Origin of the sequence: Staphylococcus sp. 191, assembly GCF_011174885.1 — a bacterium.
Lineage (GTDB): Bacteria > Bacillota > Bacilli > Staphylococcales > Staphylococcaceae > Staphylococcus > Staphylococcus coagulans.
In genome coordinates this window covers 1-57,415 of record NZ_PNRJ01000009.1, presented here as the reverse complement: position 1 = coordinate 57,415, position 57,415 = coordinate 1, and the positions used below count along the sequence as shown (strand labels likewise).

Below are 57,415 nucleotides of genomic sequence, written 5' to 3'. Positions count from 1 at the left end.
ATCGGGCGTGGTGTAGAAAGATTGATAAAGTGCATCATTTGATCTGGTAAATCTTGATTTTTAGGTTTATTGGTGATGACAACAACGTCGCGGTCATTTTTCAATAATCGAGCTAAGTCACTTGCCATTTCTTCACTATATTCTGCACCAAAGAGTAAGACGCGATCTGTTGAATCAAGCTGGTCAAAAGTGGCATCGTCTTCTAATGGTAAACTTGAATGTAACTTTTCAAAACTGTTTAATATGTATGTCTCGAAACATTTCAAATCGCCATACCCCTTAATGTAAACATGTCCTTCACCGCCAATAGCTTGAATAAGACTTTGAGCCGCCATTTGAATATCAAGTGCTTGGTCATCTAAACGGTTAAAAACACCAGTTAATTGTGTCGTCAGCATTTTTGACATTATGATAGTCCTCCTTAGTGGATATATCTTGCGTGTGCATTTTAGTGCAAATCTTTATTATACATTTTCATTTAATAAAATCATTTGCCCATTTCATAATATTTTCATCTGCCTTTTCATTTTATAATAATCCGTTGTTGTCGTTCAAATATCTTTGCCGCGTATATGAGGTGAATGTTTATGTTGAATTTTTATGGTCGGGAGGTACCTCAAATCAAGTGATGATAATGGATGCGTTTACATTTGAAATTACGATATTTTTCACAAATTTAACCTGATTTGACGATGCATTCAAGGTTGGGTTTTGCTATACTGTAGTTATAAATAAACGTGCGAATTGCACGCAAGGAGGAACTTTCATGCCTTTAGTTTCAATGAAAGAAATGTTAATCGATGCAAAAGAAAATGGTTATGCAGTTGGGCAATATAACCTTAACAACTTGGAATTTACACAAGCTATCTTACAAGCTTCACAAGAAGAAAATGCACCTGTTATTCTTGGTGTTTCAGAAGGTGCAGCAAGATATATGGGTGGTTTTTACACAGTTGTCAAAATGGTTGAGGGACTATTACATGACTACCAAATCACAATTCCAGTGGCTGTTCACTTAGACCATGGTTCAAGTTTTGATAAATGTAAAGAAGCCATTGATGCTGGTTTTACTTCAGTTATGATTGATGCTTCTCATGAATCATATGAAGATAACGTAGCAATCACTTCTAAAGTAGTTGAATATGCACATGAACGTGGAGTTTCTGTTGAAGCTGAATTAGGTACTGTAGGTGGCCAAGAAGATGACGTTGTAGCTGATGGCGTGATTTATGCAGATCCGATCGAATGTCAAAACTTAGTAAAAGCGACTGGTATTGACGCATTAGCACCTGCATTAGGCTCAGTTCACGGACCTTACAAAGGTGAACCTAACTTAGGCTTTAAAGAAATGGAAGAAATTGGTGTATCTACCGGTTTACCGTTAGTTTTACATGGAGGTACGGGTATTCCTACACATGATATTAAAAAGGCGATTTCATTTGGAACAGCTAAAATTAATGTGAATACTGAAAACCAAATTGCTTCAGCGAAACGTGTTCGCGAAGTATTAGATCAAGATAAAGAAGTGTACGATCCACGTAAATACTTAGGACCTGCACGTGAAGCAATTAAAGAAACAGTTATTGGTAAAATTAGAGAATTTGGTACTTCAAACAAAGCAGAGAACATTAAAGGGTAATTCATTGTAAATGTCCTTTTATGAGTAGAATTAGAGTGACTATTTGAGGTAAGGCTGAGGCTGCCCCTCGAAATACGAAGTCGTACCATACGAAGTTTTATCATAAAATCGAAGCGCTAAGGTGATTTTCATGAAATATCATCTTAGCGCTATTTATTTTGGGATTTATCCTCCAACCTCGTCTTTTTAGTTTGTATTTTATCAATTTTCTTTTCAGCGTTCGAAAAAAGGTGAAAAATTGATACTTCATTTTGCAAATTGAAAAAATTTACATTATAATGCTTTTGATGCAATTTTTATCGATAAATAGAGTAAGGGAAAAGGAGTTCAATGACATGGCACAAGAGGTAATTAAAATAAGAGGTGGTCAAACTTTAAAGGGGCGTGTAGAAATTAATGGTGCAAAAAATAGCGCTGTAGCGATTATTCCTGCAACAATTATGGCTGAAGCACCTGTAACACTAGAAGGTTTGCCAAAAATCTCTGACGTAGAAACTTTAGTGAGTTTATTGGAAGATTTGAATATTAAAACAGAACTTAATGGTACAACGTTGTCAGTCGATCCTACTCAAATTCAAAATGCACCTTTGCCAAATAACAAAGTGGAATCTTTACGCGCTTCCTACTATATGATGGGCGCTTTGTTAGGACGCTTTAAAAAGTGTGTCATTGGCTTACCGGGTGGCTGTCCATTAGGGCCTAGACCTATCGATCAACATATTAAAGGTTTTAAAGCATTGGGTGCGACAATTGATGAGTCAAGCTTGACGTCTATGAAAATCGAAGCAGATCGTCTTGTAGGTGCTAATATATATCTAGATATTGTCAGTGTAGGCGCAACAATTAATATCATGCTCGCTGCTACACGTGCTGAAGGACAAACAATCATTGAAAATGCAGCAAAAGAACCAGAAGTCGTTGATGTGGCTAATTTTTTAAACAGTTTAGGTGCTAAAATTTCAGGCGCTGGTACAAGTACCATTAAAATTTTAGGCGTTCCGCATTTACATGGAAGTCGACATTCTATCATCCCTGATCGAATCGAAGCCGGTACATATATGTGTATTGCTGCTGCTTGTGGCGAAGAGGTCATGATTGATAATATCATTCCAAAACATATGGAGCCTTTAACTGTTAAGTTAAAAGAATTAGGTGTTAAAATAGAAACAGGAGATGATTATGTCATTGTAAAATCGTCTCAACCTTACCAAAGTGTCGACATTAAAACGCTGGTATACCCAGGGTTTGCCACTGATTTACAACAACCGATTACACCGCTTCTGTTTTTAGCGAACGGACCAAGTTTTGTAACGGAAACAATATACCCAGAACGTTTTAAACATGTAAAAGAATTACAAAAAATGAATGGATTGATAACAGCTGATCGAGGTACAGCAACGATAAAACCGTCGCAATTAACAGGTGCAGAAGTTTATGCTAGTGATTTACGTGCAGGCGCATGTCTTATTGTGGCCGGTTTATTTGCAAATGATGTAACAACGATTTATAATGTTACTCACATTTACCGCGGATATACAGATATTGTCAAAACACTTAAAAATTTAGGTGCCGATATTTGGACTGAGCAAATAGAAGCTTAACTGAGCGTGAAATGTTATCACAAATTCAAAGATTCGAGGTGATAGCTATGGAAGTATGTCCATATTTAGAAGAGACGTTTAAAATATTGGGGCGTAGTTGGAATGGATTAATTTTGCATTACCTATCTACCTGCGATGAGCATAAAGCACACTTTTCCGAAATGAAGCGAGATTTAAGCCCAATTACGAATAGGGCATTATCTTTGAAAATGGCAGAGTTGTGTCAAGCACAACTTATATATAAAGATGTGATTTCAGAAACACCACCATCAGTTTGTTATCATTTAACTGAAAAAGGTGCAGCACTGGCTCAAGCGTTAGAACCCCTTGAAACGTGGGCGCATGACTATATAGAACTGAATGAAAGTGCACAATAAAACAACTTAAATAATATAAAAGAATGAGACAAAATGGATGCAATTCTATAATGTCTTGTTCTTTTGTGTTTTTTAAGTATGTTTAAATAATGTAATTCGTGGAAATACAACAGATATGATAATGATAAGGAGTGTTTGTTCATGAGAGATCAAACGAAACAATATATAAACGGTGAATGGGTTGAAAGTCATAGTGGTGAAACTATAGATGTGATTAACCCAGCAACTGAAGAAGTGTTTGGACGTATTGCGAAAGGTGACAAAGAAGATGTTGATCGCGCTGTCCAAGCTGCACATGATGTATATTTATCATTCCGTCATACTTCAGTAAAAGAGCGTCAAGAATTATTAGCACGTATCGTGGAAGAATATAAAAATAGAAAAGAAGATATAATTGAAGCCATTACTTTAGAATTGGGTTCACCAGTATCAAAATCTGATAAAGTGCACTATGAAGCAGGATTAAATCACTTCCAAGCTGCACATGATGCTTTAAATGATTTCCAATTTGAAGAACGCCGTGGCGATGATTTAGTTGTTAAAGAAGCCATTGGTGTTGCAGGACTAGTAACCCCTTGGAACTTCCCAACAAACCAAACATCACTTAAACTTGCTGCTGCATTTGCTGCGGGTAGCCCAGTGGTGTTAAAACCTTCTGAATTAACACCATTCGCTGCTATTATTTTAGCAGAAATTTTTGATAAAGCTGGCGTACCTAAAGGCGTATTCAACCTTGTTAACGGTGATGGAGAAGGTGTAGGAACTCCGTTGAGTCAGCACCCTGATGTACGTATGATGTCATTTACAGGTTCTGGTGGTACAGGTTCTAAAATTATGGAACAAGCAAGTAAAGACTTTAAAAAAGTTTCACTTGAACTTGGAGGTAAATCACCCTATATTATTTTAGATGATGCAGATATTAAAGAAGCTGCACAAGCTGCTGTGAAAAAGGTCGTTAATAATACGGGACAAGTATGTACTGCAGGTACACGTACAATTATACCTGAAAGCATAAAAGATCAATTTTTAGCACAAGTTAAAGAAGAAATTGCAAAAGTTAAAGTTGGCGACCCACAAAATGCTGACACTGAAGTGGGGCCAATTGTAAGTGAAAAACAATACAATCAAGTTCAAGACTATATTCAAAAAGGGATTGATGAAGGTGCCGAACTATTATATGGTGGCACTGGCAAACCTGAAGGATTAGATCAAGGTTATTTTGCAAAACCAACTATATTTGCAAATGTTGATAACAAAATGACAATTGCCCAAGAAGAAATTTTTGGTCCAGTTATGTCTGTAATCACTTATAAAGATTTAGACGATGCGATTAAAATTGCAAATGACACAAAATATGGTCTTGCAGGCTATGTTTTTGGTAAAGACAAAGATAAATTAAAACAAGTTGCACGTTCTATTGAAGCGGGTACTGTTGAAATTAATGAATCTGGACGTAAACCAAACCTACCATTTGGTGGCTATAAACAATCAGGTTTAGGTCGTGAATGGGGAGACTATGGTGTTGAAGAATTTTTAGAAGTTAAAGCGATTGCAGGTTATTATAAAGGCGAATAACCCACTTAAATGTAGTTTGTCACTGTTCTGCTGAAAACAGATCAAAGTGGCAAACTACTTTTTCTTATTAAGATAATCAGCGAAACCCTTTTGAATAGTCGAAAATTGAAATTTTGTATTAGGTTTTTGTTGATATTTTGTCATAATGAATAATATTTGATATAGTATTTCTTGATCGTATGCACATGCGGTTAAAGAATTTAATATGAAATGAGTGTTTAACATGTCAAGGGAAAGAACATCTCCACAATATGAATCTTTTCATGAATTATATAAGAATAATACAACGAAAGCCCTCACAGAAAAGGCGAAATCTCTTAAACTTGTTAACTATAGTAAATTAAACAAAAAAGAACTTGTACTTGCTATAATGGAAGCCCAAATGGAGCAAGATGGCAATTATTATATGGAAGGAATCCTTGACGATATACAGCAGGATGGCTATGGATTCTTAAGAACAGTCAACTTTTCGAAAGGCGAAAAGGATATCTATATATCTGCTAGTCAAATCAGGCGCTTCGAAATCAAGTTAGGCGATAAAGTAACTGGAAAAGTTCGAAAGCCAAAAGAAAATGAAAAATATTATGGATTACTTCAAGTAGACTTCGTTAATGACCACAATGCAGAAGAAGTCAAAAAACGTCCTCACTTCCAAGCACTTACACCTTTATACCCAGATGAACGAATTCGATTAGAAACTGAACCTCAAAATTATTCAACACGCGTGATGGATTTAATCACACCTATTGGTTTAGGTCAACGCGGCTTGATTGTTGCGCCACCTAAAGCCGGGAAAACCTCTTTACTTAAAGAAATCGCAAACGCGATTGTTACAAATAAACCCAACGCTAAATTATTTATTTTACTCATAGGGGAACGTCCTGAAGAAGTGACAGATATAGAACGCTCTGTTGATGAAGCGGAAGTTGTTCATTCTACTTTTGATGAACACCCAAAACATCATGTCAAAGTAGCAGAACTTTTATTAGAACGTGCTAAACGTCTAGTAGAAATTGGAGAAGACGTTATTATATTAATGGATTCTATTACAAGATTAGCGCGTGCTTATAACCTTGTTGTGCCACCGAGCGGCAGAACTTTATCTGGCGGTCTAGATCCTGCTTCCTTACATGGTCCAAAAACTTTTTTCGGTGCAGCGAGAAATATTGAAGCTGGGGGTAGCTTAACAATTTTAGCGACTGCACTGATTGATACAGGCTCACGCATGGATGATATGATTTACGAAGAATTTAAAGGAACAGGTAATATGGAATTGCACTTAGACAGAAAACTATCTGAGCGACGTATTTTTCCTGCGATTGATATTTCAAGAAGTTCTACTCGAAAAGAAGAATTATTACTCCCTAAAAGTGAATTAGATAGCTTATGGCAATTGAGAAATATGTTCTCAAGTGCACCTGACTTTACAGAGCGCTTTATTCGAAAATTGAAGCGGACAAAAACGAACGAAGAATTTTTTGAAGTGCTACAAAAAAGTGCAGCTGAAAGTACAAAAACGGGTAAGCCTATTATTTAAGTCGAATAATTAAAAAGTAGGGTTGCATTTTCGGGATACGCCATTTATAATGTTTAAGTATTGGGTAAAAACTCACAAATAACTCTGTTCCAGATGGTTCAGGGCAAAGGAGCTGAAAATTATGAAACAAGGCATTCATCCAGAATACCGTAAAGTCATCTTTTTAGATACAACAACTGATTACAAGTTTTTAAGCGGTTCTACTAAATTTTCAAATGAAACAATGAAATGGGAAGATGGAAATGAATACCCAGTTATTCGTTTAGATATTTCTTCTGATTCACATCCTTTCTACACAGGACGCCAAAAGTTTGCTGCTGCAGACGGTCGTGTGGAACGTTTCAACAAAAAATTTGGTCTCAAATCAAACAACTAATGCAATATTCAAGCATTCTCTTAGACGAGAATGCTTTTTTATTCGTTAAGGTTTCTTTGTGACACCATTTTGATACATAATGATGAGCATGTGCGAACAATTGTAGCAGTGATACATAAAAATTTTTAAAGTTCGATTAATACGGGATGAAAAGGTCACCTATTATATTTTTAGGTTTTTAATTTATAAATACATAGCTGTAGCACTTATGGTTTAACTTGTTCAGTCACTTAAATTTAAGTACAGAATCGATTACAATTTAAGCAAACGGATATTTCATTTTATGATATAATGAAGTGATTTTGTTTTGGAAAAGGTGGAAAGAACGATGTATGAAGCGTACCATTCAGGTTGGATAGAATGTATTACCGGAAGTATGTTTAGTGGTAAGTCGGAAGAACTGATAAGACGATTACGCAGAGGTGTTTACGCCAAGCAAAAAGTTATCGTTTTTAAACCGGCCATTGACGACCGCTATCATAAAGAAAAGGTGGTATCACATAATGGTAATGAGATAGAAGCGATTAATATTTCTAAAGCAAATGAAATATGGCATTATAATTTAAAAGATGTAGACATCATCGGTATTGATGAAATTCAATTTTTTGATCAAGAAATTGTAGAGATTGCAGAAAAACTTGCAGAAAAAGGTTATAGAGTAATTACAGCAGGACTTGATATGGATTTTAGAGGTGAGCCATTTCATCCTGTTCCTGAAATGCTTGCTGTAAGTGAACATATTACAAAATTACAAGCAGTATGTGCCGTATGTGGCGCTTCATCAAGTCGGACACAGCGATTAATTGATGGTAAGCCTGCAAAAGTGGACGATCCGATTATTTTGGTTGGCGCAGACGAACGTTACGAACCGCGTTGTCGTGCGCATCATGTTGTATTACCGAGCGAAGATACTAAGGAGGGACAAGAATAATGTTTGATCAATTAGATATCGTTGAAGAACGTTATGAGCAACTGAACGAATTGCTAAGTGACCCAGAAGTGGTCAGCGATTCAGATTTATTGCGCAAATATTCAAAGGAACAATCAGAACTACATAAAACTGTAGAAGTCTACCGTCATTACAAACAAGTGAAGGAAGATATTCAAGAAATTGAATTGATGCTTTCAGAAACAGACGATAGTGATGAAGTGGCTATGTTAAAAGAAGAAGCTGCAGACTTAAAAGCAGAAGTCCCAGAACTTGAAGAAAAACTCAAATTTTTATTAATTCCGAAAGATCCTAATGACGAGAAAGATGTTATTGTCGAAGTACGTGCGGCGGCTGGTGGCGATGAAGCAGCCATCTTTGCAGGTGACTTATTCCGGATGTACTCTAAATTTGCTGAAGCGCACAATTTTAAAACAGAAATTGTGGAAGCAACTGAAAGTGATCACGGTGGATACAAAGAGATAAGTTTTTCCGTTTCTGGTGATGGCGCCTACAGTAAATTGAAATATGAAAATGGTGCGCACCGTGTTCAACGTGTTCCTGAAACAGAATCAGGCGGACGAATTCATACATCAACAGCAACCGTTGCTGTACTGCCAGAAGTAGAAGATGTAGAAATAGAAATACGCAATGAAGATTTGAAAATCGATACGTATCGTTCAAGTGGTGCAGGTGGACAACACGTCAATACTACTGACTCAGCCGTACGTATTACACACTTACCAACGGGTGTAATTGCGACATCTTCTGAAAAATCACAAATTCAAAACCGTGAAAAAGCTATGAAAGTTTTAAAAGCACGTCTCTATGATATGAAAGTTCAAGAGGAACAGCAGAAATACGCAGCGCAAAGAAAGTCAGCTGTTGGGACAGGGGACCGTTCTGAGCGTATTCGAACATATAATTATCCTCAAAGCCGTGTGACAGACCATCGAATTGGTTTAACGTTACAAAAGTTAGATCAAATCATGGAAGGGAAATTAGACGAAGTTGTCGATGCATTAACAATGCATGAACAAACAGAAAAGTTGAAAGAGCTTAATTCTGGTGAACTATAATCAGTGGATAAAAAACGCTAAACAGAAAATGTCAGCACAAGGCTATGAAGAAAATGCTGTCGAATGGCTCGTGATGGACATGTGTCAATGGTCTCGGACTCAAATGATTTTGAATGAGAAAGACGTTTTATCGCAAGATAGATTGAAGCAACTTGAGCAAGGTTTGTCATTTTTATTAAAAGGAATGCCTGTTCAATATGTTGTGGAGCAAGCGCATTTTTATGGACGTATTTTTAAAGTCAATCCTAATGTATTAATTCCAAGACCTGAAACAGAAGAAGTAGTGCATTACTTTTTGAATCAAATTAGACCGACCATGACGGTTGCCGATGTGGGTGTAGGTAGTGGTATTATTGCAGTGACTTTAAAAGCAGAAATAAATGATTTAACTGTCTATGGTAGTGATATTTCCAAGTCTGCCTTATCTGTTGCTCAAAACAATGCGAAAAAGCATAACTGTGAGATTCATTTTATGGAAGGCGATGCACTTAAACCGTACATTGAACAAGGTATTCAATTGGAAGGTTTAATTTCAAATCCACCTTATATTAGTAAAGAAGAAGTGAATGTGATGGGAAAGGATGTACTAGAATTTGAACCTCATTTAGCACTTTTTGCTGAGGAACAAGGCTATCAAGTTTATAAAGCACTGATTCACGATTTACCTGCTGTCATGTGTGACGGTGCACCTGTTGTGTTTGAAATCGGATATCAACAAGGGGAATTTCTAACCCAACTGATGCAAACGTGGTTTCCTCACATTAAAACGCAAGTGATTGACGACATTAACGGTCAACCACGTATCTTTACATTTAACTGGCATAAGATTTAAAATTTTATATTTCATCTAAATAAAAGGGGTGAGGCATAGAAATCCATCATCGAGGTATGGATTTCAGTCTTACACCTTTTTTAATTTGTAGTAAAATATGAGGAAAGGAGAGGTGGCTTTCAATGATGGAAACCAAAATATGGGATGTCCGTAACTATACAACGTGTTTAAACACATATCCCGAGTTAGATGCAATTATTGAGACTTATCGACGAGGAGGGCTTGTTGTTTTACCAACTGAAACTGTTTATGGTTTAGGCGGAAATGCAAGAGACGATGAAGCTGTTCGTAAAATATATGAAGCAAAGGGGCGCCCATCTGATAATCCATTAATCGTGCATATCTATGATACGGATCAACTTGATGATTTTGTATCGTCTATATCTGATGCTACAAAAAGGTTAATGGAAGCGTTTTGGCCAGGTCCTATTACTTTTATTTTGCCTTTGAAAAAAGGTTATTTATGTGAACGTGTGACGGGAGGCTTGGATTCTGTAGCTGTTCGCATGCCGAGTCATCCAGTAGCAAGGGCGCTGTTGGAAGCTGTTGACTTACCTATCGCTGCACCAAGTGCAAATCTTAGTGGTCGTCCGTCACCGACAACGTTTGAACATGCATATGAAGACTTGAATCACCGGGTTGATGGTATCATTCAATCCACTCAGAGTGACGCCGGATTAGAAAGTACGGTACTGGATTGTACTTCTTTTCCATTTCGTATTGCGCGTCCTGGAACGATTACGAGAAGCATGTTGAATGAAGTCATGCCTTTAGCGATTGATGAACATCAAATAACAGCAACAGAGAAACCAATTGCGCCGGGGATGAAATACAAGCATTACGCGCCGAATACACCGCTGAAGATCATCCAGCAAATTAATGCACCGATTAGAAAAGAAGCGCACGAAGATTGGTCAAAAATTGCTTTTATAGTACCTAAAAATAAAATTCCTTTTTTACCAAAAGAAGCAAAAGTTTTAGTCATCAGTGAAGATGAAAATGATATAAAAGGTGCGAACCACCATCTTTATAGTATTTTACATCAATTAGATCAAATGCCATCCATTGAACTTGCTTATATTTTTGGTTATGAAGATAATTTTGAAACGGAAGCATTAAGAAATCGTATGTTAAAAGCAGCAAATCAACAAGTGATAAAGGATGAAACACTATGAAAATTGTTTTTGTTTGTACAGGTAATACGTGCAGAAGTCCAATGGCAGAGGGAATCGCTAAAAAGCTAATGCCAGAAGTAGAGGTTGTTTCTAGAGGATTGATGGCGCAACAAGGTGCTCCGATAGCTCAGCATAGTCAACAACTCATAGAACGTCACGGATTTGATGTTCATGGTGAAGCAAAGTGCTTTACCGACGAAGATACAAAAGCAGATTTAATTTTAACGATGACACCAGAACATGAAAGCATCATTCGCTCAATGTATGGGAGTCACGTTAACGTGGCGACATTGAGTAAATATGTAGGAGAAAATCAAGCCGTTGATGATCCTTTTAGTTCAGGCTATGAAACTTATGAAAAAACCTTTGATCAGCTTTGGGATCTCATACAAAAGTTAAAAGATAAATTAATGGCAGAATAATTAAGTAAACAGTATAAGTTGAAGAAAAAATAAGTTATAATAAGGGGCGTATAGCATGTTTTTACAGTTCTTTAATTATTGTTTTTTCGCTCATACGTATACTTTAAGGGGGTTACAATATGAAGGCATTAAATCAATTATTAGAAGAACTTCAGGCCCAATCGTTTTTTAAAAAAGGTGAAGTTTGTGTCATCGGTTGTTCAACATCAGAGGTTCAAGGTGATCGGATTGGGACGACAGGTTCTTTAGAAGTTGCTGAGACCATTTTTAATTCTTTTGTTAAAGTTCAGCAAGAAACAGGTGTCGCTTTTGCATTTCAGGGTTGTGAACATATTAATCGTGCAATCACAATTGAAAAAAAGGACTTTGATCCTTACTTGATGACTGAAGTTTCTGTCGTACCGGACACGCATGCAGGGGGCTCGTTGTCCACATATGCTTATCGTCATATGGATGAACCGATTGTCGTTGAATATATTAAAGCAGATTCAGGCATTGATATTGGTCAAACTTTAATCGGAATGCATCTTAAACACGTGGCAGTCCCTGTTCGTACATCAGTGAAGCAAATCGGTGAAGCTATCGTGACCGTGGCTAAAACAAGACCCAAAAAAATCGGAGGCGAACGTGCTAAATATCAACTATAAAAGAAAAGAGGGAATTGTCTATGTCATTTATTGCAAAACAAGATAAGTCTGTATTTGAGATTATTCAAAAAGAGTTTAATCGTCAAAACAGTAATATTGAATTAATTGCATCAGAAAACTTCGTATCTGAAGCAGTAATGGAAGCTCAAGGTTCAGTCATGACGAACAAATATGCTGAGGGGTATCCTGGACGTCGTTATTATGGTGGCTGTGTTTTTGTTGACCAAACTGAACAACTTGCTATTGATAGAGCGAAAGCGCTTTTCAATGCTGAACATGTTAACGTACAACCGCATTCAGGTTCACAAGCGAACATGGCAGTCTATCTTGTCGCACTAGAGCACGGAGATACAGTGCTAGGTATGAATTTAAGTCATGGTGGACATTTAACACATGGCGCACCTGTTAATTTTAGTGGTAAATTTTACAATTTCGTAGAGTACGGTGTCACTAAAGATGAAGAACATATCGATTATGAAGAAGTGCGCAAATTGGCAAAAGAACATCAACCTAAGCTGATTGTAGCAGGTGCTTCAGCATATTCACGTGCAATTGATTTCAAAAAGTTTAAAGAAATTGCGGATGAAGTCGGTGCCAAACTAATGGTAGATATGGCGCATATCGCAGGACTTGTAGCTGCTGGCTTACACCAAAACCCTGTTGAATATGCAGACTTCGTAACGACAACAACACATAAAACATTACGTGGCCCTCGTGGTGGTATGATTTTATGTAAAGAAGAATATAAAAAAGATATTGATAAAACAATTTTCCCTGGTATCCAAGGTGGACCATTAGAGCACGTCATTGCAGGTAAAGCTGTTGCATTTGGTGAAGCGTTACAACCAGAATTTAAAACGTACCAAAAACAAGTCATTAAAAATGCACAAACACTTGCACAAACATTACAAGATAACGGCTTTAGAATTGTATCTGGTGGCACTGACAATCATTTAATCTCTGTAGACGTTAAAGGTTCAGTTGGTATCACAGGTAAAGTTGCAGAAGAAGCACTTGATGAAATCGGTATTACTTGTAATAAAAACACAATCCCGTTTGATCAAGAAAAACCATTTGTTACTAGCGGTATCCGTTTAGGTACACCAGCAGCAACAACACGTGGTTTTGATGAAAAAGCATTTGAAGAAGTTGGACTTATTATTAGTGATGTGCTTAAAAATCATGAAAATCAAAAAGTTTTAGAAGAAGCAAAAAAACGCGTAAAAACTTTGACAGAGCAATTCCCTTTATATCAATAAACAGATTAATTTATAACAAACGGAGGCAATAAAATGGGTAAAGTACATGTTTTTGATCACCCTTTAATTCAACATAAACTGAGCTATATCCGCGATGTGAATACAGGTACCAAAGCATTTCGAGAATTAGTTGATGAAGTTGGTATGCTGATGGCATATGAGGTAACACGAGATTTGGAACTTCAAGAAGTTGAAATCGAAACGCCTGTAACTACTGCAGTTGCTAAGCGTTTATCAGGAAAAAAACTTGCATTTGTTCCAATTTTGCGCGCAGGATTAGGTATGACGACTGGTATTTTAAATTTAGTGCCGGCTGCTCGTATTGGGCATGTGGGACTTTATAGAGATCCTGAAACACTCAAAGCTGTCGAATACTTTGTGAAATTGCCACAGGATATTGAAGAGCGAGAAATTATCGTTGTTGACCCAATGCTTGCAACAGGTGCTTCAGCAATCGAAGCAATTAATTCATTGAAAAAGCGTGGTGCAAAGCACATTCGTTTCATGTGTCTTATTGCTGCCCCTGAAGGCGTTGAAAAACTCCAAGCAGCACATGAAGATGTGGATATCTTTATTGCCGCACTCGATGAAAAACTAGATGAAAATGCATATATCATTCCAGGTCTCGGTGATGCAGGAGACCGCCTATTCGGTACAAAATAATTCATAATAAGGAGCTTTTGTAATGAAAAGGATTATGACGATTTTTGGTACTAGGCCAGAAGCCATCAAAATGGCACCTCTTGTTTTGCAGCTTAAAAAAGATGAACAACTCGAACCGATAGTCGTTGTCACAGCCCAACATCGTGAAATGCTAGATTCTGTGTTGGATACTTTTGGCATCGAACCAGATTACGATTTAAATGTCATGAAGCAAGGGCAAACATTATCAGAAGTGACGTCACGTGTACTTACAGGTTTAGAAAGTGTCATTAAGCAAGCCAAACCGGATATGATTTTGGTTCATGGTGATACGACGACAACGTTTGCGGGCAGTCTCGCTGCTTTTTATAACGAAATCAGTATTGGCCATGTTGAAGCGGGATTACGAACTTGGAATAAGTACTCTCCATTTCCTGAAGAGATGAATCGTCAAATGACAGGCGTCATGGCAGATATTCATTTTGCACCTACTGAACAAGCAGCGCAAAATCTTTTGAATGAAAAGAAAGATCCCAATAAAGTTGTTGTTACTGGGAATACGGCAATTGATGCTATGCATACAACAGTTGACGATCAATATCATTCTGAAATCATTCAACGGCACCAAGGTAAACGCATCATACTGCTAACAGCACATCGTCGAGAAAACATAGGGACACCTATGGAAAATATCTTTAAGGCAGTTAGACGAATCGTGGAAGAAGTAGAAGATGCAGTTATCGTCTATCCAATGCATAAAAACCCAAAAGTTCGTGAAATCGCTTATCGACATTTAAATGATCACGAGCGTATTGAATTAATTGAGCCGCTTGAAGTGGTAGATTTTCATAATTTCGCGCATCAAGCACATTTTATTTTAACGGATTCCGGTGGTGTTCAAGAGGAAGCACCGTCATTAGGAAAACCTGTACTCGTTTTAAGAGACACGACTGAACGACCTGAAGGGGTTGAAGCGGGGACACTTAAACTTGTAGGTACCGAAGAAAATGATGTGTATGAAGCAACAAGAGCATTATTAACAGATGAATCACTTTATCAAGCAATGAGTATCGCTCAAAATCCATATGGTGACGGTCAAGCCTCAAAACGTATTTGTGAGAACATTAAATATATGTATGGCTTGATCGAAGAAAAACCAGAAGGCTTTAAAGTGAAGTGATCAAATATGGGGGTCAAATGTGTCAAAATTGTGACAATTTAGAGTGCAAAATCGAAGCCTTTTCACTGTGCAATTGACACGCTTTTCCCCCTATATTATCATGAAAGTTGTATGTGTGGAACGGTTTTCAAAATTGTGTCTTTAGGCAGAAATGAGGCTCAATATGAATCGTTTTTCTAAAATGTTTCAGCCGTTTTTAACATATTACTCTACGATTTTAGTAGGGCTTCTAATCCTATATGTTTTCAAGATCCAACCACCAATTGTACTTGGGCTCATCGTAGGAATAATTGCATCCTTTGCGAATACATGTATTTTTGAATACTATTTAGAGCGATCAAAGAAAACCAATGTTGGTCACATTTCAACTGGAAGTGGTTGGCGATTTTTAATCGCAATTTTAGCATGTACTGGATGGGTATTCTTTCAAGCACAAATACATATTCTTGGCGTCTTGATAGGGTTGATGGTTTCATATGTGTTAATGGTTTTTCGTCCTTTTATTAAGAGCGAAAAAGACGAATTATAATTTGAAAAGAGGTGAAATCAAGAATGGATCATAAACAACCCGTGGTGACATGGAATTTTCTCGGAGTGGACATTAATTTCAACTTATCTACAATTATGATGTTGATTATTACAGCAGTCATAGTGTTTATTATTGCAGTCTTATGTACACGCAATCTCCAGAAGAGACCTAAAGGTGCGCAAAACTTCATTGAATGGGTTTTTGATTTTGTTCGAGGAATTATCGAAAGTAATATGGCTTGGTCGAAAGGTGGACAATTTCACTTCTTAGCAGTCACTTTAATACTATTTATTTTTGTGGCGAACATGCTAGGGCTTCCATTGCAGTTTATAAATAACCATTATTTATGGTGGAAGTCACCTACAGCAGATCCGCATGTCACTTTAACACTCGCAACGATGATGGTTCTGTTAACGCATTACTATGGTGTTAAAATGCGTGGTACAAAAAATTATCTAAAAGGTTATGGTCAACCATACCTTGCATTGTTGCCAATCAATGTTTTCGAAGAGTTTGCATCAACACTAACACTCGGTCTTCGTTTATACGGTAACATATATGCGGGTGAAATATTATTAGGTTTGCTTGCAAAAGCGACGACAGGAGTTGCTTTTGGCTTCTTAATAGGTATTCCTGGTTTAATTGTTTGGCAAGGTTTCTCAATCTTTGTAGGCTCAATCCAAGCCTATATCTTTTTAATGTTAGCAATGGTTTATATGTCACACAAAGTGCTTGACGACCATTAAAATAAAATCAATTTAAATTTAAATTTTAAAACACTTTTAGGAGGATTTATATAATGAATTTAATCGCAGCAGCAATCGCAATTGGTTTATCAGCATTAGGTGCAGGTATCGGTAACGGTTTAATCGTTTCTAGAACAGTCGAAGGTGTAGCACGTCAACCAGAAGCACGTACACAATTAATGTCAATCATGTTCATTGGTATTGGTTTAGTTGAGGCACTTCCTATCATCGGGGTTGTTATTACATTCATCGTTTTATTCATTTAATAACAGCGCAAATTAGACGCACGACATTTTCAAAACATGTGTGTTGCCCTACAATACATGCGTAACATGTGTCATAGGCGAGGTCTAGTATTGATTAGACTTTCGCCGTTCGTTTTTATTGTTTAATAGATGAAATGGTTGAAAGGAGTGTACATCATAGTGACTGCTAATTTATTTACCTTTGCAGCTGCAACTGGCGTAAATATTGGTGATATTATCGTTACAGTGGTAACGTTTATTATCTTGCTTGCGCTATTGAAAAAGTTTGCTTGGGGACCACTTAAAAAAGTCATGGACGATCGTGAGCGTTCGATTAATCAAGATATTGATGATGCAGAACGTGCAAAAATGAATGCTCAACGTTTAGAAGAAGAAAATAGACAAAAATTAAAAGAAACACAAGACGAAGTGCATAAAATTCTTGAAGATGCTAAAGTTCAAGCTCAACGTCAGCAAGAAGAGATCATTCACGAGGCTAACCAACGTGCTAACGGTATGATTGAAACAGCCCAAAGTGAAATTAAGAGTGAAAAAGAACGTGCATTGGCAGAAATTAACAATCAAGTTTCTGAACTTTCAGTACTGATTGCATCGAAAGTATTGCGTAAAGAAATCTCTGAACAAGATCAAAAAGCTTTAATAGAGAAGTATGTTAAAGAGGTAGGGGATAAGTAATGGCTGACGTTGCTCAAAAATATGCCCAAGCACTTTTTGATGTTGCGATCGATCAAAATGTGTTAACAGAAGTTTACGATGAATTTACGGAAATTAATACGGCGATCCAAAGTCAAATTGATTATTTAAAAGGTATCGATTACGAGCCTAAAATTACAATTGCAGATCGATATCATATCGTAGAGAACGTGTTTAAAGGTGTACATCCATACTTATTGAATACATTAAAAATCATTGGATCACACCGAAACTTACATTTGCTTATTGCAATATTTAAAGCATTTGAAGCGCAGTATTATAACTTCCATGGTTTAGCAGATGCATATGTGGAATCAGCAACATCTTTAACAGATGATGAATTGATGCAAGTTAAAAATGCATTGTTAAATCGTACAGGACTTAAAGATTTAATCATTCATGCTGATATCAATGAATCCCTCATTGGTGGCGTGCGCGTTAAAATTGGGACTAAGGTCTACGATGGCAGTGTACAAAATGATTTAAATCAACTTATTAAAAAGTTTAACAGAGCACATTAATTAGATTAAATGGAGGAGTGACATAGATGGCCATAAAAGCTGAAGAAATTAGTGCATTACTTCGCTCACAAATTGAAAACTATGAGTCAGAAATGTCTGTAACAGATGTAGGTACAGTTATTCAAATTGGTGACGGTATTGCATTAGTTCACGGATTAAACGACGTTATGGCTGGTGAATTATTAGAATTCCATAACGGCGTACTTGGACTGGCACAAAACTTAGAAGAAACAAACGTGGGTGTCGTAATTTTAGGTCCTTATGATGAAATTAAAGAAGGCGACGAAGTAAAACGTACTGGACGAATTATGGAGGTTCCAGTAGGTGAAGAATTAATCGGTCGTGTCGTAAACTCATTAGGACAACCTATCGACGGACAAGGTCCAATAAATTCGACAAAAACACGCCCTATCGAGAAGAAAGCAACAGGTGTTATGGCACGTAAATCTGTTGACGAACCATTACAAACAGGTATCAAAGCAATTGACGCGCTTGTTCCAATTGGTCGTGGTCAACGTGAATTGATTATTGGTGACCGTCAAACTGGTAAAACTACAGTTGCCATTGATACGATTTTGAACCAAAAAGATCAAGACATGATTTGTGTCTATGTTGCGATTGGTCAAAAAGAATCAACAGTACGTGCAGCCGTTGAAAAATTACGTCAAGCTGGAGCTTTAGATTACACAATTGTTGTTTCTGCTTCTGCAGCTCAACCAGCTCCAATGTTATACATCGCACCGTATGCAGGTGTATCTATGGCTGAAGAATTCATGTTTAACGGTAAACATGTTTTAATCGTATATGATGATTTAACAAAACAAGCAGCTGCATACCGTGAGTTATCATTATTATTACGTCGTCCACCAGGTCGTGAAGCTTATCCAGGTGATGTGTTCTACTTACACAGTCGTTTATTAGAACGTGCGGCGAAATTAAATGATGATTTAGGTGGCGGTTCAATCACTGCCTTACCATTCGTTGAAACACAAGCAGGTGACATTTCTGCTTATGTCCCAACAAACGTTATTTCGATCACAGATGGTCAAATTTTCTTACAATCAGACTTGTTCTTCTCAGGTATTCGACCAGCGATTAATGCAGGTCTTTCAGTGTCACGTGTAGGGGGTTCTGCACAAATTAAAGCAATGAAAAAAGTTGCTGGTACATTACGTTTAGACTTGGCTTCTTATCGTGAATTAGAGTCATTCGCTCAGTTTGGATCTGACCTTGATGAAGCAACAGCCCGTAAATTAGAGCGTGGTAAGCGTACAGTTGAAGTACTTAAACAAGATCAAAACAAGCCATTACCAGTTGAACATCAAGTGTTAATCATTTACGCATTAACACGTGGCTATTTGGACGATATTCCAGTTGTTGATATTACACGCTTTGAAAGTGAAATAATTGAATGGACAAAATCAAATGCCAATGATATCTTCACTGAAATTCGTGAAACTGGCGGATTGCCTGCAGATGATAAATTTGAAGCAGCAATTACGGAATTCAAAAAAGGATTCAAAGTTTCAGAAGAATAATCGATCATTAAAATAGATAAGGTGGTGAGATAGTGGCTTCATTAAAAGAAATTGATTCTCGTATAAAATCAACGAAAAAGACGAAGCAAATTACAAACGCGATGAACATGGTTTCTAGTTCGAAATTGCGTAAAGCTGAAAAAAATGCAAAAACATTTCGACCTTATATGGAAAAAATGGAAGATGCGATTACAGCGATTGCGGGTGCGAATACGAATAACACCCATCCTATGCTTGTTGAACGTGAAGTGAAACGTGTTGGTTATATGGTTATTACAAGTGACCGAGGCCTTGCAGGTGCATACAGTGCCAACGTTTTAAAACATATGATTCGTGATATTGAAAAACGACATCAAAGTTCTGACGAATACAGTATTATTGTGCTAGGACAAATCGGTGCTTCATTTTTAAAAAATAGAGGATACGAGATTGAAAATACATTAACTGATATTCCAGATCAGCCTTCATTTAAAGCCATTCAAGCTATAGCTAAACGCGCTGTTGACTTATACGCAGAAGAACGTATTGATGAATTACATGTCTACTATAGCCATTACATGAGTGTAATTGAAAATAAACCAAGAAGTAAAAAATTATTACCATTATCTCCTGAGGATTCGAGCTTAGGGCATGGCGCGTTATCATCATATGAATTTGAGCCAGATAAAGAAGCGATATTAAAAGTCTTATTACCTCAATATATTGAGAGCTTAATATATGGCACGATTCTTGATGCTAAGGCGAGTGAACATGCATCTCGTATGAATGCGATGAAGAATGCCTCTGATAATGCAGCAGAAATGATTGATGATTTATCATTACAATTTAACCGTGCGCGACAAGCAGCCATTACACAACAAATCACTGAAATTGTTGGTGGTTCAGCAGCGTTAGAATAATTTGATTTTAAGGAGGAAGAAACATGGGATTAGGCCGTGTAACTCAGGTCATGGGGCCAGTTATTGACGTGCGTTTTGAACATAATGAAATTCCAAATATTAACAACGCACTTATCATCGAAGTGGCAAGAGATGGTGAAACTGAGAGTTTAACTTTAGAGGTCGCTCTTCATTTAGGTGACGATGTTGTACGTACAATCGCAATGGACTCTACAGATGGTGTTCAACGTGGTTCAGAAGTAAAAGATACTGGCGCACCAATTAGCGTACCAGTAGGAGATGCAACACTTGGACGTGTCTTCAATGTTTTAGGTGAACATATTGACTTAGAAAGTGAAGTTGACGCTTCAGTACGTCGTGACCCGATTCACCGTTCAGCACCTCAATTTGATGAACTTTCTACAGAAGTAGAAATTTTAGAAACTGGAATTAAAGTTGTAGACTTACTAGCACCTTACATAAAAGGTGGTAAAATTGGATTATTTGGTGGTGCCGGTGTAGGTAAAACCGTATTAATTCAAGAATTAATTAACAATATCGCTCAAGAGCACGGTGGTATTTCAGTATTTGCCGGTGTTGGTGAACGTACACGTGAAGGTAATGACTTATACTATGAAATGAAAGATAGTGGTGTTATTGCTAAAACAGCGATGGTATTCGGACAAATGAACGAGCCACCTGGTGCACGTATGCGTGTTGCATTATCAGGTTTAACTATGGCTGAATATTTCCGTGATGAACAAGGACAAGACGTATTATTGTTTATCGACAATATTTTCCGTTTTACACAAGCAGGTTCAGAAGTATCAGCATTATTAGGCCGGATGCCTTCAGCAGTAGGTTATCAACCAACGTTAGCGACTGAGATGGGTCAATTACAAGAACGTATTACATCTACAAATAAAGGGTCTGTTACATCAATTCAAGCGGTATTCGTACCAGCCGATGACTATACTGACCCAGCGCCAGCTACAGCTTTCGCGCACTTAGATGCAACAACAAACTTGGAACGTAAACTTAGTGAAATGGGTATCTACCCAGCTGTGGACCCATTAGCTTCAACGTCACGTGCGCTTGAACCGACTGTAGTTGGACAAGAACACTATGATGTTGCACGACAAGTTCAATCTACTTTACAAAAATACCGTGAATTACAAGACATCATTGCTATTTTAGGTATGGATGAATTGTCAGATGAAGATAAGAAAACTGTTGAACGTGCGCGTCGTATCCAATTCTTCTTATCACAAAACTTCCATGTTGCTGAACAATTTACAGGTCAAAAAGGATCTTACGTCCCTGTTAAACAAACTGTACAAGACTTCAAAGCAATTTTAGATGGTAAGTATGACCATATTCCTGAAGATGCATTCCGCTTAGTGGGTGGCATTGATGACGTGATTGCGAAAGCAAAAGATATGGGTGTAGAAGTTTAATACAAATTAGGAGGCTTGGATAATGAATACATTAACCTTAGATATCGTCACTCCTAATGGTTCTGTTTATAAAGAAGAGAACGTAGAAATCGTTGTCTTACAAACAACAGCAGGCGAGATGGGTGTGATGTACGGTCACATTCCGACGGTTACACCATTAAGAATCGGTCATATCAAAGTGACTAAAGATGGTAAAGCAGATTATATCGCTGTAACAGAAGGGTTTGCTGAGATTAGACATGAAAAAGTAAATATTTTAGCACAAGCTGCTGAATCAGCAGAAGATATTGACTTAGAGCGTGCAAAATCAGCAAAGCAACGTGCAACTTTTTATCTTGAAGGAGATCAATCAGATACGGATTTAAAACGTGCAGAACGTGCATTGCAACGTGCTGATAACCGTATCGAAGTTGCTAAATACAAGTAGTTGGCTTTTACGAGCTAACAATAAAAAGCTCGATGTGTATCTATCCACACATCGAGCTTTTTATAATGGTATCAATGCTGCAATCTAGCAATCATAAGTCTCTAAAACTATTATTGTCCATTATATTTCATTTCAATGCTATTATAGAAAAAGTGTGTTTGTATAAGGCGCTAATAGTATGAATTGTACTATAAATCATGTAGAATTAATGAAGAGAATGAAATTGTGAAGGAGCAACGTAACAATATGGATTATATGGGTCAATTTGCTATCGCACATATTTTAACGCACGTGCTGTGTATTTGTATTGCTTATTGGGGCTTAAATGCAATTAGGCTAGATCAGTTTTTTAAAAAAGGATATCCTATGCAAGTTCAAGTCATTATGATTTTTGCAGCAATTTTATTAGGCACAAGCGTAAGTAATTTTATTATTGATTTACTACATTTTTCTACGCAAATCAGATATTTATTTTAAAAATTCAAATCATGATGTTTAAAATAAATAAGTCAAATAGCTAATAACAGGTGTATTTGCTCAAGTAGTGACCAATTAAAAAATAGAACAGAGTTGTAAACTAGTGGAGGATTAATGAAGATGGATAGAATTATTGTTAAAGGCGGTCAAACGCTTACAGGTGAAGTAACGGTAGAGGGGGCTAAAAATGCAGTCCTACCGATTATTACAGCTTCATTATTAGCAAGCAAAGGGAAAAGTGAATTACTTAACGTACCTGCTTTAAGTGATGTCGAAACAATTAACAACGTACTTAGTGTTTTAAATGCTAAAGTGAAATATCACGAAAAAAAGCAATCAGTAACAGTTGATGCTTCTAAAGATTTAAATGAAGAAGCCCCTTATGAATATGTTAGTAAAATGAGAGCTAGCATCCTTGTTATGGGACCTTTATTAGCAAGATTAGGACGTGCAAAAGTAGCATTACCTGGAGGGTGTGCAATCGGTTCGCGTCCGATAGAGCAACACTTAAAAGGACTTGAAGCATTAGGTGCCAAAATATATCAAGAAGCAGGTTATATTTATGCTGAAGCGCCTCAAGGTTTAGTTGGAAATGAGATCCATTTTGATTTTCCAAGTGTAGGCGCAACACAAAATGTAATTATGGCAGCAACCTTGGCAAAAGGACGTACAGTCATTGAAAATGTTGCAAGAGAACCTGAAATTGTCGACCTCGCAAATTACATTAATGAAATGGGCGGGGATGTTAAAGGTGCAGGCACAGATACTATTATTATTAACGGTGTTGAATCATTAAAAGGGGTCCAACATTCAATTATCCCTGATCGTATTGAAGCGGGAACACTGATGATTGCTGCTGCTATTACGAGAGGCGATGTATTGGTTAAAGGTGCAATTAAAGAGCACATGACAAGTTTAGTCTATAAATTGGAAGAAATGGGTGTAAACCTCGAATATCAAGAGGATGGTATTCGTGTAACTGCACCAGAACAATTACAGCCAGTTGATGTTAAAACACTCCCTCACCCAGGTTTCCCGACAGACATGCAATCACAAATGATGGCACTGCTTTTAACAGCTGAAGGCCATAAAATCATTACTGAAACGGTGTTTGAAAACCGTTTTATGCATGTGGGTGAATTCAAGCGTATGAATGCTAAAATATCAGTTGAAGGCCGTAGTGCAAAAATAGAAGGCAAAAGTGAGTTGCAAGGTGCGCAAGTCAAAGCAACCGATTTACGTGCAGCAGCAGCTTTAATTTTAGCTGGCCTTGTGGCAGATGGAGAAACAACAGTAACTGAGCTGAAACACCTTGATCGTGGTTATGTGAATTTTCATGGAAAGCTTAAATCATTAGGTGCTCAAATTGAAAGAGTTAATGACTAAGCGAAATAACTGGTTACAAGTCCTGACGCATTCACTCAGTGCTAAATTGATTCTTTTTGTAATTGTTGCTGTGATTTTATTTTTTGTGGGAATCATGACAGGCTTTATCATTAACCATGACAACGTCATTAAAATGTTTGATTTGAGTTTTTGGCATCATATATTTGAAACAATTGGAGGAGAAGATTAATGGAAACCATCTTTGATTATAATGAAATAAAAAATATTATACCGCACCGTCAACCCTTTTTGTTGATAGATAAAGTTGTTGAATATGAGCCGGGTCAACGTTGTGTGGGAATTAAACAAGTTTCAGGTAATGAACCATTTTTCCAAGGCCATTTTCCAGAATATGCAGTTATGCCAGGTGTCTTGATTACAGAAGCTTTAGCACAAACAGGTGCTGTCGCTATGCTTAATAGTGAGGAGAATAAAGGGAAGTTAGCCCTATTTGCTGGTATAGATAAATGTCGTTTTAAAAAGCAAGTGGTCCCTGGAGATACGCTACGATTAGAAGTAGAAATCACAAAAATTAAAGGGCCGATAGGAAAAGGAACTGCTAAAGCAACAGTTGATGGCCAAATTGCATGTAGTTGTGAATTGACATTCGCATTGCAAGATCCTAATGCTTAATTAAAAATTAAATATAATGACATGAGGAATGTCCAATATAAAAAAGTAGATGTCTGGGTGATGAGCAGCTTGAATCAAGTGTAACCTAGACATCTACTTTTATTTGAAGAAATGACGATATTCTTCTTGTTCAAATAAATTTGAGATGTTTTATTCATTTTATTATTTCTGCTACGTTTAATTTTTACGAAAAGTCGTTGTCGAAAATGATAAATCTTGCACTATTGCCGTTCGTCTTTTAAACGTGGTTTTGATTGCATCATACGGTTAAATGTTGTGATTAATTCATCACCTTCAAGACCTTCATTCACTAATTGCTCAAGTAAACTTTCCGCGTAAACTTGTCGCAATGTATAGATGTGACATTCAAATACGACAGAGATATACTCTTTTAAAGGTGTAATATGTTTGATAGTTGCATCAAATAACGCAGGATCATTGGAAGGGCGTGTAATGACGACACGAATGTCTAATAACTTTTCTTCTGCCATATATTGTTCCATTTGTTCCTGATGCACCTCGGAAATGACAATTTCCAATAACCAACCAGTTCCACTATTTTCTTTATTAATAATAACGCCATCTATCAGTTCATATTCTGTCACAGTACTGTTTTCAGAAACGATTTGGAAGCGGACAGCCTTAAATGTTTTCATTCAACCAACCCCTTAAAAGATTAAAGAACTTTTCGAAAAAATGGATTCATCGCTTATTATAACTCAAAAAGTAAAAAAATTCTTTACCTGCTTGAACTTTTAAATGGGATTGCACGGTTGTTTTTAATTTATTGAACATTGTTTTATTATAATAAACCGACTATATTACGGATATAGGAGGTGAGCTCAATTAACCAATTTCAAGCAATCGGTTGTATAAATCGTCCGCCCCAGCATTATGAAAAAGAAGACAGTCACTTTATAACTTTTTCAGTCAAAGTTACACGTAATTATTTAAGTCGCAACCAACGACCTATGTATGACTTTTTAAACTGCAAAGCTTATGGAGAAGTGGCAATTCAAATTAAAGAAGTTTTTAAAGAAGACATCATCGTAGCAATCAGCGGACAAATTCAAACAAGACGTTTTTTTCATAATGATGAAAAACGTTATGCTACGGAACTCCTCGTTACACAATTTTATCCCTTAATTCCCACTCAAATGAAATCAACATGTGAAAACCTAACAAGCCCAACACAAATTTAAATATCTATGATTTATCACCCACTATGCTTTCAAAATCAACCTTCTCAAATTATATTTCCCCTTACAAAATATAATCGAATTTACCTCACACAATCATTTAACTGATCTTATTCATTTACCTTCAAAGACATTCCCAAATATTATTTTTGAATGGGAGTGGGACAGAAATCTATAGATTTCGTCGTCCCACCCCGGCAAAGATGACTAGGGTTGCGCCGAGCTAAAAAGCGAAAAGCGCAACCCAGACATCAACTGCGCAGAATACATAAGTAACGGTATCAAATAGTAGAACAACAGGTTCATGCTGATAATTGGTTAATCAAACTATTAAAATAGAATATTCAGAATAAAAGTCGACTCTAATTGAAATTAAACAGTCTTTTTGATACATTAAGTATAAATAAATAAGACTACTAGGGGCGCCTTAAGGCTGAGATGAATGGCAATTCAGACCCTTCGAACCTGATTTGGTTGATACCAACGTAGGGAAGTAGCGGTATAATATCATTCACCGTGGTATGTTATCAAGGCTGCTTTTCTTAGTGGTCTTTTTTCATATCAAAGGAGAATAAAAAATGACTTTTTCTGAACAGTTAATGCAAGAGGCAGAACCAATTATTGAGCATATTTATAATGATGATTTTATCCAAGGGCTAATTACAGGGCAAATTCCTAAAGCAGCAGTTAAGCATTATTTACGTGCAGACGCCCGCTATTTAAATGAGTTTGCGAAAATATACGCGTTGTTAATACCTAAAGTCAATTCAAAAGAAGAAATACAGTTTTTGACTGAACAAATTCAATTTGCAAGCTCAGGAGAAGTGGAACCGCATCATATTTTAGCTGATTTTGTAGGTGAAGATTATCAATCGATAATCGCTGAGGGGGAATGGTACCCCTCTGCTGATCATTACATTAAACATATGTATTACAATGCTTTTGCATTTGATAATGTAGCATATACGATTGCCGCTATGGCACCATGTCCATATGTTTATCAACAACTTGGCAAACGTGCAATGGCACAGTACGATTTTTCAAATTCAAACCCATTGAAATCATGGTTTGCATTTTACGCACAAGAAATGGACACTTTAATGTCATACATTCAACGATGGTTAGATGAATATGCAGAAACGAGTTCTACTCAAGTTCAAAAAACTTTACGACAAAATTTTCTACAAAGTACGACTCATGAACGCCGTTTCTTTAATATGTCATATCAATTAGAACAATGGGAATTTGGAGGGTAAAAAATGGAAAAACCAAAAATAGCTTTAACAATTGCAGGTACGGATCCTAGTGGTGGCGCAGGTGCAATGGCAGATTTGAAATCTTTTCATTCCTGTGGCGTTTATGGCATGGCAGCAATCACAAGTATTGTAGCGCAAAATTCTTTAGGTGTTCAGCATATCCATAATTTAGATGCTGCATGGCTGGAAGAACAATTAGAAAGTGTATTTAATGATGAAAAGCCACATGCATTAAAAACGGGTATGATACCTACACCGGAAATGATGGAAGTAATCGAAATTTATTTGAAAAAGATTGATATTCCTTATGTCATAGATCCCGTGATGGTCGCCAAAAGTGGGGATTCATTAATGGACCAAAGTGTACGTCAGAGTTTAAAAGAATCATTATTACCCTATGCAGATGTTGCAACACCTAATCTTCCTGAAGCTGAAGAAATTGTTCAAATGACAATTAATAGTGAAGAAAAAATTCTTCGTGCAGGTCAATATTTTATCCAAGAAATTGGTTCTAAAGGTGTCATTATTAAAGGTGGCCATTTAGAAGGTGATGCTATTGACCATTTATTTACTAAAGAGGGTCACTATGAATTTAAAAGTGAACGTTTCCCAACACAACACACACATGGGACAGGTTGTACTTTTTCGGCAGTCATTACAGCAGAATTAGCAAAAGGAAAGTCGGTTTTCGAGGCTGTAGCTAAAGCGAAAAAATATATTTCGTTGGCAATTAAACATACTCCTGAGATAGGAAAAGGGCGTGGCCCGGTGAACCATTTTGCATATGAAAAAATCAATGGGTGGGATTAATATGAATTTTTTATCAAAGTTAAGAGCACAACATCCTTTAGTTGTTTGTTACACAAATGATGTTGTTAAAAACTTTACGGCTAACGGTTTGATTAGTGTCGGTGCAAGCCCTGCAATGAGTGAAGCACCGGAAGAAGCAGATGATTTTTTTAATGTAGCGCAAGCGTTATTAATTAATATTGGGACATTGACAAAGCAACGCGGTGAAGACATGTTAAAAATCGCAAAAACAGCCAATAAGAAGGGCGTGCCTGTAGTGTTCGATCCGGTTGCAGTGGGCGCATCTCAATTTAGAAAAGATTTTTGTCAACGCTTCTTAGAGGAAATAGATGTATCGGTTATTAAAGGTAATGCATCTGAAATAATGACTTTAGTCGATACGACAACAACGATGAAAGGTACGGATAGTGCGGATGATATTGATGTTGTAAGAATCGCACAAGAAGCGTATAAAAAGTATCAAACTGCCATCGTTATTTCTGGCCAAGTCGATGTTATTATTCAAAAAGAGGGTATTGTTATGTTATCTAATGGTACGCCGCTCCTTACTAAAATCACAGGAGCTGGATGTTTACTTGGAGGTGTGATTGCAAGCTTTTTATTAGGAGAAGGAACACCTTCAATTGAACAGTTGACACAAGCAGTATCTTTCTATAATATTGCTGCAGAACAGGCTGAGCTTAGAGAAGGCGCAGATTTACCAGGGACTTTTCTTGTCGCTTTTATTGATGCATTGAATCAAACATCTGCTGAATCTTACCAATTAGAGATCAAAAAGAGAGAAGTGATTTAAAATGGGTTTTGATCGTAAGCAATTACGTATTTATTTTATTGCCGGAACACAAGATGTGAAAGAGGGCAGTCTTGAGTCGATACTTAAAGAAGCGTTAGAGGCGGGTATTACAATGTTCCAATTTCGTGAAAAGGGACCCTCTTCTCTATCAGGCAATGAGAAAAAGTTGAAGGCTATAGAGTTGCAAAGGTTATGTCGTGCCTATAAAGTGCCTTTCATCGTCAATGATGATATTAATTTGGCGATAGAAATTGATGCTGATGGTGTCCATGTAGGACAAGATGATGAAAAAATAGCCTCATTCTATTCTAAGCTCAAAAACAAAATTATAGGATTGAGTGTAGGTAACTTTGAAGAGTATGATCAATCTGATTTAACACATGTTGATTATATTGGTGTCGGTCCTGTCTATGAAACGAGTTCAAAAAGCGATGCCAAAAAACCTGGCGGTGTTGAAATGATTCGTCGGATGAGAGAATATGATGAAAATATTCCTATCGTGGCTATAGGTGGGATAACTGAAGAAAATGTGTCGTCTATTATTAAAAATGGTGCCGATGGTATCGCAACAATTTCGTCAATCACACACAGTACAAATATTGAAAACTCTGTGAATCGTTATATGCAATATTTCAAATAAAATCATTTTTATGTTTGAATATATTTCCACCATTCCAATTTCTATGATAAAATATCATTTATGTGAATATTACTTTAGAGGTGGAAAAATGAAGAACAAAGCTTTACTGACAACGCTTCTAGGCGTAGTCTTATTTTTAGCTGGATGTGATTATAGTAAGCCTGAAAACCGAGACGGTTTCTTTTTTAATACCTTTGTCCAACCTATGGATAAACTTATACACTGGTTAGGTCATACATTAGGTGATAATTATGGCTTAGCTATCATTATTATTGTATTAGCGGTGCGTGTTGTACTCTTACCTTTTATGTTGTCTAATTACAAAAACATGCATATGATGCGTGAGAAAATGAAAATAGCTAAGCCGGAAATTACAGAAGCGCAAGAAAAAGTAAAACGTGCACGTACACAAGAAGATAAATTGGCTGCCAACCAAGAAATGATGCAAGTTTATAAAAAATACAATATGAATCCAATGGCCAGTATGTTGGGATGTTTGCCTCTTATTTTACAAATGCCGATTATTATGGCACTGTTCTTTGTATTAAAATATCCATCTGGTGGCGGCATAACTAAGTATTCGGATTTTCTATGGTTCCATTTAGACAAACCTGATATTTGGATTACCATTATTGCCGGTGTTCTTTACTTTATTCAAGCTTATGTTTCAAGTTTTAATATGCCACCTGAACAACGACAAATGGGATACATGATGATGATTATATCTCCAATCATGATTGTTTGGATTTCGTTAAGTTCTGCTGCGGCATTAGGTTTGTATTGGTCAGTTTCTGCCGCATTCTTAGTGGTTCAAACACACGTAGCGAATGTTGTATATGGCAAAAAAGCAAAAGCAGAAGTTGCACCATTGATTAAAAAGTTTGAACAAGAAAAAAAGCCAAAATCAGCTAAAAACACACAAGTTGTGAAGAAAAAGAAAAAATAAGTTCGGTCCTTAAATATAAAAAAGCACAGTGCCATGACTTTTAACATAGAGTCAAGGCCCTGTGCTTTTTTTATATGGGATGGAGGAAAACACGCGATACTATTAAAATAATAAAATTGTAAATAAAATAACACAATTGTAAGTCTTTTACAATCTTTTAAAAAAATAATATTGACTATCAAAATTCAATTGACTATAATTAATCGTAATCATTACGATTAAAGGAGATAAATCATGAAGAAAACTATTGTTACATCCATGCTTGTTTCAAGCGGCATTTTATTATCATCCCATTCTGCATATGCTGATAGTGTAGAAAACAGTGGAGAATCCTCTAGTGGCCCGAATTCAGCAGAAATTGAGCAAAATGTTGATAGCCCTCAATCAGTAAATACAGTACAACCATCTGCGCAACAAAAGTCTCAAAATGTAGCAATGCAACCCAAATCTAGCATAGATACGAAAGTGCAAAATGAAAATAACGTATCCACAGAGACGGAAGCACATCACGGTGCTACCGAAGTAACACCCCATAATGATGCACATGTAAATCCTCAAACTGAAACAGTAAGCCCTCAAGTTGAACATAATACACATGAACATGTTGGCCATGCACACGATGGTCATCATCATGAAGAGATTCACCAACATCATCCTATTGAAGAAGAACGTGAAGCACACCCCGAGCAAGAAAAAGTTCAAAATATCGGTCCTGTTGACCATATCACACGAAATGAAAAAGATTTAAAAGATAATAAACAGGTTGTTGATCCTAACAATTTTAGCGCTATTAGTTTTGAATTATATGATCCTTTTAAATCAAACGCACAATTAATTATGCCAGAAGGACAGAAAACGTCTTCGTTTGGTTATTATGTTTTAAAACAAACAAATTGGAAAGACATACCATTCCAACTACCACAAGTAAGTATTCCCGAAGGTTACTATCTTAAATATTGGTCTTACGATTTACCCAAAGAAGGGCAAGTAACGCGAGATCGCGCATTTAGAGCACATATCGGTTTAGAAAAATACAGAAACACGCCTCCAGTCATAGGACCATTCACAAATGCAACTTCTGTTGAAGTAACTGAGCGCTTAAAACAAGTCGATCGCGATGATTACGCGCCTGTTTTCTTCAAAGCGTTAAACAACGGACATTTTATTGTTGGTAGTCAAGTATCTAATAATATTGTTTATTATTTAAAACATGGCCAAACATGGCAACAATTAAAAGAAAGTGGATTGATTATTCCTACAACTGTAGCGAATGATGACAATACAGAATTTATAGAATGGCGTAATGCGCTACCTCAAGATAATGAATATCCGACAGTTAATTTTTATCTCGGTGCATTCGGTACAAAAGATTTATTAATCGGTTCATATGTACCTAGTGACGTAAATCATCCGTTAGATGATAATGATCCAGCTCGACCGCATCCTAGAGATATTACGCGTTCATATGATAAAAATCATTACAACCAATCGCATTTGTAGCAGATGGACCAGGTCATTTAGATGACTATACTTCTGTAGAAAAAGCATTAGTTTATCTTGTAAGAAATAATCCGACATGGAAAGATTCCGCTTTTGGTGCACCTACACCGATTCCTGATGAAGGTAGTGTGTTTGTAGGATGGGATAGTCCTATTTCTGATTCAGGTGATAATAAAGTAGAGCGAAAAGTATTTAAAGCCATATTTAAATCAAAAGAAGAATTAGCTGCAAAAGATTGGGATACACCAAACGCACAAGAAGGTAAAGCAACAGAAGATGCACATGCAGAAGCATGGGAAAAAGAAGCAGAAAAACATCAAGCTGACTTTCCAAATGAAAATCATCAAAATCAACCAGACATGTCACCACATGATAAGCAAGCAATGGATCAAAAATCATCTTCCAATGCCATTTCTAAAGATAAAATGCAATCACAGCAAGTAGCGCACGAAAAAAATATGGATCAACCTCAAACTGAACACAAGTCAATGCAATCCACTGTACAAGCTCAAATGATGAATACTAGGCCATCAAAAATACAGAATGTGAATATGATGAGCAGTGCAGGAAGTCACGACGATGCTCAATATCCATCTCCTTCCATTTTAAATGCAGTGCCAAGCGAACCTCATGGCGTGAATATAATGACAACTGAGATGCAAACTGTGAAACAAAGCCATTTAACCGATAATTTACACAAAAATGATATGGTAACTGCTTCTCAACAACATGAGGAGAAGATGTTACCAGAAACAGGCCAAAATGGTCGAAGTTTCCCAATGTTGTTATCACTTTTATTTACAAGTATGGGCGCATTCATTTTAAGAAAAACAAAATAATGATGACTTATTTACAAACATTTGAATCAATAATTCATAAATTGTTTAACTTAAAGCTCCAAAGGTTATTGACACCTTTGGAGTTTTTATGTATATTATTTAAAATAAAATAATTATCAAATAGATAAAAATAAAATTTAAGGAGACAGTATGAAAGAAACAATTAGGCAAATTTTTCATGAAGACAACCGTGTGAATAATGATGCATTAACTTTACGATTGATTAAAGGTATTATATTCATGCTCATTTTTGTAATTTACATAGGTGAGTCATCTGTTTTAGAGACCCTTTCTCTAAAAGCATGGATTTACTTTATAGTGCTTGCATTTCTTATATATATGTTAAAGTACTTCAAAATTAATTTATTTAGTTTTAAAAAGTTAACAGCTAAGGATATTTCGATTATTGTGATTGTTATAATTGTTGTGAAATTACTTGATTATTTATTTTCTTATCTTTACGCTGGATCAACATTAAATCAGGAAAATATAGAAAGCAGTATTCAAGGTATTTCAATATTAAATTTTGCAATATTTTTTGCATTACTTCCAGCGCTCTTGGAAGAAATTGTTTTTAGAGGAATTATCTTACGTGTATTATTTAAAGGACATTTGTTTATAGGGTTAATTGTCAGCAGTGTTCTTTTTGGTTTTGTCCATGAATATAGTAATTGGATAGAATTTTTACCTTATTTTTATTCAGGTCTTTTCTATGGCCTTGCATACTTAATAACAAGAAGAATCGAAGTGGTGATATTAATCCATTTTCTGGGGAATTTTAGTGCTTTTTGGATATAACAATAATGTACATATAAAAATGATTTTTGAGGCTATTGGGATGACTGTAGCTGTTTGATTGGAATGCGTCACTTACTTGAAAAGGTGACTTAAATTGAGAAAAGCTTTATTTAAAGCAAAAAACTCAATTTAAGTCACCTTTATTGATTCTTGTTGCTTTCATGAGCTCAGTCATATGATTGAGTGAGCCCAATTATAGAAGTGAAAGTATATATCGTTATTATTTTAAGAGAAATAGAGAAGTAATGAATTAGTGATGTATATCAGAAAGCCATTCAGCCATAAACTGTGTCAAAAAGAGTTCTAAAAAAGCATGGCGCTTCTCAGCCATTTGTCGTGCAGTTTGAGTATTCATTAAATCTTTTAACTTTAATAATTTTTCATAAAAATGCTTAATGGCAGAGGGGGGAAGGTGACTAACATCTTCTAATTCGTTTAATTGTTTTAAAGTATATTCACCTGTCCACATAGGTTCATTGAAATGACCGGCAAATTGAAAAGTTCGTGCAATACCGATGGCACCCATCGCATCTAAACGATCAGCATCTTGTACAATTTGAGCTTCTATTGTGTTGAGTGTACCTACAGAATTTGATTTTCTAAAACTCATATGATCGATAATGTAGAAAATGGCTTGTTGGTCATCAGAAGGAACTTTATGTAAATGTAAAAACTGCTCTAATTCTTGGTGCACAGTAATGCTATCCACTAATTTATCATCGACTGTGTCATGTAGAAGTGCTGCCATTTCAATAATGAAACAATTTGCTAAAGGATAGTGTTGCGCAATTTCTAAAGCAAGATGTCGCACACGTAAGACATGTGCAACATCATGACCACTACGATCTCCCTCATGTTTAGACTTCATATAGTTTAATGCGGCTGTGATTGCATCTTTCATCTTTATTTCAACTTCCTTTTTATAGAATAGGGGCAAGTAATTGGCTGATAGCCTCTTTAAATTTTATCCATAAACTTCTCTCGTCATAGCGTTCTTTTGTAAGTTCAGAACAAACTTTTAGATCGGTTTCAAAACTTTTTCTGACTTCTTTAGCTAATTTTTCATTATATACGAAAGCATTGACTTCAAAGTTCAAAGTGAAACTTCGATTATCCATGTTCGTAGTACCGACGCTTGTAATTTCATCATCAATAGTGAGTGTTTTGGCGTGTAAAAAGCCATTATCGTATAAGTAAACGCGTGCGCCGGCTTCAATCAAGCTCGCCACATTTTTAAATGTTGCCCAGTAAACAAATGGATGATCTGGTTTACTTGGGATCATAATATTGACATTGACCCCACCCAGTGCTGCGATTTTTAATGCATCCATAAAAGCTTCATCTGGAACAAAATAAGGGGTTTGAATATAAATATCTTTTTTAGCCATAGAGATCATTTTAAGGTACCCATATTTTACTTGTTCCCACAATTCATCTGGGCCACTAGATGCAATTTGAACGCCCATACTGCCTTGTTTTGACCCTGTGTGTTTAGGGAAATACTTTTCATTATAAACCATATTGTCACGACTTGCTTGCGAATTCCAATCCAAAATATATCGTAGCTGTAATGCATGAACAGCTTCTCCTTGTATTCGAAGATGTGTATCACGCCAATATCCAAACTTTTTGGATAAACCTAGATATTCATTACCTACATTAAAACCGCCTACATAACCTATTTGACCATCAATAACAACAATTTTACGATGATTACGATTGTTCATACGCAAGTTAATCAGAGGCAACTTTGAAGGAAAGAATGATTCAACATGCCCGCCTTTTTCTTTGAATTGCTTAAAATCTCTCAACGTTAAGCCCCTTGAACCCATATCATCATATAACATTTTAACTTCGACGCCCTGTTCTAATTTTTCCTCTAATAAAGCCATAATGCTTTTACCGAGTGTGTCGTGGCGGAAGATGTAATATTGGATATGTATGTAAGATTGTGCTTGACGTATATCTTCTTTTAAGTGTTTGAATTTTTGATAGCCGTCTGTTAACAATTCAATTTCATTATTTTTTGTATAAAAGGCAGCGTTATTATAGAGGAGCATTTGTATCATACGACTGTAATTTTGTATATGAGGATTGTGTGGCTCAAATTTGTTATTTTTAATGGCCTTTAATTGTTGGTTAACGATGTATTCAAGGCCAATTCGATCCCTTTGATCTAACTTAAAGATAGATTCACGTTGAATTTGTCTACCGAATAGCAAGTAAATAACAAATCCTATCAATGGAAACAAGCCGAGTACAAATATCCACGCCCATATGGATCCTGCACTTCTTCTTTCCATAAAGATAATTGTAAAGATAAAGGTTAAATTTAATAAAAAAGCCCCTATCAACAGATAATTGATAATCACATTATCATTAAAAAAGAATGTATAGAAAATTTCAGGCATAACTTCTATCTCCTTTTATATGAAGTTTTTATCATTGTAACATAGAATATAATGTTCGATACAGAAACATTGACATATACCTATATAGGGTATATGATACACAATGTAAGAGAAGTTAAACAGATTTGAGGGATGTGAAATGATAGAACAAGCACACCATTCAGATGAAATTAAACGTAACTTAAAATCACGTTTAAACCGCATCGAAGGTCAGGTCAAAGCAATAAATCGTATGATTGATGAAGATGTCTATTGTGATGACGTACTTACACAAATTAGAGCAACACGTTCAGCTTTAAATAGCGTTGCGACACGTCTCCTTGATCACCATATGAAAAGTTGTATTATGAATAAAATTGATTCCGGACACCAAAGTGAGGCAATGGAAGAATTACTTGTGACTTTTCAAAAATTAATGAAAGACTAAGAATGATGATGGGGTGAAAATATGGAAACAGGTCATGTTAATGTTTCTAACTTAACAACGCTTGAGGAAAAAGAGAAACTGACACAACGATTACTGGATATGATTGGGGTTGAAGCGGTTAATATCGATCTTGATACTCAACGCATTATACTCACTTATCAAACACCAGCTAATCTTAATACTTTAGAGAAAGAAATTTATGATGCAGGTTTTCCTGTTATCCAATCACATAAAGGAGTGTATGAAAATGAGTAAACATGTTATTCAAGTTGAAGGGATGAGTTGCGCCCATTGTAAAGCAGCAATTGAAGGTGCCGTAAAAGATAATCCAGATGTTGTCCATGTAGAAGCGTTTCCAGCTGATAATAAAGTTGAAGTGGATGTCAAAAAAGATGGGGCCCTCGATGATATTAAGCAACGTATTTATGATCAAGGCTATGACGTTGTTTCGTAAAAGTTAGGGGAAATACGTAGGGGTTATTTTTCAAAGAAAGACAAAAAATGACCCCTCATTTTAAATGAAGAATATACCCTGTATAGGTATAGGAGATGAAAATATGGCACAAGAAACTTTTAAAATTTCAGGAATGACCTGTGCGGCTTGTTCTTCGAGGATTGAACGTGTGTTAGATCGTGAGGAAGGTATCGATCAAGTAAGCGTCAATCTGGTTATGGAGAAAGGGACAGTCACATTTGATCCTAATCAAATTTCAATAGAAGAAATCTATGAACGTGTCGCGAAAATTGGTTATCAAGCATTTCCAATGGAGACTAAAAAAGAAGCGGATCAACGTAAACATGATGAGCTTAAACGTCAGAAATATAAATTTATTGTCTCGCTCGTTTTGGCTTTACCGTTACTTTATACGATGTTTGCGCATTTTTCATTTTTAAGCTTTATTCCAGTACCAGAATTATTACTTAATCCTTGGTTTCAATTGATACTTGCGACACCAATTCAGTTTGTTTTAGGTTGGCAATTTTATGTAGGTGCATATAAATCATTAATAAATAAAAGTGCAAATATGGATGTTCTTGTAGCGATGGGTACTTCAGCTGCTTATTTTTATAGTATTTATTTGATGTTCACAACACCACATCATCATGGGCATAGCCATACACCACTTTATTTTGAAACAAGTGCGATTTTAATTACATTAATTTTATTAGGTAAATATTTTGAAAAACGAGCAAAAGGGCATGCTAGTGATGCAATTAGTAAGCTCGCAGCTCTACAAGTTAGAGATGCAGAAGTTGAACGTCACGGTGAAACTGAAATGCTACCCATTGAAGATATTAGAGTAGGAGATATTGTCCGAGTGAGAACAGGACAACAAATTCCACTTGATGGCGAAATTATTGAAGGTGAAACGACGATCAATGAATCTATGTTAACGGGTGAGAGTATTCCGGTAGAAAAAACAGTAGGCGATCAAGTGATTGGTAGTACAATCAACCAGACGAACTTCATTAAGTTAAAAGTGACACATGTGGGTGAAGATTTGATTTTAAATCAAATTATTAAAGTCGTTGAAGATGCACAAAATGATAAACCACAAATTCAAAGATTAGCGGATAAAATTTCTAATATTTTTGTGCCATCAGTTATCGCAATTGCGCTCGTCACATTTTTAATTTGGTATTTAGTGATTACACCATTTCAACTCACTGAATCTCTTGAAATTTTTATTGCTGTAATCGTCATTGCTTGTCCGTGTGCATTAGGTTTAGCTACACCAACTTCTATTATGGTAGGTTCAGGTCGAGCAGCAGAAGCGGGTATTTTATTTAAAACAGCGGAATCATTAGAACAGACGAAGCATGTTGATACAATTGTATTTGATAAAACTGGAACGCTAACACACGGTGAGCCAGAAGTCGTTCATGTGATAGCTTATATGCAAGATGAATCATTAGGTGCTTACATTAAAAGTATGGAAGTACAATCAGAGCATCCGCTTTCTAAAGCGTTAGTCCAACATTTTAAAGATGCACAAACTTTGGATGTGCAACAGTATCAAACACATGCAGGAAATGGTATTTCCGGTGTGATACAAAATCAACACATTCGTATTGGTTCAGTTCGTTTTATATCAGAAAACGTTAAGTTGATGGAATCTGAATATACACAAGTGCGTGACATTGAGCAACAAGGGGCTACAGTTGTAGGTATGACAATTGATAATCAACTTGCAATGTTGATGGCGTTGCGAGATGAACCGAAAGAAGACGCACAAACAGTATTAAGTCAATTAAGTGAAAATCATACGCTCATTATGTTGAGTGGTGATAGCGAACAAACTGCACGTGCTATTGGTCATGAGCTTGGCATCGATCATATCATTTCAGAAGTCAAACCCGATGAAAAATCCAAAGTCATACGCGATCTTCAAAGCCAAGGGAAACGTGTAATGATGGTGGGTGATGGAATTAATGATGCACCTGCACTCATGACAAGTGATATCGGTGTTGCTATGGGTTCAGGTTCAGATATTGCACTTGAATCAGCAGATATAGCGTTAGTTAAAAATAAATTAGCTTCTATTGCAGAAGCATTAAAATTGAGTCACCTCACTATAAAAAATATTAAACAAAACCTCTTTTTTGCATTTTGTTATAACTTAATCGGCATTCCGATTGCAGCTGCAGGTTTCTTAGCACCATGGGTTGCAGGCGCAGCGATGGCATTTAGTTCTGTTTCTGTTGTTATTAATGCACTTCGGTTAAAAAATATAAAAAAATAATTTTTGTAAATTTAAATTTTGGTGTAGTAATATGTCGAAATTTGGGGTAATATAAAGGTAGTAGATAAGCAAAGTACGGGGTGATTTCATGGCAAAAAAGAATGACAAGCTTCAAAATGTAGTTCAAATGTTGTCTTCAATCGGTGTCAAGGTTAAGAAAACCAAATCCCGATTTGATATTATGCGTACGCTACCTAATCCCAAACCTGCAACTGAAAATATTAATCGTATTAAATAAAAAAACGCTTAGATGTACAAGCTTGATGACATCTAAGTGTTTTTTTATACATGTTTACGATTTGTGTATCAATTGTGGGTAGGGCTCGCAGTTTTTGTTGTGTTGAGATTTTCATCATATTTTTTAGGCGTATGATAATGAATGCTTAAAATCACGCCTACCCCTGTCATTAAACTCCACAACGAACTTCCTCCATAACTTATAAATGGTAACGGTATACCCGTAATGGGTAATAATTGAATCGTCATGCCTATGTTTTGAACGATATGGAATAGTAATAAACTTGCATAACCAACAATAAAAGATTTATTAAATAAATCATCGGCATTCGTCGCCATGCGTAGTAAATGAATCAACAATAGTAAAAAGATACCTAATAAAACGACAGCCCCGATAAAGCCAAACTCCTCACCAATAACTGAAAAAATAAAGTCTGTATGATTTTCTGGAATGTAGACTTCTCCGTTGTTCAAACCTTTTCCTATTAATTGACCTGAGCCAATGGCTTTTAAAGATTCCGTTAAATGAAACCCGTCCCCCGAACTGTATGAATAGGGATCCAACCATGAATTAATACGGCCTAACTGATATGTTTTAATGCCAGCCACATTTTCAATTAAATTCGGCTTATAAATAATGGATAAAATTAAGGCGGATCCAATTATAATGACTGTGCCAAATAGAGGTGCTAAAATTTTCCAAGTCACACCGCTTACAATCACAATACCAGCGATAATTGCAAGTATCACGAGTGTTGTTCCTAAATCGTTTTGTAACAGAATAAGCGCCATTGGAATGATGCTCACAAAAGCGATCTTAAATATTAACATTAAGTCCGTTTCGAAAGATTTATTGAAAGTGAAGCGATTGTGTTGGGCAACAACTTTTGAGATGGCTAAAATCAATACGATTTTCATGAATTCTGAAGGTTGAATGCTAATAGGGCCGAAACGATACCAACTCTTAGCACCGTTAATCACAGGTGTTATTGCAGATTCAGGCATAATGATTAACCCTAATAACAGAATAATAAATATAAAGTAAATGATATAAGTATATTTGCGTATTTTTTTAGGTGAAAATAACATAATTATAAAAGCAATGATTGCACCAAGTATGTAATAAAAAATTTGCCTTAAACCAAAATCTAAGCTATATTGGCCGCCTCCCATTGCCGAATGAATTGTCATAATACTAATTACAAAAAGGACAGTAATAAGCGTAATTAACTGCCAGTCTAACCGTCGCAAAAATGACTTTTGCGTTTGTTGTCGAGAAGATACCATGTCAATCTCCTTTACACATTATTTCTTTTATTTTCATTATATACCGATTTTACATAAGTTGTAATCAAATTGCTAATAATGCCGAAAAATAAATGCAATAGAAATGTTTGTCGTGGTAAGATGTAGATTAGATGAAATATATGGAGGCGGGTTTATGTCAAAGGAAGCTTTATGTATCATTTATGGTGGTAAAAGTGCTGAACATGATGTGTCTATTTTAACAGCTCAAAACGTATTAAATGCGATAGATAAAGAACGTTACTACATTGATATTATTTATATTACTAATGAAGGTAAATGGAAGAAAACAGAAAACATTACCGAAGAAATTACAAGTACGAATGAATTAGAAATGACAGATAACGTAGAAGGTGATATTTCTACGATGTTAACAGAAAGTAGCCAAGGCGGCCGTTATGACGCTGTATTTCCGCTCTTACATGGGCCTAATGGTGAAGATGGCACTATTCAAGGGTTATTTGAAGTATTAGATCTTCCATATGTAGGCAATGGTGTATTGGCTGCGTCTAGTTCAATGGATAAACTTGTTATGAAACAATTATTTGCCCATCGCGGTTTACCACAACTCCCATATGTAAGTTTTTTACGTAGTGAATACGAAAAGTACCGTAAAAATATTCTTAAGTTAGTCCATGATAAATTAGAGTTCCCTGTATTTGTTAAACCAGCAAATTTAGGTTCAAGTGTCGGAATTAGTAAATGTGAAGATGAAGCAGCTTTAATTCAAGGGATAGAGGAAGCATTTCAATTTGACCGTAAACTAGTAATCGAACAAGGTGTGAATGCGCGTGAGATTGAAGTGGCAGTGCTCGGAAATGACTATCCAGAGACAACATGGCCAGGTGAAGTCGTGAAAGATGTTGCATTTTATGATTACAAGTCAAAATATAAAGACGGAAAAGTGAAGTTAGCGATTCCTGCAGAGTTAGACCCAGAAGTACAAATGACTTTACGCAATATGGCGGTGGAAGCTTTTAAAGCGACTGATTGTTCTGGATTGTTACGCGCTGATTTCTTTGTTACAGAAGATAATCAGATATTTATTAATGAAACGAATGCGATGCCTGGTTTTACGGCTTATAGTATGTATCCAAAATTGTGGGAAAACATGGGTGTTTCTTATTCAGAATTAATTACTAAGTTGATAGATTTAGCAAAAGAACGATATGCAGATAAACAAAAAAATAAACATCGCATTGACTAGGAGTTTTGAACAATGATTAATATCACGTTAAAACAAATTGCTGAATGGATAGATTGTAAAATTGATTCACAATATTTAGATGTAGAAATTAAAGGCGTCACTATTGATTCTAGAAAAATTGAAAAAGGTCAGCTCTTTATTCCTTTCAAAGGTGAAAATGTTGATGGTCATCAATATGCTGAACGAGCATTACGCGACGGGGCTGGCGCGACTTTTTTTGAAGCACAAAGTTCAGTTAAATTCCCACAAGCGGGTCCGGTGATTGTAGTTTCAGATACGCTAGTGGCGTTACAACAATTAGCAAAAGCTTATCTTCAATACGTATCTCCAACTGTTATTGCTGTTACAGGTTCTAACGGTAAAACGACAACGAAAGATATGATTGAAAATGTCTTAGCCAGACATTACCGTGTACAAAAGACACAGGGCAATTACAATAATGAAATCGGTATGCCGTTAACGATTCTAAATCTAAATAAAGATACAGAAATTTCGATTTTAGAAATGGGAATGTCTGGTTTTCACGAAATTGAATTATTATCTACAATTGCACAACCGGATTTTGCGATTATAACGAACATTGGTGAGTCACATTTGCAAGATTTGGGTTCACGTGAAGGTATTGCAAAAGCTAAGTTTGAAATCGTTAAAGGTTTAAAACCAGGAGGCTACTTCATATATGATGGGGACGAGCCTTTATTGCAACCTCATGTTGACACTTTAGAATCAGCTAAAGTCATCAGCATCGGCCGAAATGCTTCCAATGATGTACAATGTGAAATTGTTTCGCATCATGATGAAGGGATTGTATTTAAATTAAATGGTAATGAACAATACTCAATTCCAGTGTTAGGCGAGCACAATATGCGAAATGCAGCGATTGCGATTACGGTTGCACGTGCTTTAAATATTCAACATGATGAAATTCAACAGCAACTCAATCAATTGCAGTTGACTGACATGCGTATGCAAAAATTTAAAGCTAAAAATGGTGCGCTAATAATCAATGACGCGTATAACGCAAGTCCTACAAGTATGAAAGCTGCAATTGAAACATTGACACTTTTAGAAGGTAATAAAATATTAATCTTAGGTGATGTTTTAGAGCTAGGGGCGCAATCTAAAATCATGCACGCAAGTGTCGGCCAATATTTGGAGGGTAAAGGGATTAATGGTCTGTATACGTTTGGTGAGGCAGCAATGGAAATTCATGAAAAAGGAAAACATCATGTGGACGAAGCGATTCATTTTGATACAAAAGACAAGATGATTCGTTATTTGACTTCTATTGTAGATCAAGGTGACGTTGTTCTTGTTAAAGCATCAAGGGGCATGCGTTTAGAAGAAGTGGTAGAAGCGCTTGTAAAGGCGTAATCTAAAAAGTTTGATATCAGTCCCATTTTAGTTGTTGGCAATATCATTTAAATCCTTAGAAAATATATAAGAATTTAAATGATATTGATTTTTCGTTTATTGCGGTATTGTGGCTAAGATGGTAATATGTAGAAGTTAGATTAAACTTATTTGACAAAAATATATGAGAATTATGATTCAAAAAAGGAGAATTACTTTGCAAAATTTTACAAATTTAGGTGTTTCAGAACGTACAGCTGAAACCCTCGAGGCAATGGGTTTTACAGAGCCGACACCCATCCAAAAAGATAGTATCCCATATGCACTCGAAAACATCGATATATTAGGACAAGCGCAAACTGGAACAGGGAAAACAGGTGCGTTTGGTATTCCACTTATTGAAAAAGTAATTGGAAAAGAAGGTGTGCGTGCTTTGATCTTAGCACCTACACGTGAATTAGCGATGCAAGTGGCTGAACAATTAAGAGAATTTAGTCGTGGGCAAAAAGTTCAAGTCGTCACTGTTTTTGGCGGTATGCCAATTGATCGTCAAATCAAATCTTTAAAACGCGGACCACAAATCGTTGTAGGTACACCTGGGCGTGTGATTGATCACCTTAATCGTCGTACTTTAAAAACGCAATCTATCGAAACATTAATTTTGGACGAAGCAGATGAAATGATGAATATGGGCTTCATCGATGATATGCGTTATATTATGGATAAATTACCGTCTGAAAACCGTCAAACAATGTTGTTCTCAGCAACAATGCCAAAGGCAATACAAGAATTGGTTCAAAAATTCATGAAATCACCAAGAATTATTAAAACGATGAACAATGAAATTTCTGATCCACAAATTGACGAGTATTATACAATTGTGAAAGAGTTAGAGAAATTTGATACGTTTACGAACTTCTTAGACGTTCATCAACCTGAATTGGCTATTGTATTTGGACGTACAAAACGTCGTGTAGATGAATTAACAAGTGCATTATTATCTAAAGGTTATAAAGCAGAAGGTTTACACGGTGATATTACTCAGGCGAAACGTCTTGAAGTTTTGAAAAAATTTAAAAATGATCAAATTGATATTTTAGTAGCTACAGATGTGGCAGCGAGAGGACTTGATATTTCAGGTGTAAGCCACGTATATAACTTTGATATCCCTCAAGATACTGAAAGCTATACACACCGTATTGGCCGTACAGGACGTGCAGGTAAACATGGTATCGCTGTTACTTTTGTTAACCCAATTGAAATGGATTATATCCGTCAAATCGAGCAAACGAATCGCCGTCAAATGCGCGCATTAAGACCGCCACATCGTAAAGAAGTTTTAAAAGCACGCGAAGATGAAATAAAAAGTAAGGTTCAAAATTGGATGGAAGCTGATAAAGAACCACGTGTAGAAAATATTGCGAAACAGTTATTAGAAACTTATGATCAAACTGAACTTGTCACAGCATTATTGCAAGAACTTGTTGAATCAAATGATGAGGTTGAAGTACAACTTACATTTGAAAAACCTTTAGCACGTAAAAATCGTTCGCCAAAAGGAAATCGAAAAGTAGGCAATAATAAGCGTCACTCTAAATCAAATCGCAATTTTAAACAAAACAATAACAACAAAAAAGGTAACTTCAAACATAAAAGAGAAGCAAAAGTGAAGAAGGGCCGCACTTTTGCAGATCATCAAAAATAGGTAACTTTATTATAAACAATACGTACAACACGACTATTAGTTAAAGTGTTTATGTCATTGTGTTGTGATAATGACCATCAATTTTAAAGAGGTTAGACAATCAGGTATACAGAAGCGTTCAAACAGACACTAATGAGTAGTGACTATAACGCATCTGTCAGGTATTGTTTGGCCTCTTTTAATCATGTTCAATAAAGCAAAATGCTCTTGAAAAGGCATTGAAACGCATTCAGCCTACATAAAGATTTATGATATAATGATGCTAAATTTATTGAGGAGTGTTAAATCATTATGGAATTTGAATTTCTTCACCCCCCTAAGGTGGCATTGACATATATGAAAATATTATGTGTCATACAATGTAGCATCGTAATCGTCTTGATTGGCGTTGCAAGTTGGCTATGGTTGTATTTTGACTTATGGATGATTATGATATACGTTTTTGCCATAATAGCAGTCATGGCGCTCATCTTTTTTATAGCGAAGCCTTTTATTTATTATCGCTATTATACATATCGCATAACAGCGCATTATATTGAAATTCAAAAACGATGGTGGTTTAGAAAATATGAAGTCATTCAAATAGAGCGGATTCAAAGTATTTCGCGTGAAAATGGACCGTTACAAAGGCATTATCAATTACAACAGTTGCATTGTACTACCGCGGGTCATAGTATCCAACTTCCTCTTGTTCTGGATGAAGACGCGAAACGTATTGAAGCCTATTGTATGAACCAACTTAAAGGTGGTGATGCAGATGTATAGTCCACAAAAATTGCATCCGATTTCATATATATTATCATTGATTACAGCGATTAAAGATAATTTTATGTTTATTATTATCTTTCTTATCTTTCAAATAGATTCATTTGATTTTTCAGATCTTAAAAACTATGTGTGGCCCGGAATTCTTATAATTTTGTTTGTAATGAGTTTTTTAAGACGCTCTGTTGAAATTTTTCGTACTCGTTATTGGATAGAAAATGAATATTTTGTACTTACAAGTGGTCTTTTTAATTTAGAACGTAAAGAATTAAATATTAAACGTATTCAATCTGTTGATATTACTCAAAATATTGTTCATCAACTTGTAGGTGGCGTAAAACTTACAATTAAAACACCTAGCGATGGCATTAACTTAGACATGGTCACAAAGCAACAAAGCGTTTGGATTCAACAAGAAATAGAAAAAACGAAGCGTCAAATTGAAGAAACTGAAACAGTTGAAACAGTGGATGAACATACTCACTTTGAAGATGCGAATTCTAATAGTGTACAACATGAAGATATACACGTTTATCAATTGTCATTGAAAAACTTATTGCTCATGAGTATGACGAGTGGGGCACTTTTTGTCACATTACTTACGATATTACCGATACTATCAGCACTCTCTGATGTGATTCCTTGGGACAAAATCTTTTCTCAAGTCAACGGTTTTGTAGCACATATTACTATTGCCTCGGTTATCGTCATTTTTGCGATTTTGTTCATTGCCTATATTGCCGGTGTGCTGATGAATATGATTCGATTTTATCAATTCACCCTTATACGTAATGGCGATTTCTTAAAAGTTAAATATGGTTTGTTTAATGTAAAAACCATGACCCTCCCAATTTCAAGGATACAAGCGATTGAAGAGGAAAAGTCATTTATTAGACACATGCTTGGTTATACTAAATATGCGTTTATTATTACAAGTGATATGGATTTGGACACAGAAGACGATACAATCACTGGTCGTATAACGGTGTTACCATTTATCAAACAAAAAGAAGCACAAATGTTAATTTCGTCATTGGTTCCGAACATGGCTTTTCATCAAGTCGAAAAAGGGATGCCGTGGCGTGGGTTTCATAGACGTTTTTGTATACTTTCACTCATTCTCATAAGTATTATATGGGCGTTTAATGATTATTTATGGACATGGATTTGGATCCCGACTGTCATCATCATTGCTTATCTCGTATTACACAGCTGGGTTGCGACACTTTATTCCGGCGCATACTTCAGTAAAGATGAGGCGGCAGTATGTAAAGTAACAGGATTCGGGTTTAGAACGACTTACTTTAAAAAAGACAAGGTTTTAGGTTATCAAGAAAGTGCGCATCCTTTTATGAGACGAGCAAACCTTACACATTTTCGATTTATTTTAGCAAGTGGATCAATCAATAAAGAAGTTGGATTAAATTTTGAAGATAAAAATAAAGCGAAGGCATATAATCATTGGTATCTAGGAGGTGCAACAGTGTATCATGGAAAAAATGAGTGAGCAGGGTCCTAAAGCAATGCGAGTTGTAGCGGTGATTGTTGCTGCAATCATTTTGATAGTACTCATTGCGAGTCTTGTGGCAGCTTTTTATTTAGAGTGGAATAAATGGATGCTTGTTTTAAGTGGTTTGATTGCTGTAATATGGCTGTTGTACCTTATTATATATGCATGGATAAACCCTATTTATCAATATCGAATATTTGGATATCACTATACAAAAGATCTAATTACAGTGAGAGAAGGGTTTATATTTATCAGGCAAGATACGATTCCTCTCTTTAGAATTCAAAATGTGGATTTAAATGAAGGATGGATTATGAGGAAATACCATCTCGCAACATTAACACTTTCTACTGCAGGTGGAAATCACCAAGTATCTTATATTGATAAGCAAGTTGCATTAAAAATAATGAAATTTATTAAACGGGAAAGTCAAAATGACCTTGAACTTCCTCAGAATGCGACGTCGAATCAGATGAATGATGGAGATGAAGAGATTTCATGATATTTGGAATAGGAATAGATTTAGTTGAAATGTCACGAATGCGTAAAATACTAAGTCGCCAAAGTCGCTTTCCAGAGAGAGTTTTAACATCTGGTGAGCGAGAAACTTTCAACAATATCCAATCGGAAAGAAGACGACTTGAGTTTTTAGCTGGACGTTTTGCTGTAAAAGAAGCTTTTAGCAAAGCATTAGGCACAGGTATAGGGGAAAGCGTGTCATTTCAGGATATTCATTGTGAAAATGATGAAATGGGGAAACCTACGATACAGTATGAAGGGTTTAAAGTCCATGTATCCATTACGCACACAGAACAGTATGCCGTGAGTCAAGTGATTTTAGAAAAAGATGAATAGGAACATAGCGGAATGCGCTTTAATAATTGAGGAAGGTGACTTGAATGTCAGAAAAGTATTATCGTACCACCACATTGAAAATAGATTTAGATGCAATTACAGAAAATTATTATGCATTAACAAAATTGCAACCGAATAAAACATTGATGCCTGTTGTTAAAGCAAATGCTTATGGTTTAGGGAGTATACAAATTGCTCAACATCTTAGTCAATTAGGGGCAGAGTTCTTTTGTGTAGCAACGTTAGACGAGGCAATAGAGCTACGAATGCATGGTATTAAAGAGAAGATTTTAATTTTATCAAGCATACCACCTGATGCAATTAACAAAGCGATTCAACATCGTGTTGCGGTAGCCGTTCCTTCAAAATCATGGTTAGAAGCGGCAATTTCACATATCGATAGTGATACAGATAAATCTTTATGGATGCACATTAAATTGGATACTGGAATGAACCGATTAGGGATTAAAGATATAGAAATGTATCATGAAGTGAAAGCAATGATAGAAGCACATGATTTATTGGTGTTTGAAGGTACTTTTTCACATTTTCATTCAGCAGATGAGGATGATGATTCAGCGCAACAACAATATACACGTTTTGAAGAAATGATTGAAAGCACAGACCATCCACCGTATATTCATATTCAAAACTCTGCTGGCGCATTACGTTTTGATCCTGCATTATGTAATGCCTTTAGAGCAGGTATCGCGTTGTACGGTTATTATCCATCAACTTTTATAGAAGAAAAGGCAACAGCTAAGTTAAAGCCTTCAGCTAAGTTAGTGTCACAAGTGATGCAAGTTAAACACGTTCGTAAAGGTGAGGGTATCGGCTATGGCCATACATTCAAAGCCCTAGAAGATATGCACGTGGCTTTACTTCCTATTGGGTATGCAGATGGTTATTTACGTTCAATGCAACATGCACATGTGCGTTTAGGCGCTTTCCAATGTGAAGTGGTTGGGCGTGTAAGTATGGATCAAACAGCAATTCGTGTGCCGGGACATACGCAGCTCGGTGACGAAGTGATTTTGATTGATAACCAGGCGCACACATCACAATCTGTTGAAGCCTTAGCGGCCCAACAGCAAACGATTAATTATGAAGTCCTTTGTAATTTAGGTAGACGTATCGCGCGTCAATATGTGACAAAAGAAATGTCCGAAATCTCGAACGAATTGTTAAAATAGTATGGTACTTCCGACTGATTTTTGATATTATAATCAGTAATCAGAGAATTTTTTAATGTGTTGTATTGATATGGAGGTCCTATTTATGTCAGCATTCAATCAAACAAGATTTAAAAATTTAGAACAATCTTTAAAAGAAGGCTATGTTCAAATGGCAGATTTGAATCTCTCCCTAGCAACTGAAGCATATTCAGTTGAATGTGAAGCCTGTGATTGTAATGAATCACACTTGTTATCAGATTATAAGGATGACTAAATGAAGCGCGGGGACGTTTACTTAGCAGATTTATCACCAGTACAGGGCTCTGAACAGGGGGGAGTAAGGCCCGTAGTTATTATTCAGAATGACACTGGAAATAAATACAGTCCAACTGTTATTGTCGCAGCAATTACTGGTCGGATTAATAAAGCTAAAATACCAACGCATGTAGAAATAGAAAAAAATAAATATAAGCTCGACAAAGATTCTGTCATCTTATTAGAACAAATTCGAACGGTCGATAAGAAGAGACTTAAAGAGAAATTAACATTTTTATCTGAAGAAAAGATGAAAGAAGTTAATTACGCACTTGGTATTAGTTTAGGACTGAACACGAATCATCATAAATAGGCTTTAGGACAACTCTCCTAAAGCCTTTTAGCTGTTATAAAGTAAAGGGGGACGTCTAATGTCGGAAGATAGCAAATTGCGCTATTTTGAGCTCGTGCGTCAATTTTTAAAGCATGATAATAGAGAAAAAATATTAAAGCAAGCGCAATCGTTTTCGAAGGATTTATCAGACGATGCATTACTACCTGAAGATTTTGTGTGTATACATAAGCAATTTTTTAAAAATAATTCATTGAATCAATCAGAGATGATTGAGAGCCTAGACGTTCTAAAGACAGTCGTTGAGAGCTTCGGCTATGATTATCAAGATTATAAAAATTTAGTTAACAAAGTTGAAGTTCATGACAAAGAGTTGGATGTTGCTTCAAGATTACAGCAAACGATGTTAAAAACAAATATCCCTCAATTTGATAGCATTCAAATTGGTGTCATTTCAGTTGCAGCACAGCATGTGAGCGGCGACTATTTTAACTTAATTGATCATAAAGACGGCACGATGAGTTTTGCTGTTGCAGATGTCATAGGTAAAGGTATCCCAGCAGCATTGGCAATGAGTATGATTAAATTTGGCATGGATTCTTATGGTCATTCTCAATTACCTAATGATGGCTTAAAACGTCTAAATCGTGTAGTTGAAAAAAATATCAATCAGAATATGTTTGTTACAATGTTTTATGGTTTATATGAAGATTTAAATCATGTTCTTTACTGTAGCTCTGCTGGACACGAGCCAGGGTATATTTTTAGAGCTAAAACCAATGAATTTGAAGAAATTACAGTTCGAGGACGCGTTTTAGGCGTGAGTCCTCATGTCCGTTATCAACAACAAGAGATAGCGATTGAAATTGATGATATGATTATTATTTTCACAGACGGTGTGACTGAAATACGCAAAGAGGATGGACATTTTATCAATACACAAAATATCCTTGATTTTATCCTTAAATATAAATCATTGCATCCACAAGATATTGTGCAACTTTTATACGAAGAGCTTTTAAGAGTACAAAAGTCTGGTAAACGTGATGATCTTACAATACTTATTATTAAGCGTGTACATTAAATAAGATAGTGAGATTACAAATGATTAGAAATGGGTAAGAAAGTTAAGTAGAGAATAAACGTAGGAGTGTAATCAATAATGAACCTTAATATAGAAACGCAAGAACACAAGACACATTACGATATTTCAGTAGCTGGTGAACTTGACGTTGCAACTGTGCCAGAGTTAGAAAAAGTGTTGGTACCCATTCGACAAGCAGGGACACACGATATTTACGTAAATTTAGAAAATTTGACCTATATGGATTCAACTGGACTGGGTTTATTTGTCGGGACTTTAAAAGCTTTAAACCAACATGAAAAAGAATTATATATTTTAGGCGTGAATGATAGAATTAAACGATTATTTGAAATTACAGGTCTTGATGATTTAATGCATGTCAACGAAGGAACGGAGGTCGAATAAAATGACACATGCAAATGACTTCATTGAAATGAGACTTCCTGCTTCAGCTGAATATGTGAGTTTGATTCGTTTAACACTTTCTGGTGTTTTTACACGTGCAGGTGCGACTTATGATGATATTGAAGACGCTAAGATTGCTGTAAGTGAAGCTGTGACGAACGCAGTGAAACATGCTTACAAAGGCAAAGAAGAAAAAGGCTACATCAATGTCGGTTTTGAACTTGAACCAGATCGTATTAAAATCATTGTTTCTGACCAAGGTGATAGCTTTAATTACCAAGAGACTAAACAAAATCTAGGCCCTTATCAAGAAAATGAAAATATTGACTTCTTAAGAGAAGGTGGCTTAGGTTTATTCTTAATCGAATCGTTGATGGATGAAGTCACAGTTGATAAAGAAACTGGTGTTACGATTAGTATGATTAAGTATATTAGAAAAGAGCAGGTGCGAAATAATGGCGAAAGAGTCGAAATCAGCTAACGCTGTTTCACCTGAACAAATCAACCAATGGATTCAAGCACATCAAGAGCATCACGACGAAGAGGCCCAAGAAAAGCTCGTTAAACACTACGAAAAGCTAATTGAATCCTTAGCCTATAAATACTCAAAAGGCCAATCCCATCATGAAGATTTAGTGCAAGTTGGTATGGTTGGACTTATAGGCGCGATTAATCGATTTGATTTATCTTTTGATAGAAAATTCGAAGCTTTCTTGGTTCCGACTGTTATAGGTGAAATTAAGCGATATTTACGTGATAAAACATGGAGTGTTCATGTCCCACGTAGAATTAAAGAAATAGGACCGAGGATTAAAAAGGTCAGCGATGAATTAACGAACGAATTAGAACGATCACCTTCAATCAGTGAAATAGCTGACAGACTTGAAGTTTCAGAAGAGGACGTTCTTGAAGCGATGGAAATGGGTCAGAGCTATAATGCACTGAGTGTGGATCATTCCATCGAAGCGGATAAAGATGGTTCAACGGTTACATTATTAGATATTATGGGACAACAAGATGAAAATTTCGACTTAACTGAAAAGCGTATGATACTTGAACGGATTTTACCTATTTTATCTGATCGTGAGCGAGAAATTATCCAGTGTACTTTTATAGATGGATTGAGCCAAAAAGAAACTGGAGAGCGTATCGGTTTAAGCCAAATGCATGTATCACGTTTACAAAGAACCGCTATAAAAAAGTTGCAAGAAGCAGCCAAAAAATAAAATCCAATAGATTAACATTGAAGTGGCTATAAAAATAATAATAGGAATTGAAGCATTTCATTTATAAAGAGTTTAGAACATAAACTATTTAAAGCGTTGATTAACTCGACTCGCTTGGTTATGGAGGTTGAAGTTTCGCTTATTATGCGATCATGCAACTACAGAGGTGGATCAAAGTGAATGTAGCTTCAATTAAATATCGTTCATTTCGCTTTTGTCATGATTAATTAAAAAATACGGAAGTGGTTTATTTTTAACTTTAATAGTGAATGATGACGTGCATAAACGAAACCACATTATACGAAGTTTTATCATAAAAAATAAGCGCTAAGACGATTTCTATTAAAAATCAACTTAGCGCTATTTATTTTGGGGTTAATGTCCTAGTCTTTTTTTTACATTTATAAAAAAGTAGAAATGGCAATTGGTACTTATAAAAAACACCTATTTTGAGTGCATTGGATTAAACTATTAACTTTCAAATGTGAATGTTACAATAATAAAGAACGAGAAACGAGAAAGTGGGGATTTAACTTGACCAATCATTTTGTTCAAGACATACATAATAAATATCAATTTCCAGTCAAACATATTAATGCTGTATTGCAGTTGTTAGAGGAGAAAAATACAGTACCTTTTATCGCACGTTACCGAAAGGAAGTAACCGGTGGATTGGATGAAGTTGAAATCAAACAAATAGCTGATGAATATCAATATATGGAAAATCTTCAAAAAAGAAAAGATGAAGTCATCCATAATATAGAGCAACAGGGCTTATTAACAGTTGAGCTAAAAAATGAAATTCAAAAGCAAACTAAATTACAGCGTGTCGAAGATTTATATCGTCCTTTTAAACAAAAGAAAAAGACACGTGCTACAGAAGCTAAAAGAAAAGGGCTAGAACCTTTAGCAGAGTGGCTATATCTACAACAACAAAATGCAAATATCGAGGAAAAAGCATCTGAATTTATCAATGAAGAAGTACCTTCAGTTGAACATGCATTGCAAGGGGCAAAAGATATTATCGCCGAGAAAATAGCAGATCATCCGCAATATCGGAAACAAATTTTAAGTCAAACGTTAAAAACAGCGAATATTACTTCGCAGAAAAAGAAAAATGCGGAAGATGAAAAAGCAACATTTGAAATGTATTACGATTATCAAGAGCCACTGCGCAAAGTTGCAAATCATCGTATATTAGCAATGAATCGTGGTGAATCCGAAAAAGTTTTACAAATTAAAATTGAAGCTAACCTAATAGAGCTCACGCAAAATATTAAAAAGTTAGAACTTAAAGCGCAAAATGATTTAACGACTTACGTTGAAAGCGCAATTGATGACGCAATGAAGCGTTTAATATTCCCTTCAATTGAAAGAGAAATTCGAGGCGATTTAACTGAGCGTGCCGAAACACAAGCGATTCACTTATTTAGTGAAAATCTAAAAAGTCTGTTACTACAACCGCCATTAAAAAATAAACAAATTTTAGGGGTAGACCCAGCTTTCAGAACGGGTTGTAAATTAGCAGTAGTAAATCCTTATGGCACTTTCATAGAAAAATCGGTGATATATCCACATCCTCCAGTTTCGAAAATCAAAGAAGCAGAACGTACATTCTTAGAAATAGTGAAAGCATTCAATATTGACTTGGTGGCAATAGGTAATGGTACGGCTAGCAGAGAAACAGAACAATTTGTTGCGAGCATGATTCAAGAAAATCAACTTGACTTGAAGTATATTATCGTCAATGAAGCGGGGGCTTCTGTTTATTCTGCATCAGACATTGCAAGAGCGGAATTTCCGGACTTTCAAGTAGAAGAAAGAAGTGCTGTGTCGATTGCGAGACGTGTTCAAGATCCTTTAAGTGAGCTTGTAAAAATTGATCCAAAATCCATTGGCGTTGGACAATATCAGCATGATGTAAATCAAAAAGCATTAGGTGGCGCTTTAGATTTTGTTGTTGAAACCGCCGTAAACCAAGTCGGTGTTGATGTTAATACAGCCTCAAGTACGTTGCTACAGCATGTGTCTGGTTTGTCTCGACAAATTGCTGAGAATATTGTTGCATATAGAGAAGAGAACGGTGCAATAACACATCATAAACAATTGAATAAAGTAAAACGTTTAGGCACCAAAACATTTGAACAAAGTATCGGCTTTTTGAGAATTGTCGAAGGCAAAGAACCGCTTGATAATACAGCAATTCATCCTGAAAGTTATCCTGCAACCTACCAGTTGTTAGAAACGGTAGGTTTAGAAATATCAGAAATTGGCAGTGGCAAAGCGCTAGAACAATTAAAGCAGCTTGACATTGCGACGCAAGCGAATGCTTTAAATATTGGTGTTCCAACCTTAGAAGATATTATTAAATCATTAATTGCGCCACATCGTGATCCAAGGGATGATTTTGAGACACCAGAACTCAAATCGGACGTTTTATCTATTGAAGACTTATCCAAAGGGATGAAACTGAATGGGACAGTCCGAAATGTTGTCGATTTTGGCGCTTTTGTAGATATTGGTGTGAAACAAGATGGGCTAGTCCATATTTCGAAACTAGCCAAAAAGTTTGTAAAACACCCAATGGACATCGTTAGTGTAGGAGATATTGTTGAAGTTTGGATAGAACAAATTGATCGACAAAAAGGAAAAGTTGCATTGACTATGATTAATCCTAATGAATAATCAAGAGCTACAAAAATTAACAGAAAGTATTGCGATTAATGAATTTAATCAGCCATTTCAACATCAAGCGTTCTTTAATAATCGATTAAGAACAACTGGTGGCAGATATATGTTAGAGTCGCATCATATTGAAATTAATCCGAAGCAATATGAAACGTATGGTAAGCAAGCATTAATAGATATTATCAAACATGAATTATGCCATTATTTTTTGCACATTGAAGGAAAAGGCTATCAACACAAAGATCAAGATTTTAAATTATTGGCTGAAAAGGTAAAGGCACCCCGTTTTTGTCAACCAATAAAAAGTTATCAATCTAGAGTTAAGTATGAATATCAGTGTCTTTCATGTCAGACCACATTTCAACGAATAAGAAGTGTAAATATCGAAAAAATGCGATGTGGAAAATGTGGGGGTCGTTTAAAATTATTACGTCAACTCAGATAGTATATAAATAGAGAGTAAAGGCAATTTATGTATTCTGTATTGTCATAGGATTAAGATTTATGAGATTTGAGATTTAAATTGCACACGCATTCAATCATTTCAAACTTTTTATTAACAGTACTTACGTTGATAATCACAATGATTGAATGCTAATTTTGTTTTTTATAAAAATTTTATTGACAAAAATGGATCACCTTATTATAATTATAAAAGTCGTCAGAACAAGAAGTTCTTTAAATTTATTAAAAGAAAAAATTATTTGACATAGAACGAGTTGTGTAGTATTCTAAAATACGTCGCAAATTTAATGTGTTAAAACAAGATGACAAACATTAAATTAATGTTAAAAAAGTGTTGACACTTCTAAAAGCGTATTATATAATGAATAACGTTCTGAAAAAAACCTATCGTTTGATTCCAAGCGGTCGTGGCGGAATGGCAGACGCGCTAGGTTGAGGGCCTAGTGGGAGAAATCCCGTGGAGGTTCAAGTCCTCTCGGCCGCATCAACCAATTTAATTTAATAAGCGGGTGTAGTTTAATGGCAAAACCTCAGCCTTCCAAGCTGATGTTGTGGGTTCGATTCCCATCACCCGCTCCATTGTTATTCCACAGTAGCTCAGTGGTAGAGCTATCGGCTGTTAACCGATCGGTCGTAGGTTCGAGTCCTACCTGTGGAGCCATGGCCCCTTGGTCAAGCGGTTAAGACACCGCCCTTTCACGGCGGTAACACGGGTTCGAGTCCCGTAGGGGTCATTTGAATTATGGAGAATTAGCTCAGCTGGGAGAGCATCTGCCTTACAAGCAGAGGGTCGGCGGTTCGAACCCGTCATTCTCCACCATTTGCCGGCCTAGCTCAACTGGTAGAGCAACTGACTTGTAATCAGTAGGTTGGGGGTTCAAGTCCTCTGGCCGGCACCATTTAGAGCCATTAGCTCAGTTGGTAGAGCATCTGACTTTTAATCAGAGGGTCAGAGGTTCGAATCCTCTATGGCTCACCATTAGCGGGTGTGGCGGAATTGGCAGACGCACTAGACTTAGGATCTAGCGCCTTACGGCGTGGGGGTTCGACTCCCTTCACCCGCATATGCAGAAGTAGTTCAGCGGTAGAATACAACCTTGCCAAGGTTGGGGTCGCGGGTTCGAATCCCGTCTTCTGCTCCATTGTTTTGCCGGGGTGGCGGAACTGGCAGACGCACAGGACTTAAAATCCTGCGGTGAGAGATCACCGTACCGGTTCGATTCCGGTCCTCGGCACCATTATTGCAATATGCGCCCGTAGCTCAACTGGATAGAGCGTTTGACTACGGATCAAAAGGTTATGGGTTCGACTCCTATCGGGCGCGCTACATACCTTCCGGGAAGTAGCTCAGCTTGGTAGAGCACTTGGTTTGGGACCAAGGGGTCGCAGGTTCAAATCCTGTCTTCCCGACTTCTTAAAAATCTTGGGGGCTTAGCTCAGCCGGGAGAGCGCCTGCTTTGCACGCAGGAGGTCAGCGGTTCGATCCCGCTAGTCTCCACCATTATTTTTTGAATGAACATTGAAAACTGAATGACAATATGTCAACGTTAATTCCGATAATTTGAGTACTTCAACGTACTTTGAAGAGTGATTGACTTAAACAATCAACGAGCTATATCAAGCTTACTTCTTTTATGGAGAGTTT

At 36.2% G+C, this 57,415-nt stretch carries 63 protein-coding genes, 13 tRNA genes and 1 riboswitch (1 of these 77 cut by a window edge); of the genes, 71 read left to right on the top strand and 5 right to left on the bottom strand.

What is annotated here, in order from left to right:
* Positions 1-407 carry the 5' portion of a DUF2529 family protein gene (locus tag C1H58_RS07805; RefSeq protein ID WP_050330365.1) on the bottom strand. 118 nt of this gene lie to the left of the window's left edge, so the window shows 407 of its 525 coding nt (coding positions 1-407); it begins with the start codon at positions 405-407; its stop codon lies off the left edge, out of view.
* A 359-nt stretch (positions 408-766) separates the two neighbouring features.
* Between C1H58_RS07805 and fdaB the strand changes: the two genes are divergently transcribed.
* The 28 genes from fdaB (at position 767) to fabZ (ending at position 24,820) form a co-directional block, all read left to right on the top strand.
* On the top strand, positions 767-1,639 hold the full coding sequence (gene fdaB, locus C1H58_RS07800; protein ID WP_165545851.1) for a class IIb fructose-bisphosphate aldolase FdaB: 873 nt from the start codon (positions 767-769) through the stop codon (positions 1,637-1,639).
* Between the two features lie 335 nt (positions 1,640-1,974).
* Positions 1,975-3,240: a UDP-N-acetylglucosamine 1-carboxyvinyltransferase gene (locus tag C1H58_RS07795; RefSeq protein WP_165545850.1), complete on the top strand. Its 1,266-nt coding sequence runs from the start codon at positions 1,975-1,977 to the stop codon at positions 3,238-3,240.
* Positions 3,241-3,287: 47 nt separating this feature from the next.
* Complete coding sequence (locus tag C1H58_RS07790; RefSeq protein ID WP_050330370.1) at positions 3,288-3,617, top strand: winged helix-turn-helix transcriptional regulator; 330 nt, start codon at positions 3,288-3,290, stop codon at positions 3,615-3,617.
* Between the two features lie 141 nt (positions 3,618-3,758).
* Positions 3,759-5,192 carry an aldehyde dehydrogenase family protein gene (locus C1H58_RS07785; protein WP_060829584.1) on the top strand — a complete coding sequence of 478 codons (1,434 nt, stop codon included), beginning with the start codon at positions 3,759-3,761 and terminating at the stop codon, positions 5,190-5,192.
* 223 nt (positions 5,193-5,415) lie between these two features.
* Positions 5,416-6,729: a transcription termination factor Rho gene (gene rho, locus C1H58_RS07780; RefSeq protein ID WP_050345349.1), complete on the top strand. Its 1,314-nt coding sequence runs from the start codon at positions 5,416-5,418 to the stop codon at positions 6,727-6,729.
* A 121-nt stretch (positions 6,730-6,850) separates the two neighbouring features.
* The gene (locus C1H58_RS07775) at positions 6,851-7,105 is read left to right on the top strand and encodes a type B 50S ribosomal protein L31 (RefSeq protein WP_016426439.1); all 255 of its coding nucleotides are present in this window, start codon (positions 6,851-6,853) and stop codon (positions 7,103-7,105) included.
* 328 nt (positions 7,106-7,433) lie between these two features.
* Positions 7,434-8,036, top strand: a complete 603-nt coding sequence (locus C1H58_RS07770; RefSeq protein WP_165545849.1) for a thymidine kinase — start codon at positions 7,434-7,436, stop codon at positions 8,034-8,036.
* The gene (gene prfA, locus C1H58_RS07765) at positions 8,036-9,112 is read left to right on the top strand and encodes a peptide chain release factor 1 (protein ID WP_050330376.1); all 1,077 of its coding nucleotides are present in this window, start codon (positions 8,036-8,038) and stop codon (positions 9,110-9,112) included. Before C1H58_RS07770 ends, prfA begins: the two co-directional genes overlap by 1 nt.
* Positions 9,102-9,944 (top strand): peptide chain release factor N(5)-glutamine methyltransferase, encoded by an 843-nt coding sequence (gene prmC, locus C1H58_RS07760; protein WP_165545848.1) that lies wholly within the window; start codon positions 9,102-9,104, stop codon positions 9,942-9,944. Before prfA ends, prmC begins: the two co-directional genes overlap by 11 nt.
* Positions 9,945-10,069: 125 nt before the next feature.
* On the top strand, positions 10,070-11,119 hold the full coding sequence (locus C1H58_RS07755) for an L-threonylcarbamoyladenylate synthase (RefSeq protein WP_182280582.1): 1,050 nt from the start codon (positions 10,070-10,072) through the stop codon (positions 11,117-11,119).
* Entirely contained in the window at positions 11,116-11,541 is a 426-nt protein-coding gene (locus C1H58_RS07750; protein WP_165545846.1) for a low molecular weight protein arginine phosphatase, read from the top strand. The genes C1H58_RS07755 and C1H58_RS07750 overlap by 4 nt, the downstream gene beginning before the upstream one ends.
* Positions 11,542-11,660: 119 nt before the next feature.
* A complete protein-coding gene (locus C1H58_RS07745; protein WP_165545845.1) occupies positions 11,661-12,188 on the top strand; it encodes a TIGR01440 family protein in 528 nt (175 codons plus the stop codon).
* 20 nt (positions 12,189-12,208) lie between these two features.
* The gene (gene glyA / locus C1H58_RS07740; protein ID WP_165545844.1) at positions 12,209-13,447 is read left to right on the top strand and encodes a serine hydroxymethyltransferase; all 1,239 of its coding nucleotides are present in this window, start codon (positions 12,209-12,211) and stop codon (positions 13,445-13,447) included.
* A gap of 33 nt (positions 13,448-13,480) precedes the next feature.
* Positions 13,481-14,110 carry a uracil phosphoribosyltransferase gene (gene upp / locus C1H58_RS07735; RefSeq protein ID WP_016426447.1) on the top strand — a complete coding sequence of 210 codons (630 nt, stop codon included), beginning with the start codon at positions 13,481-13,483 and terminating at the stop codon, positions 14,108-14,110.
* Between the two features lie 22 nt (positions 14,111-14,132).
* A complete protein-coding gene (wecB, locus tag C1H58_RS07730) occupies positions 14,133-15,269 on the top strand; it encodes a non-hydrolyzing UDP-N-acetylglucosamine 2-epimerase (RefSeq protein ID WP_165545843.1) in 1,137 nt (378 codons plus the stop codon).
* A 163-nt stretch (positions 15,270-15,432) separates the two neighbouring features.
* Positions 15,433-15,798, top strand: coding sequence for an ATP synthase subunit I (locus tag C1H58_RS07725; protein WP_060829590.1), 366 nt, complete (start codon positions 15,433-15,435; stop codon positions 15,796-15,798).
* A gap of 23 nt (positions 15,799-15,821) precedes the next feature.
* Positions 15,822-16,544, top strand: a complete 723-nt coding sequence (atpB, locus tag C1H58_RS07720; protein ID WP_016426450.1) for a F0F1 ATP synthase subunit A — start codon at positions 15,822-15,824, stop codon at positions 16,542-16,544.
* Between the two features lie 53 nt (positions 16,545-16,597).
* Entirely contained in the window at positions 16,598-16,810 is a 213-nt protein-coding gene (atpE, locus tag C1H58_RS07715; protein ID WP_014613343.1) for a F0F1 ATP synthase subunit C, read from the top strand.
* 153 nt (positions 16,811-16,963) lie between these two features.
* Positions 16,964-17,485: a F0F1 ATP synthase subunit B gene (locus C1H58_RS07710; RefSeq protein ID WP_103356679.1), complete on the top strand. Its 522-nt coding sequence runs from the start codon at positions 16,964-16,966 to the stop codon at positions 17,483-17,485.
* Entirely contained in the window at positions 17,485-18,024 is a 540-nt protein-coding gene (locus C1H58_RS07705; protein WP_050330390.1) for a F0F1 ATP synthase subunit delta, read from the top strand. The genes C1H58_RS07710 and C1H58_RS07705 overlap by 1 nt, the downstream gene beginning before the upstream one ends.
* Before the next feature lie 26 nt (positions 18,025-18,050).
* Positions 18,051-19,562, top strand: coding sequence for a F0F1 ATP synthase subunit alpha (gene atpA, locus C1H58_RS07700; protein WP_016426453.1), 1,512 nt, complete (start codon positions 18,051-18,053; stop codon positions 19,560-19,562).
* Between the two features lie 32 nt (positions 19,563-19,594).
* Positions 19,595-20,461 (top strand): ATP synthase F1 subunit gamma, encoded by an 867-nt coding sequence (atpG, locus tag C1H58_RS07695; protein WP_050330391.1) that lies wholly within the window; start codon positions 19,595-19,597, stop codon positions 20,459-20,461.
* A 23-nt stretch (positions 20,462-20,484) separates the two neighbouring features.
* Positions 20,485-21,897: a F0F1 ATP synthase subunit beta gene (atpD, locus tag C1H58_RS07690; protein WP_050330393.1), complete on the top strand. Its 1,413-nt coding sequence runs from the start codon at positions 20,485-20,487 to the stop codon at positions 21,895-21,897.
* Between the two features lie 22 nt (positions 21,898-21,919).
* Complete coding sequence (locus tag C1H58_RS07685; RefSeq protein WP_016426456.1) at positions 21,920-22,324, top strand: F0F1 ATP synthase subunit epsilon; 405 nt, start codon at positions 21,920-21,922, stop codon at positions 22,322-22,324.
* A gap of 246 nt (positions 22,325-22,570) precedes the next feature.
* The gene (locus C1H58_RS07680) at positions 22,571-22,801 is read left to right on the top strand and encodes a DUF1146 family protein (protein WP_060829592.1); all 231 of its coding nucleotides are present in this window, start codon (positions 22,571-22,573) and stop codon (positions 22,799-22,801) included.
* A 120-nt stretch (positions 22,802-22,921) separates the two neighbouring features.
* Positions 22,922-24,187, top strand: a complete 1,266-nt coding sequence (gene murA, locus C1H58_RS07675; RefSeq protein ID WP_165545842.1) for a UDP-N-acetylglucosamine 1-carboxyvinyltransferase — start codon at positions 22,922-22,924, stop codon at positions 24,185-24,187.
* Positions 24,180-24,377 (top strand): hypothetical protein, encoded by a 198-nt coding sequence (locus C1H58_RS07670; protein WP_164905420.1) that lies wholly within the window; start codon positions 24,180-24,182, stop codon positions 24,375-24,377. Before murA ends, C1H58_RS07670 begins: the two co-directional genes overlap by 8 nt.
* Positions 24,377-24,820: a 3-hydroxyacyl-ACP dehydratase FabZ gene (fabZ, locus tag C1H58_RS07665; protein ID WP_016426460.1), complete on the top strand. Its 444-nt coding sequence runs from the start codon at positions 24,377-24,379 to the stop codon at positions 24,818-24,820. Before C1H58_RS07670 ends, fabZ begins: the two co-directional genes overlap by 1 nt.
* A 221-nt stretch (positions 24,821-25,041) precedes the next feature.
* On the opposite strand, the gene C1H58_RS07660 is transcribed toward fabZ, so the two are convergent.
* Entirely contained in the window at positions 25,042-25,476 is a 435-nt protein-coding gene (locus C1H58_RS07660) for a YwpF-like family protein (protein ID WP_165545841.1), read from the bottom strand.
* A 180-nt stretch (positions 25,477-25,656) separates the two neighbouring features.
* On the opposite strand from C1H58_RS07660, the gene C1H58_RS07655 reads away from it, so the two are divergent.
* The 9 genes from C1H58_RS07655 (at position 25,657) to C1H58_RS07615 (ending at position 33,601) form a co-directional block, all read left to right on the top strand.
* Positions 25,657-26,022, top strand: coding sequence for a single-stranded DNA-binding protein (locus C1H58_RS07655; RefSeq protein ID WP_050330400.1), 366 nt, complete (start codon positions 25,657-25,659; stop codon positions 26,020-26,022).
* A 405-nt stretch (positions 26,023-26,427) separates the two neighbouring features.
* Positions 26,428-26,528: riboswitch (TPP riboswitch) on the top strand.
* Positions 26,529-26,597: 69 nt separating this feature from the next.
* The gene (tenA, locus tag C1H58_RS07650; protein ID WP_050330401.1) at positions 26,598-27,275 is read left to right on the top strand and encodes a thiaminase II; all 678 of its coding nucleotides are present in this window, start codon (positions 26,598-26,600) and stop codon (positions 27,273-27,275) included.
* 3 nt (positions 27,276-27,278) lie between these two features.
* Positions 27,279-28,085: a bifunctional hydroxymethylpyrimidine kinase/phosphomethylpyrimidine kinase gene (gene thiD / locus C1H58_RS07645; RefSeq protein ID WP_165545840.1), complete on the top strand. Its 807-nt coding sequence runs from the start codon at positions 27,279-27,281 to the stop codon at positions 28,083-28,085.
* A 1-nt stretch (position 28,086) separates the two neighbouring features.
* Entirely contained in the window at positions 28,087-28,878 is a 792-nt protein-coding gene (gene thiM / locus C1H58_RS07640; RefSeq protein ID WP_165545839.1) for a hydroxyethylthiazole kinase, read from the top strand.
* A 1-nt stretch (position 28,879) separates the two neighbouring features.
* Positions 28,880-29,518 (top strand): thiamine phosphate synthase, encoded by a 639-nt coding sequence (gene thiE / locus C1H58_RS07635; protein ID WP_050330405.1) that lies wholly within the window; start codon positions 28,880-28,882, stop codon positions 29,516-29,518.
* A gap of 88 nt (positions 29,519-29,606) precedes the next feature.
* A complete protein-coding gene (gene yidC, locus C1H58_RS07630) occupies positions 29,607-30,464 on the top strand; it encodes a membrane protein insertase YidC (protein WP_050330407.1) in 858 nt (285 codons plus the stop codon).
* A 234-nt stretch (positions 30,465-30,698) separates the two neighbouring features.
* On the top strand, positions 30,699-31,964 hold the full coding sequence (locus tag C1H58_RS07625; protein ID WP_165545838.1) for a hypothetical protein: 1,266 nt from the start codon (positions 30,699-30,701) through the stop codon (positions 31,962-31,964).
* 128 nt (positions 31,965-32,092) lie between these two features.
* Positions 32,093-32,803, top strand: coding sequence for an LPXTG cell wall anchor domain-containing protein (locus C1H58_RS07620; protein ID WP_165545837.1), 711 nt, complete (start codon positions 32,093-32,095; stop codon positions 32,801-32,803).
* A 150-nt stretch (positions 32,804-32,953) separates the two neighbouring features.
* Positions 32,954-33,601, top strand: coding sequence for a CPBP family intramembrane glutamic endopeptidase (locus tag C1H58_RS07615; protein WP_165545836.1), 648 nt, complete (start codon positions 32,954-32,956; stop codon positions 33,599-33,601).
* A gap of 250 nt (positions 33,602-33,851) precedes the next feature.
* Here the strand turns inward: C1H58_RS07615 and C1H58_RS07610 are convergent, their stop codons facing one another.
* Positions 33,852-34,508 (bottom strand): HD domain-containing protein, encoded by a 657-nt coding sequence (locus tag C1H58_RS07610; RefSeq protein ID WP_347563071.1) that lies wholly within the window; start codon positions 34,506-34,508, stop codon positions 33,852-33,854.
* Positions 34,509-34,521: 13 nt separating this feature from the next.
* Complete coding sequence (cls, locus tag C1H58_RS07605; RefSeq protein WP_165545834.1) at positions 34,522-36,012, bottom strand: cardiolipin synthase; 1,491 nt, start codon at positions 36,010-36,012, stop codon at positions 34,522-34,524.
* 139 nt (positions 36,013-36,151) lie between these two features.
* Between cls and csoR the strand changes: the two genes are divergently transcribed.
* From csoR to C1H58_RS07580, 5 genes are all read left to right on the top strand, one after another.
* A complete protein-coding gene (gene csoR / locus C1H58_RS07600; RefSeq protein WP_050330414.1) occupies positions 36,152-36,439 on the top strand; it encodes a copper-sensing transcriptional repressor CsoR in 288 nt (95 codons plus the stop codon).
* Between the two features lie 21 nt (positions 36,440-36,460).
* Positions 36,461-36,694 carry a putative copper chaperone CsoZ gene (csoZ, locus tag C1H58_RS07595; protein ID WP_050345362.1) on the top strand — a complete coding sequence of 78 codons (234 nt, stop codon included), beginning with the start codon at positions 36,461-36,463 and terminating at the stop codon, positions 36,692-36,694.
* Positions 36,687-36,893 carry a cation transporter gene (locus tag C1H58_RS07590; protein ID WP_165545833.1) on the top strand — a complete coding sequence of 69 codons (207 nt, stop codon included), beginning with the start codon at positions 36,687-36,689 and terminating at the stop codon, positions 36,891-36,893. Before csoZ ends, C1H58_RS07590 begins: the two co-directional genes overlap by 8 nt.
* A 103-nt stretch (positions 36,894-36,996) precedes the next feature.
* Positions 36,997-39,183, top strand: coding sequence for a heavy metal translocating P-type ATPase (locus tag C1H58_RS07585; RefSeq protein ID WP_165545832.1), 2,187 nt, complete (start codon positions 36,997-36,999; stop codon positions 39,181-39,183).
* Positions 39,184-39,271: 88 nt separating this feature from the next.
* Positions 39,272-39,421 (top strand): Lmo0850 family protein, encoded by a 150-nt coding sequence (locus tag C1H58_RS07580; protein WP_164905407.1) that lies wholly within the window; start codon positions 39,272-39,274, stop codon positions 39,419-39,421.
* 68 nt (positions 39,422-39,489) lie between these two features.
* Here the strand turns inward: C1H58_RS07580 and C1H58_RS07575 are convergent, their stop codons facing one another.
* On the bottom strand, positions 39,490-40,707 hold the full coding sequence (locus C1H58_RS07575) for an FtsW/RodA/SpoVE family cell cycle protein (protein ID WP_050330421.1): 1,218 nt from the start codon (positions 40,705-40,707) through the stop codon (positions 39,490-39,492).
* 154 nt (positions 40,708-40,861) lie between these two features.
* Between C1H58_RS07575 and C1H58_RS07570 the strand changes: the two genes are divergently transcribed.
* From C1H58_RS07570 to C1H58_RS07430, 29 genes are all read left to right on the top strand, one after another.
* Positions 40,862-41,932, top strand: a complete 1,071-nt coding sequence (locus C1H58_RS07570) for a D-alanine--D-alanine ligase (protein ID WP_165545831.1) — start codon at positions 40,862-40,864, stop codon at positions 41,930-41,932.
* A gap of 12 nt (positions 41,933-41,944) precedes the next feature.
* On the top strand, positions 41,945-43,306 hold the full coding sequence (locus tag C1H58_RS07565) for a UDP-N-acetylmuramoyl-tripeptide--D-alanyl-D-alanine ligase (RefSeq protein ID WP_165545830.1): 1,362 nt from the start codon (positions 41,945-41,947) through the stop codon (positions 43,304-43,306).
* Between the two features lie 196 nt (positions 43,307-43,502).
* Entirely contained in the window at positions 43,503-44,990 is a 1,488-nt protein-coding gene (cshA, locus tag C1H58_RS07560; protein WP_165545829.1) for a degradosome RNA helicase CshA, read from the top strand.
* 336 nt (positions 44,991-45,326) lie between these two features.
* Positions 45,327-45,755 (top strand): PH domain-containing protein, encoded by a 429-nt coding sequence (locus C1H58_RS07555; protein WP_165545828.1) that lies wholly within the window; start codon positions 45,327-45,329, stop codon positions 45,753-45,755.
* The gene (locus tag C1H58_RS07550; RefSeq protein ID WP_165545827.1) at positions 45,748-47,262 is read left to right on the top strand and encodes a PH domain-containing protein; all 1,515 of its coding nucleotides are present in this window, start codon (positions 45,748-45,750) and stop codon (positions 47,260-47,262) included. Before C1H58_RS07555 ends, C1H58_RS07550 begins: the two co-directional genes overlap by 8 nt.
* Positions 47,246-47,767, top strand: a complete 522-nt coding sequence (locus C1H58_RS07545) for a PH domain-containing protein (RefSeq protein WP_060829607.1) — start codon at positions 47,246-47,248, stop codon at positions 47,765-47,767. The genes C1H58_RS07550 and C1H58_RS07545 overlap by 17 nt, the downstream gene beginning before the upstream one ends.
* Entirely contained in the window at positions 47,764-48,120 is a 357-nt protein-coding gene (acpS, locus tag C1H58_RS07540; protein WP_050330431.1) for a holo-ACP synthase, read from the top strand. Before C1H58_RS07545 ends, acpS begins: the two co-directional genes overlap by 4 nt.
* A 44-nt stretch (positions 48,121-48,164) precedes the next feature.
* Complete coding sequence (gene alr / locus C1H58_RS07535) at positions 48,165-49,313, top strand: alanine racemase (protein WP_165545826.1); 1,149 nt, start codon at positions 48,165-48,167, stop codon at positions 49,311-49,313.
* 85 nt (positions 49,314-49,398) lie between these two features.
* Entirely contained in the window at positions 49,399-49,569 is a 171-nt protein-coding gene (mazE, locus tag C1H58_RS07530) for a type II toxin-antitoxin system antitoxin MazE (protein ID WP_016426487.1), read from the top strand.
* Complete coding sequence (locus C1H58_RS07525; RefSeq protein WP_165545825.1) at positions 49,570-49,923, top strand: type II toxin-antitoxin system PemK/MazF family toxin; 354 nt, start codon at positions 49,570-49,572, stop codon at positions 49,921-49,923. It abuts the gene before it with no gap.
* 58 nt (positions 49,924-49,981) lie between these two features.
* Positions 49,982-50,986 carry a SpoIIE family protein phosphatase gene (locus C1H58_RS07520; protein ID WP_060829609.1) on the top strand — a complete coding sequence of 335 codons (1,005 nt, stop codon included), beginning with the start codon at positions 49,982-49,984 and terminating at the stop codon, positions 50,984-50,986.
* Positions 50,987-51,064: 78 nt separating this feature from the next.
* Complete coding sequence (locus C1H58_RS07515) at positions 51,065-51,391, top strand: anti-sigma factor antagonist (RefSeq protein WP_050330435.1); 327 nt, start codon at positions 51,065-51,067, stop codon at positions 51,389-51,391.
* Position 51,392: 1 nt separating this feature from the next.
* Positions 51,393-51,872 (top strand): anti-sigma B factor RsbW, encoded by a 480-nt coding sequence (gene rsbW, locus C1H58_RS07510; protein WP_016426491.1) that lies wholly within the window; start codon positions 51,393-51,395, stop codon positions 51,870-51,872.
* Complete coding sequence (gene sigB, locus C1H58_RS07505; RefSeq protein WP_016426492.1) at positions 51,847-52,617, top strand: RNA polymerase sigma factor SigB; 771 nt, start codon at positions 51,847-51,849, stop codon at positions 52,615-52,617. The genes rsbW and sigB overlap by 26 nt, the downstream gene beginning before the upstream one ends.
* A 534-nt stretch (positions 52,618-53,151) precedes the next feature.
* Positions 53,152-55,302 carry a Tex family protein gene (locus C1H58_RS07500; RefSeq protein WP_165545824.1) on the top strand — a complete coding sequence of 717 codons (2,151 nt, stop codon included), beginning with the start codon at positions 53,152-53,154 and terminating at the stop codon, positions 55,300-55,302.
* Positions 55,295-55,750 carry a SprT family protein gene (locus C1H58_RS07495; RefSeq protein WP_050330438.1) on the top strand — a complete coding sequence of 152 codons (456 nt, stop codon included), beginning with the start codon at positions 55,295-55,297 and terminating at the stop codon, positions 55,748-55,750. The genes C1H58_RS07500 and C1H58_RS07495 overlap by 8 nt, the downstream gene beginning before the upstream one ends.
* A 421-nt stretch (positions 55,751-56,171) precedes the next feature.
* Positions 56,172-56,254, top strand: a tRNA-Leu gene (locus C1H58_RS07490).
* A gap of 21 nt (positions 56,255-56,275) precedes the next feature.
* Positions 56,276-56,349 (top strand) — tRNA-Gly (locus C1H58_RS07485).
* Between the two features lie 7 nt (positions 56,350-56,356).
* Positions 56,357-56,431: transfer RNA gene (locus C1H58_RS07480), tRNA-Asn, on the top strand.
* Between the two features lies 1 nt (position 56,432).
* Positions 56,433-56,504, top strand: a tRNA-Glu gene (locus tag C1H58_RS07475).
* 10 nt (positions 56,505-56,514) lie between these two features.
* Positions 56,515-56,590 (top strand) — tRNA-Val (locus C1H58_RS07470).
* Positions 56,591-56,593: 3 nt separating this feature from the next.
* A tRNA-Thr gene (locus tag C1H58_RS07465) sits at positions 56,594-56,669 on the top strand.
* 4 nt (positions 56,670-56,673) lie between these two features.
* A tRNA-Lys gene (locus C1H58_RS07460) sits at positions 56,674-56,749 on the top strand.
* A 3-nt stretch (positions 56,750-56,752) separates the two neighbouring features.
* Positions 56,753-56,834, top strand: a tRNA-Leu gene (locus C1H58_RS07455).
* Between the two features lie 3 nt (positions 56,835-56,837).
* A tRNA-Gly gene (locus C1H58_RS07450) sits at positions 56,838-56,912 on the top strand.
* Between the two features lie 7 nt (positions 56,913-56,919).
* A tRNA-Leu gene (locus tag C1H58_RS07445) sits at positions 56,920-57,008 on the top strand.
* Between the two features lie 12 nt (positions 57,009-57,020).
* A tRNA-Arg gene (locus C1H58_RS07440) sits at positions 57,021-57,094 on the top strand.
* 12 nt (positions 57,095-57,106) lie between these two features.
* A tRNA-Pro gene (locus tag C1H58_RS07435) sits at positions 57,107-57,180 on the top strand.
* A 15-nt stretch (positions 57,181-57,195) separates the two neighbouring features.
* Positions 57,196-57,271: transfer RNA gene (locus C1H58_RS07430), tRNA-Ala, on the top strand.
* The last annotated feature ends 144 nt before the right edge of the window (positions 57,272-57,415 follow it).

Bases quoted from the DNA above. Each gene is read 5' to 3' on its own strand.
- csoZ (WP_050345362.1), top strand. From the start codon at position 36,461: ATGGAAACAGGTCATGTTAATGTTTCTAACTTAACAACGCTTGAGGAA.
- C1H58_RS07770 (WP_165545849.1), top strand. From the start codon at position 7,434: ATGTATGAAGCGTACCATTCAGGTTGGATAGAATGTATTACCGGAAGT.
- mazE (WP_016426487.1), top strand. From the start codon at position 49,399: ATGTCAGCATTCAATCAAACAAGATTTAAAAATTTAGAACAATCTTTA.
- C1H58_RS07775 (WP_016426439.1), top strand. From the start codon at position 6,851: ATGAAACAAGGCATTCATCCAGAATACCGTAAAGTCATCTTTTTAGAT.
- thiD (WP_165545840.1), top strand. From the start codon at position 27,279: ATGGAAAAACCAAAAATAGCTTTAACAATTGCAGGTACGGATCCTAGT.
- C1H58_RS07550 (WP_165545827.1), top strand. From the start codon at position 45,748: ATGTATAGTCCACAAAAATTGCATCCGATTTCATATATATTATCATTG.
- prfA (WP_050330376.1), top strand. From the start codon at position 8,036: ATGTTTGATCAATTAGATATCGTTGAAGAACGTTATGAGCAACTGAAC.
- atpB (WP_016426450.1), top strand. From the start codon at position 15,822: ATGGATCATAAACAACCCGTGGTGACATGGAATTTTCTCGGAGTGGAC.
- fdaB (WP_165545851.1), top strand. From the start codon at position 767: ATGCCTTTAGTTTCAATGAAAGAAATGTTAATCGATGCAAAAGAAAAT.
- thiM (WP_165545839.1), top strand. From the start codon at position 28,087: ATGAATTTTTTATCAAAGTTAAGAGCACAACATCCTTTAGTTGTTTGT.
- C1H58_RS07515 (WP_050330435.1), top strand. From the start codon at position 51,065: ATGAACCTTAATATAGAAACGCAAGAACACAAGACACATTACGATATT.
- cls (WP_165545834.1), bottom strand. From the start codon at position 36,012: ATGCCTGAAATTTTCTATACATTCTTTTTTAATGATAATGTGATTATC.
- alr (WP_165545826.1), top strand. From the start codon at position 48,165: ATGTCAGAAAAGTATTATCGTACCACCACATTGAAAATAGATTTAGAT.
- atpA (WP_016426453.1), top strand. From the start codon at position 18,051: ATGGCCATAAAAGCTGAAGAAATTAGTGCATTACTTCGCTCACAAATT.
- C1H58_RS07750 (WP_165545846.1), top strand. From the start codon at position 11,116: ATGAAAATTGTTTTTGTTTGTACAGGTAATACGTGCAGAAGTCCAATG.
- csoR (WP_050330414.1), top strand. From the start codon at position 36,152: ATGATAGAACAAGCACACCATTCAGATGAAATTAAACGTAACTTAAAA.
- C1H58_RS07705 (WP_050330390.1), top strand. From the start codon at position 17,485: ATGGCTGACGTTGCTCAAAAATATGCCCAAGCACTTTTTGATGTTGCG.
- C1H58_RS07785 (WP_060829584.1), top strand. From the start codon at position 3,759: ATGAGAGATCAAACGAAACAATATATAAACGGTGAATGGGTTGAAAGT.
- C1H58_RS07755 (WP_182280582.1), top strand. From the start codon at position 10,070: ATGGAAACCAAAATATGGGATGTCCGTAACTATACAACGTGTTTAAAC.
- C1H58_RS07495 (WP_050330438.1), top strand. From the start codon at position 55,295: ATGAATAATCAAGAGCTACAAAAATTAACAGAAAGTATTGCGATTAAT.
- C1H58_RS07590 (WP_165545833.1), top strand. From the start codon at position 36,687: ATGAGTAAACATGTTATTCAAGTTGAAGGGATGAGTTGCGCCCATTGT.
- C1H58_RS07555 (WP_165545828.1), top strand. From the start codon at position 45,327: ATGAAAATATTATGTGTCATACAATGTAGCATCGTAATCGTCTTGATT.
- wecB (WP_165545843.1), top strand. From the start codon at position 14,133: ATGAAAAGGATTATGACGATTTTTGGTACTAGGCCAGAAGCCATCAAA.
- C1H58_RS07545 (WP_060829607.1), top strand. From the start codon at position 47,246: ATGGAAAAAATGAGTGAGCAGGGTCCTAAAGCAATGCGAGTTGTAGCG.
- thiE (WP_050330405.1), top strand. From the start codon at position 28,880: ATGGGTTTTGATCGTAAGCAATTACGTATTTATTTTATTGCCGGAACA.
- C1H58_RS07795 (WP_165545850.1), top strand. From the start codon at position 1,975: ATGGCACAAGAGGTAATTAAAATAAGAGGTGGTCAAACTTTAAAGGGG.
- sigB (WP_016426492.1), top strand. From the start codon at position 51,847: ATGGCGAAAGAGTCGAAATCAGCTAACGCTGTTTCACCTGAACAAATC.
- C1H58_RS07580 (WP_164905407.1), top strand. From the start codon at position 39,272: ATGGCAAAAAAGAATGACAAGCTTCAAAATGTAGTTCAAATGTTGTCT.
- acpS (WP_050330431.1), top strand. From the start codon at position 47,764: ATGATATTTGGAATAGGAATAGATTTAGTTGAAATGTCACGAATGCGT.
- glyA (WP_165545844.1), top strand. From the start codon at position 12,209: ATGTCATTTATTGCAAAACAAGATAAGTCTGTATTTGAGATTATTCAA.
- atpD (WP_050330393.1), top strand. From the start codon at position 20,485: ATGGGATTAGGCCGTGTAACTCAGGTCATGGGGCCAGTTATTGACGTG.
- C1H58_RS07670 (WP_164905420.1), top strand. From the start codon at position 24,180: ATGACTAAGCGAAATAACTGGTTACAAGTCCTGACGCATTCACTCAGT.
- C1H58_RS07565 (WP_165545830.1), top strand. From the start codon at position 41,945: ATGATTAATATCACGTTAAAACAAATTGCTGAATGGATAGATTGTAAA.
- C1H58_RS07745 (WP_165545845.1), top strand. From the start codon at position 11,661: ATGAAGGCATTAAATCAATTATTAGAAGAACTTCAGGCCCAATCGTTT.
- upp (WP_016426447.1), top strand. From the start codon at position 13,481: ATGGGTAAAGTACATGTTTTTGATCACCCTTTAATTCAACATAAACTG.
- C1H58_RS07570 (WP_165545831.1), top strand. From the start codon at position 40,862: ATGTCAAAGGAAGCTTTATGTATCATTTATGGTGGTAAAAGTGCTGAA.
- C1H58_RS07680 (WP_060829592.1), top strand. From the start codon at position 22,571: ATGGATTATATGGGTCAATTTGCTATCGCACATATTTTAACGCACGTG.
- rsbW (WP_016426491.1), top strand. From the start codon at position 51,393: ATGACACATGCAAATGACTTCATTGAAATGAGACTTCCTGCTTCAGCT.
- murA (WP_165545842.1), top strand. From the start codon at position 22,922: ATGGATAGAATTATTGTTAAAGGCGGTCAAACGCTTACAGGTGAAGTA.
- C1H58_RS07660 (WP_165545841.1), bottom strand. From the start codon at position 25,476: ATGAAAACATTTAAGGCTGTCCGCTTCCAAATCGTTTCTGAAAACAGT.
- C1H58_RS07525 (WP_165545825.1), top strand. From the start codon at position 49,570: ATGAAGCGCGGGGACGTTTACTTAGCAGATTTATCACCAGTACAGGGC.
- C1H58_RS07585 (WP_165545832.1), top strand. From the start codon at position 36,997: ATGGCACAAGAAACTTTTAAAATTTCAGGAATGACCTGTGCGGCTTGT.
- C1H58_RS07520 (WP_060829609.1), top strand. From the start codon at position 49,982: ATGTCGGAAGATAGCAAATTGCGCTATTTTGAGCTCGTGCGTCAATTT.
- C1H58_RS07685 (WP_016426456.1), top strand. From the start codon at position 21,920: ATGAATACATTAACCTTAGATATCGTCACTCCTAATGGTTCTGTTTAT.
- yidC (WP_050330407.1), top strand. From the start codon at position 29,607: ATGAAGAACAAAGCTTTACTGACAACGCTTCTAGGCGTAGTCTTATTT.
- C1H58_RS07725 (WP_060829590.1), top strand. From the start codon at position 15,433: ATGAATCGTTTTTCTAAAATGTTTCAGCCGTTTTTAACATATTACTCT.
- tenA (WP_050330401.1), top strand. From the start codon at position 26,598: ATGACTTTTTCTGAACAGTTAATGCAAGAGGCAGAACCAATTATTGAG.
- fabZ (WP_016426460.1), top strand. From the start codon at position 24,377: ATGGAAACCATCTTTGATTATAATGAAATAAAAAATATTATACCGCAC.
- rho (WP_050345349.1), top strand. From the start codon at position 5,416: ATGTCAAGGGAAAGAACATCTCCACAATATGAATCTTTTCATGAATTA.
- C1H58_RS07790 (WP_050330370.1), top strand. From the start codon at position 3,288: ATGGAAGTATGTCCATATTTAGAAGAGACGTTTAAAATATTGGGGCGT.
- C1H58_RS07575 (WP_050330421.1), bottom strand. From the start codon at position 40,707: ATGGTATCTTCTCGACAACAAACGCAAAAGTCATTTTTGCGACGGTTA.
- atpE (WP_014613343.1), top strand. From the start codon at position 16,598: ATGAATTTAATCGCAGCAGCAATCGCAATTGGTTTATCAGCATTAGGT.
- C1H58_RS07615 (WP_165545836.1), top strand. From the start codon at position 32,954: ATGAAAGAAACAATTAGGCAAATTTTTCATGAAGACAACCGTGTGAAT.
- C1H58_RS07625 (WP_165545838.1), top strand. From the start codon at position 30,699: ATGAAGAAAACTATTGTTACATCCATGCTTGTTTCAAGCGGCATTTTA.